Here is a 41,986-nt window from a genome sequence, read left to right on the forward strand (position 1 = left end):
GGGCTCGAGGGGCTCGAGATTTGCCAGGTGCTGCATGAGCGTTACCCGATTGAATTTTTTTCGGTACAGCTCGTGACCACGATCATCCTGTGCATGTAGATGAAAGGTGTGTTTTCCCAAGTCGATGGCGGCAATAGCTACTTTGTTCATGGCAACGATCTCCGATGAGCCCCCTGCGAAAGCTTAGTGGGCGATCACAGGGGGCAGCGGGGGTAGCCATTTCATTAGGGGATCTCCTTGGTCGCAGAGGCTGTGTCCGCTGAAGATCAATTGTGGGAGCGAGCCTGCTCGCGAAGAGGCCAGTACAGGCAAAGAAGAATGCATGAAACAAAAAAGCCCCCGGACTAGTGATTGTCCGAGGGCTTTTTGCCATGCGCGAAAGTTGATTACTTCTTCAGGCCGTAATGCTCATCGAGCATGCCCGGCGCGTTCGGGGCTTTCGGTGCGTAGTCGCGAGGCGGTTCCTGATTGCGTGGCGGCGTCAGGCGTTCCCGTGGAGCCTGTGCTGCATCGGCATGCAGGGAAGCCAGCAGGCGTTGGCGAGTCTGTTCGTCCAGGGCCAGACGATTGGCGCCCTCGGCGAGATGGTCCTGCACTTCCTGATAGCTCTGAGTCAGTTTCTTGACCAGTGTCGCGGTGCTGTTGAAGTGGGTCACCACCTCGTTCTGATAACTGTCGAAACGTTCCTGAATATCGTCCAGCTGACGCTGCGTGCGGCTGGGCGCGGCGTTCGGTGCAACGCGAGCGATCAGGAACCCAATGGCGACACCCACAACCAGGGCAAGAGTCGGTAACAACCAAACTAAGAGCGAGTGTTCCACGAGTCCTTCCTCTATAAACGGCTTTGCTTTACGTTAACGGCTCGAACCTGCGCTGTATACCGCGATTCACTCGCAATAGACAGCCACAGACAATTTGCTAGACGAGTCGACCTGATCCGAGGTCACGGAGTTCCTTCCTTGCTTATGCGTGAAACCCCTGTAGTGATTGATGGCCCGGTGGGTCAACTGGAAGCACTGTACCTGGACAACGAGCAGCCGCGTGGCCTCGCGCTCATCTGCCATCCGAACCCGGTGCAGGGCGGCACCATGCTCAACAAAGTGGTCTCGACCCTGCAGCGCACCGCGCGTGATGCCGGTTTGATCACCTTGCGCTTCAACTACCGTGGCGTCGGCGCCAGCGAAGGCTCCCACGACATGGGCACCGGTGAAGTCGATGATGCCCAGGCTGTGGCCGAATGGTTTCGCGCCAGACACCCGGAATTGCCGCTGACCCTGTTCGGTTTCTCCTTCGGTGGATTTGTTGCAGCAAGTCTCGGCGGACGTCTGGAAGCGAAGGGCGAACAGCTCAAGCACCTGTTCATGGTCGCGCCGGCGGTCATGCGCCTCGGCGATCAGGATCAGCTGCCGCAGCACGGCGAACTGACCCTGATCCAGCCGGAAACCGACGAAGTGATCGATCCACAAGTCGTTTACGAGTGGTCCGACAAGCTCGAACGTCCCCATGAGCTGCTGAAAGTGGCAGAATGCGGACACTTTTTTCATGGCAAGCTGACCGATCTCAAGGATCTGATCCTGCCGCGTCTCTCGAATTGATTGCAGTCTGACAAGCGATTACCCATGACGACTCGTACCCGTATCCTCACCGGCATCACCACCACCGGCACGCCGCACCTGGGCAACTACGCTGGCGCCATCCGCCCGGCGATCGTCGCCAGCCGTGACAGCAATGCCGATTCGTTCTACTTCCTGGCCGACTACCACGCCCTGATCAAGTGCGATGACCCGCTGCGCATCCAGCGCTCGCGTCTGGAAATCGCTGCGACCTGGCTGGCCGGTGGCCTGGATGTCGACCGCGTGACCTTCTACCGCCAGTCCGACATCCCGGAAATCCCCGAACTGACCTGGCTGCTGACCTGCGTTGCCGCCAAGGGCCTGCTCAATCGCGCCCACGCCTACAAGGCTTCGGTGGACAAGAACGTCGAGACCGGTGAAGACCCGGACGCCGGCATCACCATGGGCCTGTACAGTTACCCGGTGCTGATGGCCGCGGACATCCTGATGTTCAATGCGCACAAGGTGCCGGTCGGTCGCGACCAGATCCAGCACGTGGAAATGGCGCGGGACATCGGCCAGCGTTTCAACCACCTGTTTGGCCAGGGCAAAGAGTTCTTCACCATGCCCGAGGCGTTGATCGAAGAGAGCGTCGCCACGTTGCCGGGCCTGGATGGCCGCAAGATGTCGAAGAGCTACGACAACACCATTCCACTGTTCAGCAGCGCCAAAGAGATGAAGGACGCGATTTCGCGGATCGTCACCGACTCCCGCGCGCCGGGCGAAGCCAAAGATCCGGACAACTCGCACCTGTTCACCCTGTTCCAGGCGTTCGCCACCCCGGCGCAAGCCGACGAGTTCCGCAGCGAACTGTTGCAGGGCCTGGGTTGGGGTGAGGCGAAGAATCGTCTGTTCCAACTGCTTGACAACGAATTGGGCGAGTCCCGCGAGCGTTATAACCAGCTGATCGAGCGCCCGGCGGATCTGGAAGACATCCTGCAGCACGGCGCGAAAAAAGCCCGTTCGGTAGCGACACCCTTCCTCAACGAACTGCGTGAAGCGGTGGGCCTGCGCTCCTTCGTTGCCCAGACTCAAGTGGCGGCGACCACCAAGAAGAAAGCCGTGAAGGCTGCTCGTTTTGTCAGCTTCCGTGAAGACGACGGCAGTTTCCGCTTCCGTCTGCTGGCGGCCGATGGCGAACAACTGCTGCTGTCGCGCAACTTCGCCGACGGTAAAACCGCGGGGCAAGTGACCAAGCAACTGCAAGCGGGCCAGGATCTGGACGTGCGCAGTGAAGACCTGAGCTTCAGCGTCTGGCTGGAAGGCGAGTGCGTTGCCGACAGCCCGGCCTTCGCCGACAGCACCGCACGCGACGCGGCTATCGAAGCCTTGCGCATTGCCCTGACGCCGGTTCAGGAATAAACAACGGTTCGGCCCGACCAAGGGCCGATTGCCATTCCTCGGGGCCGTCGCTACAGTGTCGGCCCGTTTTTGTTGCCTTGCTAACGAATTATGACGCCCCTAGAACGATATCAAGCTGATCTGAAACGCCCGGAATTCTTCCATGACGCCGCACAGGAAACTGCCGTGCGTCATTTGCAGCAGCTGTACGACGACCTGGTCGCGGCCGAGCAAAACAAGCCGGGCCTGCTGGGCAAGTTGTTTGGCAAGAAGGATCAGACCCCGGTCAAGGGCCTGTATTTCTGGGGCGGCGTAGGTCGCGGCAAGACTTACCTGGTGGACACCTTCTTTGAAGCGCTGCCCTTCAAGGAAAAGACCCGTACACACTTCCACCGCTTCATGAAGCGCGTGCACGAAGAGATGAAAACCCTGGGCGGCGAGAAAAACCCGCTGACCATCATCGCCAAGCGTTTCGCCACCGAAGCCCGGGTCATCTGCTTCGATGAATTCTTCGTTTCCGACATCACCGACGCCATGATCCTTGGCACCCTGATGGAAGAACTGTTCAAGAACGGCGTGACCCTGGTCGCGACGTCGAACATCGTGCCGGACGGTCTGTACAAGGACGGCCTGCAACGCGCGCGCTTCCTGCCGGCCATTGCGCTGATCAAGCAGAATACCGAGATCGTCAACGTCGACAGCGGCGTCGACTATCGTCTGCGTCACCTCGAACAAGCCGAACTGTTCCACTATCCACTCGATGCGGCCGCCAACGAAAGCCTGCGCAAGAGCTTCCGTGCGCTGACACCGGAGTGCACGGCGGCGGTCGAAAATGACGTGCTGATGATCGAAAACCGTGAAATTCGTGCCCTGCGCACCTGCGATGACGTGGCCTGGTTCAACTTCCGTGAACTGTGCGACGGCCCGCGCAGCCAGAACGACTACATCGAACTGGGCAAGATCTTCCACGCCGTGCTGCTCAGCGATGTCGAGCAGATGAGCGTCACCACCGACGACATCGCCCGACGCTTCATCAACATGGTCGACGAGTTCTACGATCGTAACGTGAAACTGATCATTTCTGCCGAAGTCGAGCTTAAAGACCTGTACACAGGTGGTCGCCTGAACTTCGAGTTCCAGCGAACCCTCAGCCGTCTGCTGGAAATGCAATCCCACGAATTCCTGGCCCGGGCGCACAAGCCGTAGGACGATTCGGAAAGTAAAAAAAGGCCTGCGTTTGCAGGCCTTTTTTGTCAGCGCAAATCCTCCGCCCACAGGTTTGTACATTGTTTTGAAGTCAAATGTCTTCGTTGAGATACTGCGCAAGCTCGTGCTGCCGTTGGCAACCAAGCAGCAGCCAAAGCAGAATTCTGGCTTTTCGCGGACATAGAAAACCCGCCATCGATGCCCCCTTGCGGATCAAGTCCATTTCACCACCGCTAAAACCGTAAGAGGATCGTGCGGTGGAGCCGGAGCCGGTTCGGGTCGCAATGATCACGGGGATTCGTTTGGCAATATGCTCAATCATTGTCGCCCAGCGCTGCGAGATGTGGCCGGCGCCGAAACCGCCGATCACCAGCCCGTCGTAATCGAGTACGAGAATATTTTCCAGTAGCAGGGTGTCGGCCGAAAGTGAGGCCTCAAGCAGCGCAACCTTCTGTGTGGTCTGTTGTGGCAACGGTAATACCGTGCGCGGCCCCGGCGGGCGCAGGTAGCGAACACGGTCTTCCAACAGTAGGCCCGCGGGCCCCACGACCGGAGAGGAAAACGCCTGCAATGCCAGCGAATCGGTTTTGCGTACGCTGCACGCTTGATGAATCTGTCCGTTCATCACGACCTGGACACCGCGCTGCCGGCTGTTCTGCGCCAAGGCAACGCGACATGCATCCAGCAGATTGGCCGGTCCATCGGCACCTGGCTGCGCTGCGGAACGCATGGCACCGGTCAGTACCAAGGGGGTGTCGTAGGGCCACAGGTAATCCAAAAACACCGCGGCTTCCTCGAGGGTGTCGGTGCCCTGGGTTATCACGACCCCAACGGCGCCCTGTTTGACCTGAAACTCAGCCCAGGACAATACGTTCAGCAAAAACTCGAAATCCAGGGACGCACTGGGCAGCAGGCCGAGGGTCTCGACGGTCACTCCGGCCAGTGTCGTCAGTTCCGGTATGGAAGTCAGAAGGGCTTCGCCGCTGACGGTCGGGATGACGCCTTCACCGGCATTGCTCGCTTGCATGCTTACCGTGCCGCCAAGTGCCGCGATGGACAGTTTGGGCAGGTCCATGGGATACCTCGCTTGTTTGTAATGAAAAGTGGCTGTATCCGCTTTTGAGGCCGCGATACAGCCGAATGGCTGGGGCATTAATCAGCGATCAAAAAACCGATCAGCGGCACGATCAGCAGTGTGCTGATGGCCATCGACAGTACATTAGCGATGTAGGCGTGCATGTCGGCCGGTAATTTCCTGGCAATCACACAGGCCAGCGGTGGTGCGAGTAATGCCCCCAGCAGTGCACTTGAGACGATAATCTGCCAGCTGCCGCCATAGGCCAGGATCGCCGCGGGCACCACTGAAACCAGCGGGATGTAAGTGGGATACCAGCCGCGCAACATCCATTGTTGACGCCAGATCAGCACGCCGATTGCCGAGGCCAATGCCTGCGCGCCGATGATGTGCAGCAACAGGCCCGATCCGTACGCGGGGCTTGAAGGGTTCAAGCTGTATGCCAGCACTGCACCCAGTATCAGGCCAAGGCTGGCCAGCTCATTGCCGAAGAACGGTGCTTCGGAAAAGTCCGCCAGAATCCGGCGCAGGCTCCAGGTGACGCCATAGTCGGGCGCCTTGGCGGGGGCGATCGAGGCGGGTGGCGTTTCCGACGACCTGGATTTCACCAGGTTCGGCCAATAGCGGCAGAACAGAAACGCCAGGATGCTGGCAACCGCCATGCCCAGCACATTGCCAATCACTGCAGGCAAGGCCAGCGGTTGGCACACGTAGTTGACGATCAACAGGCACATCGGTGTGACGAGTACGGCGCCCATGAGTGCGCCGTTGATCGTGACCCTCCAGCCTCCGCCAAACATGAGCACCATCGCCGCTGGCAGCGAGACGAATGCTACGAATGTGGGTTGCCAGGTTGTGGCTGTCACCGTCCAGCCCCACAGCAGATTGCTCAGCAGCAGCCCGAGCAACGAACTGGTGACCAGCCAGGGCCAAAGTCCCGTTCCATAGGAGATGGCAAACCCTTGCCAGGATTTCCCCGTTCGATTCGCCCAGTAAGCCAGATAAGCGCCCGCCAGCAGGCCGATCGAGGCGAACTCGTGCTTGTAGAAAGCCACCTCGCTGATGTCGCCTAACACCCAACGCAACCAGGCACTCGGTTCGGGTAGCAGCGATACCATGTCGCCGTACCCGGGCCAATGTGCTCCCCAGAAAGTCCGGTTGCTGAAAGAAAGCCAGACGATCAGCAGTGTCGCGCCGATCATTATCAGGACGACGGCTGTATCAATCGGTGATTTACGCGATGGTTGGTTTTTGTCGGTTGTAACTTCCATGCGATAGCCCTCCTGATCAACGTGGGAGGCAAGGGTGTTGGGTGTAGCCGAGCATCTGATCGTAAAGATCGGCTCGGCGATCGCGATGCAGATCGTTCAGGTTGTTCCAGATGGGCGCACTGCGGGAGCTGGTCAGGTCAACATCGGCAAACAGGATTTCCTGCCTGTCTGCCGAAGCCACGGCGCCAATCGGCCAGCCGTTGGTTCCGGCAATCAACGAGCAACCCAGGTAGCGCGCGCCGCGCTCCTCGCCGATCCGGCTGGCGGCAGCGATAAACACGTTGTTGACGTGAGCGGCGGTCATCGTCAGATACGACGCCATGCACTTACCGGCATCGTCGAACAGCGGCGGCGGTGTCCAGACCCAGTTGTTCAGGCTGCAAATGATGTCTGCGCCTTGCTGGGCGAGGATCCGTGGCACTTCCGGGAACCAGATGTCCCAGCAGATCAACAGCCCGATGCGGCCGATCGGTGTGTCGAAAACCGGGAAACCCAGGTCGCCGGGGGTGAACCAGAGCTTCTCCAGATTCCACAAATGGGCTTTGCGGTACTTGCCGATAAAACCGTCTGGTCCCACCAGAACGCCGGTGTTGAAGAGTCGCATGCCGTCGCGTTCGGCCAGACCGGCCACGAGGTAAACGTTGTGTTCGCGGGCGAAGTCGATCCAGCACTGCACGCTTGGCCCGTCGGGAACCGCTTCTGCGTGGGCAAAGGCATCCTGTCGATTACTGAAGAAATAGCCAGTATTGGAAAGCTCGGGCAGAACGATGAGATTCGCACCGCCGTTTACCGCTTCAAGTGCCAATTCCAGGCTGCGACGCAGATTACCTACACATTTCTCGATGCCGACTTGTGGATCGAATTGCACGACTGCTACACGAACAGGGCTTGTTGGCTCAGTCATTCCGTCGTTCCTCTTTTTATTGTTCTTCAAGCTGTTAAATGGCGTGTGTATAAGAGGGGTATCAGGAATGGGGTGTAAGTCAGCTACTTCCGTTTAGGTCGTAGTCCTTGTCCTAAAATGGATCAGTGTGATGTTTGATGGCAGTGGGTAGCCGGCGCGAGAGGTAGAGCCATGTATTGCGTGCATGGCTCTGGAACGGGGATGTGATCAGATTTTGAGTTGGTAGTGCGGGTAGTCGCTCAAGGAAAATCCGCCATTGAAGGTCGCGGCGGTTTTGTTGCAGATATGAATCACTGCATCGACAGCACCGCGAAAACATGGCTCCGTCCAACCGGCATCGACGGAAAATGACTCGCCGGACAAATACAAGCCTGATACATGAGCAAAGTCCCGGTTGTACTTCATCAGGCCGACGGCATCGTAGTAGGTGCCCGGTCGGTAAAGCTTGGCACAGCCCAGGGCATTTTTATCAGTGATCCAACGCTGAACCACTGCTTGATCAATGCCGATGTAGGGAGAGATTTTTTCCTGGATGTTGGCAGAGTTCATGAGTATGCGATCCAGCTCTTCGGCGCATTTTGATACCAGCTCCTTATCGCTGAATGAGGCGAGCTTGGTTGCGTCATCTTCCCAGGTATAACTCAGCAGGATGCAGTCATAGCTGTAATTGTCGTTGTAGCGGTAGGTATAGACATCGTGGATAAAACTGTCGGTTACGATGGCTTGTGGGATGTTTTTGTTTTTCGAGAGAAATGATTTTTTCAGCGGTGCAAACACTTTGCAGCTAGTTTCCCAGTGTGCGGTTTTGTAGGCGTTAATCGTCTCGAAAGGCAGCATCTCCCGGGTGAAATTTTCGAGCTTGATTCGAGTTTCAATCAGCCAGGAGGGTAGTGTCATGATGACCGAGTCAAAGTCATCAAATTGCTCCTGGATTTGCTCGGGTTGACTGTGTTTCCAGTTGTAATAGACGCGTATTTTTTGATTGGTCAGCTTTTCCAGTTTTGTGACGGATGAGTCGGTGAGAAGCCCATTGCTTCTTTCTAGGCAATGTTCGTAGATGGACTTTCCGGTTTCTTCGGTTTTCACAAACAGCAGGCATTCGTCCAAAGCGGCGAGGCCGATGTAGCGGGGCCTGTCGAAGCTCTGCCCCATTGAGTCAAAAACGGTTTCGCTATTCAGGTAGGGCGAATCCAGTGGATCGCCGTTTGAGTCCACTCGACCATGGATCAGTTGCAATTGGCTGCTGAAACCGAAAATCGCGGTACGCAGAGGGTAGAGGCAGCAGACGTCGTAAAAAGCTCCCCAGCTACCATCACCTATACCTATCGCGTAAAAAATTGCGGACTCTTGCGCAGACATTCCCATTCCGCCGAAATCTCCGGGTGAGCGGCCATCCCAAGCTTCCAGTGCTGGCATGCTGACCAGGTCGCGGAACGAGACACTCTCGTATTTTTCAACGATAGAAGCCCATATGGCTTCCCATTCCTGGCTCGCATAGAGCTCAGCAACGTGGCGGGTCATGCGATCGGCAAAGGCTTTCCACTTGGAATAAACCTTTTGCAATTCATCGCCGGGAGGCGGTGTGACGCCGTCTTCGTTTTTCCATATCAACATTTGCGACGCCGATCCGCCGCCCATGCTGCCCTCCCGGAGATAGATGCCTGTCGAGTTAACCCATTGGCTACCGGGGTTGGCGAAGTCTGAAAACGCCAATTCAAATTGATTGGCGTAGTAAGCCATCAGCGACCGACCTTCTGTCGGTGGCTCATCCGCCCGGTTGAAGAAGGGCATGCGCATGGCGCCCATTTCAAACGGTGTATGGCTTTCTGCCGAGTTCGGCTACCGGGAACGGTCAGATGCCTGCCACCGATGCGTCTGGATTGTTCGATGAGAGTGATATGGGTAAAGCCGCAGCGATAGAGTTCTCTGGCGGCGGTCAAGCCTGTGACGCCGGCGCCGATGATGCAGATTTTATGTTGCGGGTCAGTTGCCCTGGCGATGCCGTTTTCCTGTTCTACCAGTGCACGATAGTCAAAGCACAAATCCGGAGGATTGGGAAAGCGAGCCGCCCATTTGTTTTTAGCCGAGCGCTTTGTTCGGGCGGCCTCCTTGGCGATGTATGAAGGGTAGTTGTAGCTTTATCCGATAGTCATGGTTGATCTTCCCTGATGGTGTTTGCAGGGAAGATGTTGAAGTTTTTAAGGGGCTGCGTCTGTGGGCCGGGTTGGGTTCTCCGGCGCTCTGTATTCCGCTTTTTGCGTAGGAAAATGCACAGCGAAAAGAACTGCGTGGCCGGCGCAAGGTTCTATGTGGGAGCGAGCAGGCTCGCTCCCACATTCGGTTGGTGTTTGGCTATGCAGCCTGCTGAAACTGCTGCCGATACTGGTTCGGCGACAACTCCGTATGCTGGCGGAACAGTCGTGCGAAGAAACTCGCATCGTCATAACCAACTTCATAGCTGATGGTCTTGATGCTCTTGCGGCTGCCGGACAGCAAGCCCTTGGCGGTTTCGATGCGCAGGCGTTGCAGGTAATGCAATGGCTTGTCGCCGGTGGCGGTCTGGAAGCGGCGCATGAAGTTGCGGATGCTCATGCCGTGTTCGCGGGCGACGTCTTCGAAACGGAACTTGTCGGCGAAGTGTTCTTCGAGCCAGTGCTGGATCTGCAGGATGATCACGTCCTGGTGCAGCTTCTGCCCGCCGAATCCAATCCGTCCCGGTGAATAGCTGCGCTGCACTTCATACAGAATGTCCCGCGCCACGGCCTGGGACACATTGGCGCCGCAGAAGCGCTCGATCAGGTAAATGTACAAATCGCACGCCGAGGTGGTGCCGCCGGCGCAGTACAGGTTATCGGCGTCGGTCAGGTGCTTGTCCTGATTGAGCTGGACCTGGGGGAAGCGTTCGGCGAAGGCATTGAAGAAGCGCCAGTAGGTGGTCGCTTCTTTGCCATTGAGCAGCCCGGCTTCGGCCAGCCAGAAAACACCGGTGGCCTCGCCGCACAGTACGGCGCCGCGCGCATGTTGCTGGCGCAACCAGGGCAGGACTTGCGGGTAACGCTTGCAGAGGCTGTCGAAATCGTCCCAGAACGCGGGAAGAACGATGATGTCGGCGTTTTCCAGCCCGCCATCCACCGGAATCATCACATCGCTGAAGGTGTTGACCGGTTTGCCATCGGGGCTGACCAGGCGGGTTTCGAACGCAGGTGTCAGGCCCTGGCCCAGCTGTTTGCCGTAGCGCAGGCTGGCGAGGTGGAAGAAATCCTTGGCTTGCATGAGGGTGGAAGCGAAAACCCGGTCGATGGCCAGGATGCTGACGCGCCGCAGGGGCGTGGAGGCTTGGTTAGACATAATTCAACTTTATTTTTATAGGGGGAAGTGGTCACCAGACGGCTGGATCGTCTTATTTTTTGTCGGATGTGTCCAGTGTCCTGTATCGGAAGCGAGGCATAGTCTCTTTAGGTCAACTCCTTCTAAAAACAAAGAAAAGGTGCCGCATGATCCCCAGAACCCTGTTCAGTTCCGAGCACGAGCTTTTCCGCGACAGCGTGCGGACGTTCCTCGAAAAAGAGGCGGTGCCGTTCCATGGGCAATGGGAAAAACAGGGCTATATCGACCGCAAGCTGTGGAACAAGGCAGGGGAGGCGGGGATGCTTTGCTCGCACTTGCCGGAGGAGTACGGCGGCCTGGGGGCGGACTTTCTCTACAGCGCGGTGGTGATCGAAGAAGTGGGGCGACTGGGCCTGACCGGTATCGGTTTTTCCCTGCATTCGGATATTGTGGCGCCGTACATCCTGCATTACGGCAGTGAAGCGCTGAAGCATAAATACCTGCCGAAACTGGTGTCCGGCGAGATGGTCACCGCGATCGCCATGACCGAACCGGGCGCCGGTTCCGATCTGCAAGGGGTGAAAACCACAGCCGTGCTCGATGGCGATGAGTACGTGATCAACGGCTCGAAAACCTTTATCACCAACGGCTACCTGGCCGATCTGGTGATCGTCGTCGCCAAGACCGATCCGAAGGCCGGCGCGAAGGGCACCAGTCTGTTTCTGGTGGAAGCCGATACTCCGGGCTTCGACAAGGGCAAGCGACTCGAGAAGGTCGGGATGAAGGCTCAGGACACCTCGGAGCTGTTCTTCCAGGACGTGCGTGTGCCCAAGGAAAACCTGCTGGGTCAGGCAGGGATGGGTTTTGCCTACCTGATGCAGGAATTACCCCAGGAGCGCCTTACAGTGGCCATTGGCGGGCTGGCTTCGGCGGAAGCGGCACTGCAATGGACGCTGGACTACACCCGCGAGCGCAAAGCGTTCGGCAAGTCGATCGCGGATTTCCAGAACACCCGGTTCAAACTGGCGGAGATGGCCACGGAAATCCAGATCGGCCGGGTCTTCGTCGACCGTTGCCTGGAACTGCACCTGCAAGGCAAGCTCGACGTGCCGACGGCGGCGATGGCCAAGTACTGGGGCACCGACCTGCAATGCAAGGTGCTCGACGAGTGTGTGCAGTTGCACGGTGGTTACGGGTTCATGTGGGAGTACCCGATCGCGCGGGCATGGGCGGATGCGCGGGTGCAGCGGATCTATGCCGGGACGAACGAGATCATGAAGGAGATCATCGCCAGGTCATTGTAGGAGCGAGCTTGCTCGCGATGGTCGTCAACGATAACGTTGAAAGCCTGACACCCAACGGTGTGCTCAGGTTTTTCGCGAGCAAGCTCGCTCCTACAAATGGGGGTTATGGCGCCGGATTCGGGTGATCCTTGTGAATCGCCTCGATCCCTTCCAGTACCTCCTCCGACAATTTCAGATCAAAACTGGCGATGTTGCTCTCCAGTTGCCCCATCGTCGTCGCGCCAATGATGTTGCTGGTCACGAATGGCTGCTGCGTCACGAACGCCAGGGCCATTTGTGCCGGGTCCAGGCCGTGCTCGCGAGCCAGGGCCACATAACGGCTGCAGGCTGCTTCCGACTGCGGGTTGAAATAGCGGCTGAAGCGGCTGTAGAGGCTCAGGCGACCTTTTGGCGGGCGGGCGCCACCTTCGTATTTACCTGACAGGAAACCGAACGCCAGCGGCGAATAGGCGAGCAGGCCGCACTGTTCGCGGATGGCGATTTCCGCCAGGCCGACTTCGAAGCTGCGATTGAGCAGGTTGTACGGATTCTGGATCGACACCGCGCGTGGCCAGCCACGGGCTTCGGCCAGGGCCAGGAAGCGCATGGTGCCCCATGGCGTCTCGTTGGACAGGCCGATGTGGCGGATCTTGCCGGCGCGGACCTGCTCGTCCAGTGCTTCGAGGGTGTCTTCCAGTGGGGTCAGGTTGGCTTCGATCTTGTGCTTGTAGCCCAGTTGCCCGAAGAAGTTGGTGCTGCGCTCCGGCCAGTGCAATTGATACAGGTCGATGTAATCGGTCTGCAGGCGCTGGAGGCTGGCGTCCACCGCTTCGCTGATGTGCTGGCGGTTGTGGCGCAGGTTTTTATCGCGGATGTAATCGATGGTGTTGCCGGGGCCGGCGATCTTGCTGGCGAGGATCCAGTCGGCGCGGTCGCCGCGGCTTTTGAAGTAATTGCCGATGTAGCGTTCGGTGGTGGCGTAGGTTTCGGCCTTGGGCGGCACCGGGTACATCTCGGCGGTGTCGATGAAGTTGATCCCGGCACTCTTGGCCCGTTCAATCTGGGCGAAGGCGTCTGCCTCGCTGTTTTGTTCGCCCCAGGTCATGGTTCCGAGGCAGAGGGCACTCACGTTCAGATTGGTTCGGCCTAGCTGGCGATAGTCCATCGGGTGCTCCTTGGGCAAAACAATCATAAAAGCAGGTTGAATTATTTTTCGCAATCTGCATAATTGCGCACCTCTTTCTGCAGTGGAAGTGATGCGCCGCCGCCGAAGAATCTTGCCGTTGAACGGACGCGCCGACCCGAGCCCCCGAAAGCGTCTGTATCCGGCTGCCTTTGACTTGTCAAAGTACGCACTATTCAGTAAGATCCGCCGTCTAATTTACAGGGCGGCCCCTGAGGCTATAAAGAATGAAAACTTTTACTGCTAAACCAGAAACAGTAAAGCGCGACTGGTTTGTCGTCGACGCTGCTGGTCAGACCCTGGGTCGTCTGGCCACCGAAATCGCGAGCCGTCTGCGTGGCAAGCACAAGCCTGAGTACACTCCTCACGTTGACACCGGCGACTACATCGTCGTAATCAACGCTGAGCAGATCCGTGTTACCGGTGCTAAAACCACTGACAAAATGTACTACTCCCACTCCGGTTTCCCGGGCGGCATCAAGTCGATCAACTTTGAAAAGCTGATCGCCAAGGCCCCTGAGCGCGTGATCGAGACCGCGGTTAAAGGCATGCTGCCTAAAAACCCACTGGGTCGCGACATGTACCGTAAGCTGAAAGTCTATGCGGGCGCTGCACACCCACATACTGCTCAGCAGCCCCAAGAACTGAAGTTTTAACGGAATAGTACATTATGTCGGCGACTCAAAATTACGGCACTGGCCGTCGCAAGACCGCAACCGCACGCGTTTTCCTGCGTCCGGGTACTGGTAACATCTCCATCAACAACCGTTCGCTGGATAACTTCTTCGGCCGCGAAACTGCCCGCATGGTAGTTCGTCAGCCGCTGGAGCTGACTGAGACTGTCGAGAAATTCGACATCTACGTCACCGTGATCGGCGGTGGTGTGAGTGGTCAGGCTGGCGCAATCCGCCACGGCATCACTCGCGCTCTGATGGATTACGACGAGACTCTGCGCAGCGCCCTGCGTAAAGCCGGCTTCGTAACCCGCGATGCTCGTGAAGTTGAACGTAAGAAAGTCGGTCTGCGTAAAGCGCGTAAGCGTCCGCAGTACTCGAAGCGTTAATTCGCTTTCACGTTCAAAAAAAGAACGCCCAGTTTCCTCACGGAGCTGGGCGTTTTTTTATGTCTGCGATTTATCAAAGAATTGCGCTGTGACAACTTGCCACATCCGCAGACGCCCTATACTACAAGGCTTGGGGGTGATGGGCTCCGGTAATTACCTTGTCAGAATTGGGGCTTTTCATTACCATTCGGCAAAATTTTTATAAGTACATAGTTTTACTTAGTAGATGCCTGATTTAACAGGCCACAAAGCTGATGGGAGAGGACTGAATGAGCAATGACGGCGTGAATGCAGGCCGGCGTCGCTTCTTGGTAGCAGCCACATCCGTGGTGGGTGCTGCAGGAGCGGTGGGGGCTGCGGTCCCGTTCGTGGGGTCATGGTTTCCCAGTGCCAAGGCGAAAGCCGCAGGTGCACCGGTGAAAGTGAATGTCAGCAAAATCGAGCCAGGCCAGCAGATGATTGCTGAGTGGCGCGGCCAGCCGGTGTTCATCGTCCGCCGTACACCGGAAATCCTGGGGAATCTGAAGAAGATCGAGGGCCAGCTCGCTGACCCGACCTCCAAGAACTCGACACAACCGACTTACGTTGATCCGGAAACCCGTTCGATCAAGCCTGAGGTCCTGCTGCTGATCGGTATCTGCACGCACCTGGGTTGCTCGCCGACCTTCCGTCCCGAAGTGGCACCTGCGGATCTGGGTAAAGACTGGGTAGGCGGCTATTTCTGCCCTTGCCACGGTTCCCACTACGATCTGGCCGGTCGCGTCTACAAGTCGCAACCTGCGCCTTTGAACCTGCCAGTTCCCCCGCATTCCTATGAGACCGATGAAATTATTATCATTGGCGTCGATACGGAGAAAGCGTGATGAGCAAGTTCATGGATTGGGTTGATGCGCGCTTTCCCGCCACCAAGATGTGGGAAGACCATCTCAGCAAGTATTACGCTCCGAAGAACTTCAACTTCTTCTATTTCTTTGGCTCCCTGGCGCTGCTCGTTCTGGTCAACCAGATCGTCACCGGTGTCTGGCTGACCATGAGCTACAACCCGTCGGCGGAAGAGGCGTTCGCTTCCGTCGAATACATCATGCGTGACGTCGAGTACGGCTCGATCCTGCGTCTGCTGCACTCCACCGGCGCTTCGGCGTTCTTCATCGTGGTCTATCTGCACATGTTCCGTGGCCTGCTCTACGGTTCGTACCAGAAGCCGCGTGAGCTGGTGTGGGTCTTCGGCATGCTGATCTACCTGGCGCTGATGGCTGAAGCCTTCATGGGTTACCTGCTGCCTTGGGGCCAGATGTCCTACTGGGGTGCCCAGGTGATCATCTCGCTGTTCGGTGCGATCCCGGTCATCGGCAACGACCTGACCCAGTGGATTCGTGGTGACTACCTGATTTCCGGTATTACCCTGAACCGCTTCTTCGCCCTGCACGTGGTTGCCCTGCCGATCGTTATCCTGGGTCTGGTGGTGTTGCACATCCTGGCATTGCACGAAGTCGGTTCGAACAACCCGGACGGCGTGGACATCAAGAAACACAAGGACGAAAACGGCATACCGCTGGACGGCATTGCCTTCCACCCGTACTACACCGTGAAAGATATCGTCGGCGTGGTGGTGTTCCTGTTCATCTTCTGCTCGATCGTGTTCTTCTTCCCGGAAATGGGCGGCTACTTCCTTGAAAAGCCGAACTTTGAAGTGGCGAACGCCTTCAAGACCCCAGAGCACATCGCTCCGGTCTGGTACTTCACCCCTTTCTACGCCATCTTGCGTGCGATTCCGGACAAGCTCCTGGGTGTTATCGCCATGGGCGCGGCCATTGCTGTGCTGTTCGTCCTGCCATGGCTGGACCGTAGCCCGGTCAAGTCGATGCGCTACAAGGGCTGGCTGAGCAAGATCTGGCTCTGGGTGTTCTGCATCGCATTCGTGATCCTGGGTGTGCTGGGCGTATTGGCCCCAACCCCTGAGCGTACGTTGCTGTCGCAGGTATGTACCTTCCTGTACTTCGCCTACTTCATTCTGATGCCGTTCTACACCAGGCTCGAGAAGACCAAACCGGTTCCGGAAAGGGTGACTGGCTGATGAAAAAACTATTTGCTGTATTGATGCTTGCTGCGTTGCCAGTGTTCGCTTTCGCAGCTGAGCACGGTGGCCCCGAGCTGGAAAAAGTCGACATCGACGTTTCGGATAAAGCAGCCATGCAGGACGGCGCACGTACGTTCGCCAACTACTGCATGGGTTGCCACAGTGCCAAGTTCCAACGCTATGAGCGTGTTGCCGACGACCTGGGCATTCCCCATGAGTTGATGCTGGAGAAGCTGATGTTCACGGGTGCCAAGATCGGCGACCACATGAGCATCGGCATGCAGCCAGCGGACGCCAAGGCCTGGTTTGGCGCAGCGCCGCCGGACCTGACCCTGGTTGCCCGTGTACGCGGCACCGACTGGCTCTACGGTTACCTGAAGTCGTTCTACGAAGATCCTGCGCGCCCATGGGGTGTGAACAACAAGGTTTTCCCGAACGTGGGTATGCCTAACGTCCTGGCCGGCCTGCAAGGTCGCCAGGTGGTTGGTTGCAAACAGGTTCAGATCGTCGAAGACGGCAAGAAGCAATTTGATCCGTTGACCGGCACGCCATTGACTCATGAAGCGTGCGATCAACTGACCATCGTGCCGAAAAGCGGTGCTCTGACTGAAGAGCAGTTCGATGAGAAGGTCAAGAATCTGGTAACCTTCCTGGCTTACTCGGCTAACCCGGTTAAGCTGCAACATCAGCGCATAGGTACGTACGTATTGTTGTACCTGGCGTTCTTCTTCGTCTTCGCTTACCTGCTCAAGCGCGAATACTGGAAAGACGTGCACTGATAAAGCTTCAAGCTATTGCTGTTAATCGCGCGCGCCCAAGGGCTCCTCTGAAGATGTAGCGAAACTGGTAATCCAGTCGTTACGGGAGGCGCCCTCTGGGCGCGCTCGTTTTTGAGCTTTCGATAATTTCTACAAGCGAGGAGGATCGCCATGGGCGTGACCAATCGGTTGGCCTGTTACTCCGACCCCGCCGACCACTATTCCCACCGAGTGCGCATCGTACTGGCAGAGAAGGGTGTCAGCGCCGAGATCATTTACGTGGAGGCTGGTCGCCAGCCACCTAAACTGATTGAAGTGAACCCTTACGGCAGCTTGCCCACCCTGGTCGATCGCGACCTGGCGTTGTGGGAGTCGACTGTGGTGATGGAATATCTGGATGAGCGTTACCCGCACCCGCCACTACTGCCGGTTTATCCCGTGGCGCGTGCCAACAGTCGTCTGCTGATTCATCGTATTCAGCGTGACTGGTGTGGCCTGGTGGATCTGATCCTGGATTCACGGACCAAGGAAGCAGCCCGCGTTGTCGCTCGTAAAGAGCTGCGCGAAAGCCTGACGGGTGTGTCGCCGTTGTTCGCCGACAAGCCATTTTTCCTCAGCGAGGAACAAAGTCTGGTGGATTGCTGCCTATTGCCAATACTCTGGCGATTGCCGATTTTGGGTATAGAACTGCCGCGGCCTGCCAAGCCGCTGCTTGATTACATGGAGCGCTCGTTTGCGCGTGAGGCTTTCCAGGCAAGTCTGTCTGGTGTCGAACGCGATATGCGCTAAGGCTTAAGGAGCCGCTATGAACTCCAGTCGACCTTATCTGGTCCGCGCGCTCTATGAGTGGATTGTGGACAACGATTGCACCCCGCACATGCTGGTCAATTCCGAGTACCCGTCGGTGCAGGTGCCTCAGGGGTTTGCCAGTGACGGACAGATCGTCCTGAATGTATCGCCACAAGCCGTGCGTCACTTGCACATGGATAACGAGGCGGTCAGTTTCGAGGGGCGCTTTGGTGGCGTGCCGCACACCTTGTACGTGCCAATTGCTTCGATCCTGGGTATCTACGCCCGGGAGAATGGCCAGGGCATGGTGTTCGATCTGGAATCGCCGATGGGCGAGGACGACGAGATCGAACCGGATGACGATCTTCCGCCGCCCGACAGTGAGCCGCCGCGTCCAAGCGGTCGCCCCAGTCTGAAAGTGGTGAAGTAATAAAAAAGGCGATCCAGATGGATCGCCTTTTTTATTGCGCGTGATTGCAGGTCAGTCGATGTACTCGAACAACTTCACAATCTTCTGTACGCCGGAAACGCCTTGTACCAGGTTGGTCGCCTGTGCCGCTTCCTGTTTGGTCAGCAGGCCCAGCATGTAGACAATGCCGTTTTCAGTGACAACCTTGATGCGCGAACCAGGGATGTTTGCATCGGTGAGCATCTGGGCCTTGATCTTGGTGGTCAGCCAGGTGTCATTCTGGCGGGCCAGCAACGAGGAGGGCGGCAGGACTTGCAGTTCGTTGTGCACCTGTTTCACGCGCTGGACAGCGGCGGCGGCCTGTTCGGCCTTGGCCTTGAGGTCTGCGCGTGGCGTTTGCCCGGCGAGCAGCACGACACCGTTGAAGCTGGTGACGACGATATGCGAATCCTTATCCAGGGCCGGGTCGGCCTTGGCGACGTTCACGCCAACCTTGGTGTCGATCAGGGAATCGTCGATCTTGCTGCCCAGTGTGCGAGTACCGCGGTCATCTTCAATCGGTGCTTCACGGCTGGCGGTCACCACCGAGGTGCAGCCGCTGATGCCGAGGCACAGTGTCAAGGCCAGTAGGCCAAGGCGATTAGGGGTCATTCTTCACTCCCGAACAATTGGCTGTCGATCAAGTCGCAAAGGCAATGGATCGCCAGCAGGTGGACTTCTTGAATACGAGCGGTGACGTTGGCCGGTACGCGAATCTCGACGTCCTCGGGCAACAGTAGCGACGCCATGCCGCCGCCATCACGTCCCGTCAATGCTACGACAATCATTTCGCGATCATGTGCGGCCTGGATCGCTTGAATTATGTTGGCCGAGTTGCCGCTGGTGGAGATGGCCAGCAACACATCGCCCGGTTGGCCGAGCGCACGGATCTGCTTGGAGAAGATTTCGTTGTAGCTGTAGTCGTTGGCGATCGAGGTGATCGTCGAGCTGTCGGTCGTCAGGGCGATGGCCGGCAGGCTCGGGCGCTCGCGCTCAAAGCGATTGAGCAGCTCGGACGAGAAGTGCTGGGCGTCACCGGCAGAGCCGCCGTTGCCACAGGAAAGCATTTTGCCTTCGTTGAGCAGGGCGTTGACCATGACCTGGCTGGCTTGCTCGATGTGCGGTGCAAGTACTTCCATCGCCTGTCGCTTGGTGTCGATACTGGCCTGAAAAAGCTGGCGAATTCGGGATTGCATGTCCATCTGTGTGACCTTAAGTAGCGCGGCTGTTCGGCACGTGAACGTGCAGCCCGCAAAGCAAAGAGCAAAAGTGTTGGGTGATAGTGTCCGGTTCGCAATGCCGGCGATCAGCCGTCGAAGGCATTCTGTAGCCAGTTCAACTGATCGAGGTTGCTGTCGATGGCAATCACGTCGAAGCGGCAAGGGGAATTGGCCCAGCGCGGCTCGCGCTGAAGAAAATATTGCGCGGCGAAAATCAGTTTTTGCCGTTTGCGCTCATCGATGCTATCGAGCGCGCCACCCCATTGAGTGTTTTTTCTGTAGCGGACCTCAACGAATACTACTGTATCGCCATCTAGCATGACCAGATCAAGCTCGCCGCGTTTACACAACCAGTTCTGCGCCAGCAGGCGCAGACCCTGTTGCTGAAGATGCTCGAGCGCATGGCGCTCGGCATCCTTGCCGCTTTGCTGGCGTGACCTGTCGGGCATCAGCGAGCGGTGTCCGGCAGGCGCTGAACCTGGCCATTGGCGAACTCGGCCCATGGCAACTGGCGCACGACCCGCTGGCTCTGAGATATGCCAAGGCTGCCCGACTCGCCGTCGATGCGGCTGTCTGGCAGTGACTTGAGCTGGCCCAGGCGTGGCGCCAGACGATAGGCGTCCACACCCATGGCATACAGGCGCCCCAGGCTGCCGGCGGCTTGTGGCCACTGGGCGGTGACCTGGCGGCGCAGTGGATCATTGGCGTCCAGCAACCATGGCGTCTCGCAGAAGCGAATGCCATTCATGTCGTTGTACTGGTTGACGTCACCGCTGGCGCTGAACACGTGGGAGGTGGCGTAGACCGGAACATCGCCTGCGTACTGGAAGTTCAGGGTCGGTTTGATCTGCTGGGCCTGTTGCGGTGTTGCGGCGAGGAAAATGAACTCGATGTCCTGGCGGCGCGATGGTTGGGCAGCGACTTGCGAGCCAACCGTGCTTTGCAGGCTCTTGGCGCGACCTTCGCTCTGACGCAGCTGGAACATGTCGGCAATCTGCTGGGCCAACTGGACCGGCTGATCGACGCGTTCGGTGGCGACGATGGTGCCGCCATTGGCTTGCCAATCCTGGCTGAATGCCTTGAGCACGCGGTCGCCCCATTCACCTTTCGGCACCATGATGGCTGCGCGATGCAGGCCGTCGGCGCGAGCGCGGCGCGACACTTCGCGGGCTTCGTCTTCAGCGGCAAGACCGAACTGGAACAGCTGCGCCGGGCCTTGATCGCCCTCGCTGTAATTCAGTGCCAGGGTGGTGATCGGCAATTGCGGGCGAGAGCTCAGCTGTTTGACCAGCGGCTTCTCCAGCGGGCCGACGACCAGTTGCACGCCATCGGCCTGGGCCTTGCGGTAGAACTCGTCCATGGAAGTCAGGCGCGAGCTGTCATAGAACTCGATGGCGGGTGGTTTCTGCCCGGCCTGTTGGGCCTGGTAGTGAGCGGCCATAAAGCCGTCGCGCAGTGCTTTGCCGACCGAGGCCAGCGGGCCGTCCTGAGGCAGAAGCAGGGCGATCTTGTTCAGGGGCTGGCTGGCCAGTTCCTTGAGTTGGGTCAGAGGCTGCGGCAATTGGATGGCTGCCGGGTGTTTTGGATTCCGCGCGCGCCAGTTTTCAATGGCAGCTTGTTGCTGCTCCAGGGTGCCGGCGGATTTCACGGCCAGCGCCAGGGCCATCCAGCCGCCGAGATCGTCGTTGGTGTTTGGCTGCAATTGATCGGTTGGCAGCGAAGCGATCAGGACCCAGATGGCTTCGTGGTTTTTGCTCGCGGCCTCACCTTTTAGCATCGGGGCGATGAAAATGCGCTCGCGAGCGGCGGCGAGGGTCTGGCCATCGGCTTCAAGTGCGCGGGCGTGAACGGTGCCGGTGCGGACCTGTTGTTCGACGGGCAGTTCGCTCAAGCGTTGCAGGCTCGGATGGCTCAAGGCAGCCAGCGCGGCCTTGGGCTGATTGCGGGTCATGGCCAGCTCCGCCGCCAGAGTACTGGCGAAAACTTGTGGGCCCGGCTTGAGCTGTTCGATCGGAACCTGTTGCAGGATTTGCGCGGACTGGCCGGCATTGCCCTGGCGATAGGCCAGGTCGGCAGCGCTCAGGCGCAGCAGGGCGGCATCTTCCGGTGATTTGCTTTGGGAGGCCTTCTCAAGCAGTTGCTCGATACTGGCGTCCGGTGTCCGTGGAAGTTCGCCAAGGCTGGAGGAGGGCGAGCTGGCGCAAGCCGCCAGCAAGGCAGCGAGGCAGAGGGCAGATAACAGCCGCAGGCAAGCGATCATGTAAGCGTTCCTGATACTCGATCAAATTAGCGTGGAATTGTACCCAAGCACTGGCCGGGGCGCGATGTTACTGGCGTGAATCGATCAATTTAGCTGGTGTAAATGTTGCGCCAGTGCACAAACGGTCACCGATACCTCGTTTGCTTGCGGGTATCGTGAGCTTCGCTACGCGCTACAATGGCGACTTTTACCGATCATGAGGTGTGCGCTTTGACTGCTCCAGGTGCTTTGAATTCCGCTGCTGGCTCGCTTTATGTGGTGGCGACGCCCATCGGCAACCTGGATGACATCAGTGCGCGGGCGCTGAAGATTCTGCGTGAAGTGGCCTTGATTGCCGCGGAAGACACCCGCCATTCCCAGCGCTTGATGCAACACTTCGGCATTTCAACGCCATTGGCGGCCTGCCATGAGCACAACGAGCGGGATGAAGGTAGTCGCTTTATCACTCGTCTGCTTGCCGGTGACAACGTGGCGTTGATCTCCGACGCCGGGACGCCGCTGATTTCCGATCCGGGTTATCACCTGGTGCGGCAAGCCCGGGCGGCGGGCATCAATGTAGTGCCGGTTCCGGGCGCCTGCGCGTTGATTGCAGCGTTGTCGGCGGCAGGGCTGCCTTCCGACCGTTTCATTTTCGAAGGTTTTCTGCCGGCCAAGGCGGTGGGGCGGCGTGCGCGTCTCGAGCAGGTAAAGGAAGAACCTCGCACATTGATCTTCTATGAGGCCCCGCATCGGATCCTTGAATGCCTGCAGGACATGGAGCTGGTGTTCGGTCCCGAGCGCCCGGCGCTGCTTGCCCGTGAGCTGACCAAGACGTTTGAAACGCTCAAGGGGCTGCCGCTGTCTGAGCTGCGCGAGTTTGTCGAGTCGGACAGCAATCAGCAGCGCGGCGAGTGCGTGGTGCTGGTGGCGGGCTGGTCCGCGCCCGAAGAGGAAGGTGCCGTCAGCAGCGAGGCGATGCGCATCCTCAACCTGTTGCTCGAAGAAATGCCGCTCAAGCGTGCGGCGGCTTTGGCGGCGCAAATCACCGGCGAGCGAAAGAATGTGCTGTACCAGATCGCGCTGGATCAGCAGAAGGGCGAGTAAAACCCGATGCGCAGGCATGCTCAATGGCGCTTGGTGCTTGTTCTTCGGGCGCTGTGCCGGTAACCTTCGCGGCGGAGAGTCGATCGGACAGTCGCTGCCCTCTATGAAAATTAGGGGGGGGAGGAAAGTCCGGGCTCCATAGGGCGAAGTGCCAGGTAATGCCTGGGAGGCGTGAGCCTACGGAAAGTGCCACAGAAAATAACCGCCTAAGCGCTTCGGCGCCGGTAAGGGTGAAAAGGTGCGGTAAGAGCGCACCGCACGTCTGGCAACAGTTCGTGGCTAGGTAAACCCCACTTGGAGCAAGACCAAATAGGGTCCCAAGGCGTGGCCCGCGCTGGGACCGGGTAGGTTGCTAAAGATGTCCAGTGATGGCCATCGTAGACGAATGACTGTTCAAGACAGAACCCGGCTTACAGATCGACTCTCCACCTTTTTCTCCTCTCTGCTTAATTTATTGGGCAGAGTGTGTCGGTGGTAGCAATTTCCCTCCTTGCACAATCGTCAGAAGGAGCAGTTTTGTGATATCGATTAGCCCGCGCTTGTAGTGATCGCATAAACTCCACGCAGCACCGGTTTTCTTCGTTACACGGTCGTCAGCAGAAGCAGTTTTGTGATATCGATTAGCCCGCGCTTGTAGTGATCGCATAAACTCCACGCAGCACCGGTTTCCCTCCTTACACAATCGTCCGCAGAACCACTTTTGTAATACCAAAAAAATCTTACTCTTAATAAATTACTTTAACTTCCGAACGCAGCCTCCTGTGCTGATTCAAGTTATTGGTCAGTTTCATCTGCCGGATCCTCATTGCTCCTCCTTTAATGCTCCTAAATCTCAGTTCTGTAAGGGTTTTCCTTTAATCCGCGCCTTGACGGTGTGGTGGGCGCATTCCTATAGTGTGCGTAAGTGGCGGAAAGTGGCATGAAGTGGGTTTTTTGAACTCAAAACGCTAGAATTTGGAGAAGCGCTGACGTGTTTCGCGGAGCCAACGCTATCAGTCTCGATGCAAAGGGCCGTCTCGCAATGCCGAGCCGGTACCGTGACGAGCTCGATTCGCGCAGCTCCGGTCAATTGATCGTGACAATTGATGCCGTTGATCCTTGTTTGTGTGTTTACCCCCTCGATGAGTGGGAAATTATTGAAACCAAACTGCGCGCACTGCCTTCGCTTCGCGAAGAGAACCGCCGCTTGCAACGTTTACTGATTGGTAATGCCGTCGACCTCGAGCTCGATGGCAGTGGTCGTTTTCTGGTTCCGCCGCGTCTTCGTGAATATGCCAAGTTGGATAAGCGCGCGATGTTGGTAGGCCAACTGAACAAGTTCCAATTGTGGGACGAGGATGCCTGGAACGCGGTTTCTGCCGCTGACCTGGCTGCCATTCAACAACCGGGCGCGATGCCTGATGAACTGCGTGATTTGATCCTGTGACTATTGATAGCGGCTTTAACCACATCACCGTACTGCTTGACGAAGCCGTCGAGGCTCTCGCCGTACGTCCTGATGGCTGCTATCTGGACGGCACGTTCGGGCGCGGCGGACACAGCCGGTTGATCCTCAGCCAGCTCGGTCCCGATGGTCGGTTGCTCGGATTCGATAAAGATCCACAAGCGATTGCCACCGGGCAAACGCTAGCGGCCGAAGACGGCCGCTTTGTCGTTGTGCAGCGCAGCTTTGCCGAGCTCGGTTCGGAAGTCGCCGAACGCGGGATGAACGGCAAGGTCAGCGGCGTTCTGCTGGATCTGGGCGTATCTTCGCCGCAGCTCGACGATCCTGAGCGCGGCTTCAGCTTCCTCAACGACGGTCCGCTGGACATGCGCATGGATCCGTCCCGTGGCATCAGCGCCGCCGAATTCGTCAACACCGCGCCTGTGGAAGAAATCGCCCGGGTGTTCAAGGAATACGGCGAAGAGCGTTTCTCCGGCCGCATGGCCCGTGCCGTGGCCGAGCGCCGCGACATCAAGCCATTCGAGCGCACCGGTGACCTGGCAGAAGTCCTGAAGGTCGCCAACCCGGCGTGGGAAAAGGGCAAAAACCCTGCAACCCGCGCCTTCCAGGGGTTGCGTATTCACGTCAACAACGAACTGGGTGATCTGGAAACCGGCCTTGAAGCCGCGCTGGAATGCCTGGAAGTGGGCGGTCGCCTGGTGGTGATCAGCTTCCATTCGCTGGAAGACCGTATCGTCAAGCTGTTCATGCGCAAGCTGGTGAAAGGCGAAGCCGACAACCTGCCGCGCAACCTGCCGGTTCGGCATGTCGCCTTCGAACCGAAAATCAAAGTCCATGGCAAAGCGCAGACGGCCTCCGACGCCGAACTCAAAGCCAACCCACGTTCCCGTAGTGCTGTCATGCGTGTGGCGGAGAAGCTGCGGTGAGCAAGCTTTTCGCCAAGCCTTTGCCCGGCGGAAGCTTCTTCATGCTGCTGCTGTTTGTCGGCGTGCTGGTGTCGGCCATCGGCGTGTCTTACAGCGCCCACTGGAATCGCCAGTTGCTGAACACGCTGTACAACGAATTGAGCGTGCGCGACAAGGCGCAAGCCGAGTGGGGCCGGTTGATTCTGGAGCAGAGCACCTGGACCGCCCACAGCCGTATCGAAGTGCTGGCCACCGAACAATTGAAAATGCACATCCCCGGTGCCGCTGACGTGAAGATGGTGGCGCCATGATGAAACTCGAAGGTGCACTCTTTCCTTGGCGGTTCCGCGTGGTGCTGGGTTTGCTTGGCGTCATGGTGGCCGCGATTGCCTGGCGCATTATTGACCTGCAAGTGGTCGATCGTGCCTTCCTTAAAGGTCAGGGCGATGCGCGCAGCGTTCGTCATATTCCGATTCCGGCTCACCGTGGTCTGATCACCGACCGTAACGGCGAGCCTTTGGCCGTCAGTACCCCGGTGACCACTCTGTGGGCCAACGCCAAGGAAATGCAGCTGGAAAAAGACAAGTGGCCAGCACTGGCCGCAGCGCTGGGACAGGATCCCAAAGCCCTGACCGAGCGTCTTGAAGCCCAGGCCAACAAAGAATTCATTTACCTGGTGCGCGGGCTGACGCCTGAGCAGGGTCAGGCCGTGCTCGACCTGAAGGTGCCGGGTGTCTATGGCATCGAAGAGTTTCGGCGGTTTTATCCTGCCGGCGAAGTCACTGCTCATATGGTTGGGTTTACCGACATCGACGATCACGGTCGTGAAGGCGTCGAACTGGCCTACGACGAATGGCTGGCCGGGGTCCCTGGCAAGCGTCAGGTGATCAAGGACCGGCGCGGCCGGCTGATCAAGGATGTCCAGGTCACCAAAAACGCCAAGGCCGGTAAGCCCTTGGCGTTGTCCATTGACCTGCGCCTGCAATACCTGGCCAACCGCGAATTGCGCAACGCGATCATCGAGAACGGCGCCAAGGCCGGCAGCCTGGTGATCATGGACGTGAAGACCGGCGAGATTCTCGCAATGGTCAACCAGCCGACCTACAACCCGAACAACCGTCGCAACCTGCAGCCGGCGATGATGCGTAACCGCGCGATGATCGACGTGTTCGAGCCAGGCTCGACCATGAAAGCGATCTCGATGAGCGCCGCGATCGAAACCGGCCGCTGGAAACCGAGCGACACCGTCGAGGTGTATCCGGGCTCCTTGCAGATTGGTAAGTACACCATCAAGGACGTATCGAAGACCGAAGGTCCGGTACTCGACCTGACCGGGATCCTGATCAACTCCAGTAACGTCGGCATGAGCAAGGTCGCATTCGATATCGGCGGCGAAACCATTTTCCGTCTGGCGCAGAAAGTCGGCCTCGGCCAGGACACCGGCCTGGGCTTCCCGGGCGAGCGCGTCGGCAACCTGCCGAACTACCGTGAATGGCGCAAGGCAGAAACCGCCACACTGTCCTACGGCTACGGTATCTCCGTGACCGCGATCCAGTTGGTCCACGCCTTCTCGGCCCTGGCCAACAACGGTCGCCTCGCACCGCTGACCCTGATCAAGACAGACAAGGCACCGCAAACCACCCAGGTGCTGCCGGAGGCGGTCGCGAAAACCATGCAAGGCATGCTGCAACAAGTGATCGAAGCCCCGCGCGGTGTATTCCGTGCGCAGGTGCCGGCGTATCACGTGGGCGGCAAGTCGGGTACTGCGCGTAAAACCTCGGTTGGCACCAAGGGTTACGCCGAGAACTCCTACCGTTCGTTGTTCGCCGGTTTCGGCCCGATGAGCGATCCGCGTTACGCCATCGTGGTGGTAATCGACGAGCCGACCAAGGCCGGTTACTTCGGTGGCCTGGTTTCCGCGCCGGTGTTCAGCCGAGTGATGTCGGGCACCCTGCGCCTGATGAACATTACGCCGGACAACCTGCCACCTACTCAACAAGCGAACGCAACACCGGTCGTTCCGCTGAAAGCCAATGGAGGGCGCGGCTGATGTCTCTGAGCCTGAACAAGATTTTCCCTCACGCCGGCCACGATCTGCTGATTCGCGAACTCGCCCTGGACAGCCGCAATGTGCGCGCGGGTGATCTGTTCCTCGCCGTGCCGGGCGGGAAATTCGATGGGCGCGCGCATATTGCCGACGCCTTGCAGCGCGGTGCTGCTGCGGTGGCCTATGAAGTAGAAGGCGCCACGATCCTGCCGATCACTGAAGTGCCGCTGATTCCGGTCAAAGGCCTGGCGGCTCAACTGTCGGACATCGCCGGGCGTTTTTATGGCGAACCTAGCCATCACCTGAACTTGGTGGGCGTAACCGGCACCAACGGCAAGACCAGCGTGACGCAATTGGTCGCCCAGGCACTGGACCTGCTCGGCCAGCACTGCGGCCTGGTCGGCACGCTCGGTTCCGGTTTCTACGGTGCGCTGGAAAGCGGCCTGCACACCACGCCGAATCCGATTGCCGTGCAAGCGACCCTGGCGGACCTGAAGAAGGCCGGGGCCAAAGCCGTCGCCATGGAAGTTTCTTCCCATGGCCTGGACCAGGGTCGCGTGACCGCATTGGCCTTCGATGTGGCAGTGATGACCAACCTGTCCCGCGATCACCTGGATTACCACGGCACCATGCAGGCTTACGGCGAAGCCAAGTCCAGGCTGTTTGCCTGGAATGATTTGAAATGCCGCGTGGTCAACCTCGACGACAAGTTTGGTCGGCAACTGGCCGCCGACAAGTGCGAATCGCGGCTGATCACCTATAGCCTGGAAGATTCCAGCGCTTACCTGTATTGCCGCCAGGCGCAATTCGACGACGAAGGCGTGCGCGCCACGCTGGTCACGCCACAAGGCGAGCACCACTTGCGCAGCACCTTGCTCGGTCGCTTCAACCTGAGCAATGTCCTGGCGGCGGTCGGCGCGTTGCTCGGTCTGGATTACGCCCTGGACGAAATCCTCAAGGTGCTGCCGCAGCTTGAAGGCCCTGCCGGTCGCATGCAGCGTCTGGGCGGTGGTTCGCAGCCGCTGGTGGTGGTCGATTACGCCCACACCCCGGATGCCCTGGAAAAAGTATTGCTGGCCCTGCGTCCACACGCCAAGGGGCGGTTGCTGTGCCTGTTCGGCTGTGGCGGTGACCGTGATCGCGGCAAGCGCCCGTTGATGGCTGAAGTGGTCGAGCGCTTGGCCGATGGCGTACTGGTGACCGATGACAATCCGCGCACTGAAGACCCATCGGTGATTTTCGATGACATCCGCGCCGGTTTCACGGCTGTGGATAAAGTGGAGTTCGTTGCCGGTCGTGGCCAGGCGATTGCCCAACTGATCGCCAGCGCTTCGGTGGACGACGTGATTGTCCTGGCCGGTAAAGGTCACGAGGACTATCAGGAAATCAACGGCGAGCGTCATGCCTTTTCCGATCTGGTCGAGGCCGATCATGCCTTGACCGCGTGGGAGGTGGCCCATGCTTAAGGCCTTGAAACTGAGTGAACTGACCGCTGCACTGAATGCTCGCCTGGTGTCCGCCGATGCCAGTTTCGACGGTGTCAGCATCGACAGCCGCGCAATCAAGCCCGGTCAACTGTTTATCGCGTTGGCCGGTCCGCGCTTCGATGGTCATGATTATCTCAATGAAGTCGCCGCCAAGGGCGCCGTGGCTGCGCTGGTCGAGCGTGAAGTCGCCGACAGCACGCTGCCGCAGTTACTAGTCAGCGACACTCGGCAGGCCTTGGGCCAGTTGGGTGCGCTGAATCGCGCCGCCTACACTAATCCGGTCGCAGCCGTCACCGGTTCCAGCGGCAAGACCACGGTCAAGGAGATGCTTGCGAGCATCCTGCGTACGCGCGGTGCAGTGCTGGCGACCCGTGGCAACCTGAACAACGACCTCGGCGTGCCGCTGACCTTGCTTGAACTGGCACCGGAACACACCGCTGCCGTGATCGAACTGGGCGCGTCGCGCCTGGGTGAAATTGCCTACACCGTCGACCTGACCAAGCCGCACGTGGCCATTCTCAATAACGCCGGGACCGCCCACGTCGGCGAGTTCGGCGGTCCGGAAAAAATCGTCGAAGCCAAGGGCGAGATCATTGAAGGGCTGGATGCCGATGGCGTCGCCGTTCTCAATCTCGACGACAAGGCATTCGGTATCTGGAAGGCGCGCGCCGGTGACCGCAAAGTGCTGACGTTTGCGTTGAGCAACTCCAGCGCCGATTTCTACGCCAGTGACCTGGCCACCGATGCGCGCGGCTGCCCGGCGTTCAACCTGCACAGCCCTGAAGGCTCGGAGCGCGTTCAACTGAACCTGCTCGGCACCCATAACGTCGCCAATGCCATGGCAGCCGCCGCTGCCGCCCATGCCCTGGGTGTGTCGCTGTTCGGTATCGCCGCTGGCCTTGGCGCGGTGCAACCGGTCAAGGGTCGCACCGTTGCGCAATTGGCCAGCAATGGCATGCGCGTGATCGATGACACTTACAACGCCAATCCCACCTCAATGTGCGCTGCCGTTGATATACTGGCCGGCTTTTCCGGTCGCACCGTCCTGGTGCTCGGGGATATCGGCGAGTTGGGCGAATGGGCGGAGCAGGGGCACCGCGACGTGGGCGAGTACGCCCGTGGCAAGGTTTCTGCGCTGTACGCCGTCGGGCCAATGATGGCTCACGCCGTGAACGCATTCGGTCCACAGGCTTTTCACTTCAGCACGCAGGCTGAGCTGATCAAGGCCCTGGGCGCCGAGCAAGACACAAACACCACCATTTTGATCAAGGGGTCGCGCAGCGCTGCGATGGAAAACGTCGTCGCCGCCTTGTGCGGGTCCAGTCTGGAGAAACATTAATGCTGCTGCTGCTAGCGGAGTATCTGCAACAGTTCTACAAAGGCTTCGCGGTCTTCCAGTACCTGACCCTGCGCGGGATTCTCGGTGTACTGACCGCGCTGGTCCTGTCGCTGTGCTATGGCCCATGGATGATCCGCACGTTGCAGAACCGTCAGATCGGTCAATCCGTTCGCAACGACGGCCCGCAGTCGCACCTGTCCAAGTCGGGTACACCGACCATGGGTGGCGCGCTGATTCTGTCATCCATCGGCGTCAGTACCCTGCTTTGGGCTGACCTGACCAACCGTTACGTCTGGGTCGTACTGTTGGTGACCCTGCTGTTCGGCGCCATCGGCTGGGTCGACGACTACCGCAAGGTCATCGAGAAGAACTCCCGGGGGCTGCCAAGTCGCTGGAAGTATTTCTGGCAGTCGGTATTCGGTCTGGGCGCGGCGATCTTTCTGTATGTGACCGCCGCCACTCCGGTGGAAACCACGCTGATCCTGCCGATGCTCAAGGACTACAGCATTCCTCTGGGCGCCGGTTTCATCGTCCTGACCTACTTTGTGATCGTCGGTTCGAGCAACGCGGTCAACCTGACCGACGGCCTCGACGGCCTGGCGATCATGCCGACCGTGATGGTCGGCGGTGGCCTGGGCATTTTCTGCTACCTGTCGGGTAACGTGAAGTTCGCCGAATACCTGCTGATTCCTTACGTACCGGGCGCAGGCGAGTTGATCGTGTTCTGTGGCGCGTTGATCGGAGCTGGCCTGGGCTTTCTCTGGTTCAACACCTATCCGGCACAAGTCTTCATGGGTGACGTCGGCGCACTGGCGCTGGGCGCGGCCCTGGGCACCATCGCGGTGATCGTCCGTCAGGAAATCGTCCTGTTCATCATGGGCGGCGTGTTCGTGATGGAAACCCTGTCCGTCGTCATTCAGGTCGCCTCTTTTAAACTGACCGGTCGCCGCGTATTCCGCATGGCACCGATTCATCACCACTTTGAACTCAAGGGCTGGCCCGAGCCGCGCGTGATCGTCCGTTTCTGGATCATCACCGTGATTCTTGTGCTGGTCGGCCTTGCCACCCTGAAGCTGAGGTAGAAACTCGTGTCTCTGATCGCTTCTGACCACTTCCGCATCGTTGTCGGCCTCGGCAAGAGCGGCATGTCCCTGATTCGCTTCCTGGCGAACCGGAGCGTGGCGTTTGCCGTGGCCGATACGCGGGAAAATCCACCGGAACTGGCCACGCTCAAGCGTGACTATCCGCACGTGGAAGTGCGTTGTGGCGAGCTGGACGTCGAGTTCCTGTGCCGTGCCGACGAGCTCTACGTGAGCCCCGGCCTGGCGCTGGCGACCCCGGCCCTGCAGGCCGCCGCCGCCCGTGGCGTGAAATTGTCCGGTGACATCGAGCTGTTCGCGCGTAACGCGAAGGCGCCGATCGTGGCCATCAGCGGCTCCAACGCGAAAAGTACCGTGACCACTCTGGTCGGCGAGATGGCGGCTGCGGCCGGCAAACGTGTTGCCGTCGGTGGCAATCTCGGTACCCCGGCGTTGGACTTGCTCAGCGACGACGTCGAGTTGTACGTGATGGAATTGTCGAGTTTCCAGCTGGAAACCACCGACCAACTCAACGCCGAAGTGGCGACCGTGCTCAACGTCAGCGAAGACCACATGGACCGTTACAGCGGTCTGCCGGCCTACCACCTGGCCAAGCACCGGATCTTCCGCGGTGCCAGACAGTTCGTGGTCAATCGTCAGGATGCCCTGAGTCGTCCGTTGATGGGCGAAGGGCAGCCATGCTGGACCTTCGGCCTGAGCAAACCCGATTTCAAGGCGTTTGGTATCCGTGAAGAAGACGGCGAGAAATACCTGGCCTTCGAATTCCAGAATCTGATGCCAGTGCGCGAATTGAAGATTCGTGGCGCCCACAACCAGTCCAACGCCCTGGCAGCACTGGCCCTAGGGCATGCGGTCGGCCTGCCGTTCGATGCCATGCTGTCGAGCCTGCGCACCTTCGCCGGTCTCGAGCATCGTTGCCAATGGGTCCGCGACCTCGACGGCGTGGGCTACTACAACGATTCCAAGGCCACCAACGTCGGTGCTGCACTGGCGGCCATCGAAGGCCTGGGCGCAGACATCGACGGCAAAGTCGTGCTGATCGCCGGTGGCGACGGCAAGGGGGCCGAGTTCAAGGACCTACGCGATCCGGTGGCGGCCAACTGCCGCGCCGTGGTCCTGATGGGCCGCGACTCCGACAAGATCGGCGAGGCCATCGGCGATGCCGTACCGCTGATCCGCGCCGGTTCCCTGGTCGAGGCTGTCGAGCAATGCCGCGCCGCAGCCCAGCCGGGCGACGTGGTGCTGCTGTCGCCAGCCTGCGCCAGTTTCGACATGTTCAAGAACTACGAAGACCGTGGTCACCAGTTCGTCCAAGCCGTGGAGGATCTGGCATGAGCCTGAAAGGCATCATCAAGCCGTATCCATCGCCGCTTATCACCGGGCGCGGTATCGACCTCGACTTCCCGATGCTCGCCGGTTGCCTGACGCTGCTCGGCCTGGGGCTGATCATGATTGCCTCGGCATCGACCGAAGTGGCGGCCGTGCAGTCGGGCAGCGCCCTGTATTACATGATTCGCCACCTCATTTACGTGGTGCTGGGCCTGGGTGCCTGCATCGTCACCATGATGATCCCGATCGCTACCTGGCAACGCTTGGGCTGGCTGATGCTGCTGGGGGCGTTCGGCTTGCTGGTGATGGTGATCATTCCGGGGATCGGCCGTGAGGTTAACGGCTCGATGCGCTGGATCGGCTTCAGTTTCTTCAACGTCCAGCCTTCCGAGATCGCCAAGGTGTTCGTGGTGATCTACCTCGCCGGTTATCTGGTGCGTCGCCAGAAAGAAGTGCGTGAAAGCTGGATGGGCTTCTTCAAGCCGTTCATCGTGCTGCTGCCGATGGCGGGCCTGCTGCTGATGGAGCCGGACTTCGGTGCCACCGTCGTGATGATGGGCGCTGCGGCGGCGATGCTGTTCCTGGGCGGCGTTGGGCTGTTCCGTTTTTCCCTGATGGTGGTCCTGGCCGTCGGCGCGGTGGTGTTGTTGATTCAAATGCAGCCGTATCGAATGGCGCGTCTGACCAACTTTGCCGACCCATGGGCCGACCAGTTCGGTGCTGGCTATCAGCTGTCCCAGGCGTTGATCGCCTTCGGTCGCGGCGAATGGCTGGGCGTCGGCCTGGGCAACAGCGTGCAGAAACAGTTCTACCTTCCGGAAGCCCACACTGACTTCGTGTTTTCGGTCCTCGCCGAGGAGCTGGGTGCGGTGGGTTCGTTGTGCACCGTGGCACTGTTCGTCTTCGTGTGTATTCGCGGCATGTACATCGGTTTGTGGGCCGAGAAGGCCAAGCAGTTTTTCGCGGCTTACGTGGCATACGGTCTGTCGTTCCTGTGGATCGGTCAATTCCTGATCAACATCGGCGTAAACGTCGGTCTGCTGCCGACCAAGGGTCTGACCCTGCCGTTCCTCAGTTATGGCGGTAGTTCGTTGGTCATTTGCTGTGCCTGTCTCGGCTTGTTGCTGCGCATTGAGTGGGAAAGTCGAACCCACCTGGGCAGTGAAGAGATGGAGTTCCATGAGAGCGACTTCGCCGAGGAGCCGAACCATGGGCGCTAACGTCATGATCATGGCTGGCGGCACCGGTGGCCACGTGTTCCCTGCGCTGGCCTGTGCCCGAGAATTCCAGGCGCGCGGCTATACCGTGCACTGGCTCGGCACTCCGCGTGGGATCGAGAACGATCTGGTGCCGGCGGCCGGTATCGAGCTGCATCGGATCAACGCCAGCGGTCTGCGCGGCAAGGGCAAATTGTCCCTGCTCAAGGCACCGTTCATGTTGTTCAAGTCGGTCTGGCAGGCGCGGGCGATCATTCGCCGTCTGCAACCGGTCTGTGTCGTGGGTTTTGGTGGTTTTGTGACCGGCCCTGGCGGTGTCGCGGCCAAACTGGCCGGCGTGCCGGTGATCGTTCACGAACAGAACGCCGTGGCCGGTACCGCCAATCGGTTGCTGGTGCCGTTGGCCGCCCGAGTCTGTGAAGCGTTCCCCGACACCTTTACCCTGTCGGACAGCCGCCGGACCACCGGTAATCCGGTGCGCACCGAGCTGTTCCTCGAGACATCGCGACCTGCCCTGGCCGGTCGCAAGGCGCGTTTGCTGATCCTGGGCGGAAGCCTGGGCGCAGAACCGTTGAACAAGTTGCTGCCTGAAGCCCTGTCGCAAGTCGCTGCCGATTTGCGTCCGGAAGTGTTCCATCAGGCCGGCAAAAACCACGATGAAGTGACTGCAGAGCGCTATCGCGCGGCTGGCGTCGAGGCGCAGGTGCAGCCCTTCATCAAAGACATGGCCCAAGCTTACAGCTGGGCCGACCTGGTGGTATGTCGCGCAGGCGCGCTGACCATCAGTGAACTGGCCGCTGCCGGTCTGCCATCGATGCTGGTGCCCTTGCCTCACGCCATCGACGATCACCAGACCCGCAACGCCGAATATTTGGCCCGAGAAGGCGCAGCCTTCCTGATGCCACAAAGAACGACTGGCGCAGCGGATCTTGCCGCTCGCCTGACAGAGGTCCTGATGCAACCACAACGACTCAACGAAATGGCTACCGCGGCACGCCGCCTGGCCAAACCCGATGCCACCCGTAACGTGGTCGATAGCTGCCTGGAGGTGGCCCATGGTTGAGAGTCAGAAAGCCATGCCACAACCGGAAATGCGCCGTATCCGTCGCATCCACTTCGTCGGTATCGGCGGTGTGGGCATGTGCGGGATTGCTGAAGTGTTGTTGAACCTGGGCTATGAAGTGTCCGGTTCCGACCTGAAGGCTTCGCCGGTGACCGAGCGTCTGGAGTCCTTCGGGGCGCAGATCTTCATCGGCCACCGCGCCGAGAACGCCGCCGCTGCCGATGTGCTGGTGGTGTCGAGCGCCGTGAACCCGTCCAACCCGGAAGTTGCAACCGCACTGGAACGCCGTATTCCGGTGGTGCCGCGTGCAGAGATGCTGGCTGAGCTGATGCGTTATCGCCACGGTATCGCCGTTGCCGGTACCCACGGCAAAACCACCACCACCAGCCTGATCGCTTCGGTGTTCGCCGCCGGTGGCCTGGACCCGACATTCGTCATTGGTGGACGCCTGAATGCCGCGGGCACCAATGCCCAGCTTGGCACCAGCCGCTACCTGATCGCCGAGGCCGACGAGAGCGACGCCAGCTTCCTGCACTTGCAGCCGCTGGTGGCCGTGGTCACCAACATCGATGCCGATCACATGGCGACCTACGACGGTGACTTCAACAAACTGAAGAAAACCTTCGTCGAATTCCTCCACAACCTGCCGTTCTATGGTCTGGCGGTGGTGTGCCTGGACGATCCGGTGGTGCGTGAAATCCTCCCGCAGGTCAAACGCCCGACGGTCACCTATGGCTTCGGCGAAGACTGCGACGTGCGCGCCATCAACGTGCGCCAGCAAGGCATGCAGACCTTCTTCACCGTGCTGCGCCCTGACCGTGAGCCGCTGGATGTTTCGGTGAACATGCCGGGCAACCACAACGTATTGAACGCACTGGCGACCATCTGCATCGCTACCGACGAAGGCGTCAGCGATGAAGCCATCGTCCAGGGCCTGTCCGGGTTCCAGGGTGTCGGCCGACGCTTCCAGGTCTACGGCGAACTGCCGGTGGACGGCGGCAATGTGATGCTGGTCGATGACTACGGTCACCACCCGACGGAAGTCGCGGCCGTGATCAAGGCCGTACGCGGTGGCTGGCCGGAGCGCCGCCTGGTGATGGTCTACCAGCCGCACCGTTACAGCCGCACCCGTGACCTGTACGACGATTTCGTCAATGTGCTGGCCGACGCCAACGTACTGCTGCTGATGGAAGTCTATCCGGCCGGCGAAGAGCCGATTCCGGGTGCCGACAGCCGCAAGTTGTGCAACAGCATCCGTCAGCGTGGCCAGCTTGACCCGATCTACATCGAGCGTGGTGTCGACCTCGCGCCAGTGGTCAAGCCGCTGCTGCGCGCCGGCGACATCCTGCTGTGCCAGGGCGCCGGCGATATCGGCGGTCTCGCACCAAAACTGTTGAAAAGCGAGTTGTTCGCCGGTGCCGTTGCCGCGCCGGAGAAGGGGAAGTTGAAATGACTGCTGCCTACGCCAACCTGGTCTCCACGATCGCGCCGAAAGACTTCGGCCGCGTCGCCGTGCTGTTCGGCGGCAAGAGTGCCGAGCGTGAAGTGTCCCTGAAGTCGGGTAACGCCGTTCTCGACGCACTGCAAAGCGCCGGTGTGGACGCGTTCGGCCTCGACGTGGGCGATGACCTGCTGCAGCGACTGCTCAACGAAAAGATCGACCGCGCTTTCATCATCCTCCACGGTCGTGGCGGTGAAGACGGCAGCATGCAGGGTCTGCTCGAATGCCTGGGCATTCCGTACACCGGCAGCGGCATCCTGGCTTCGGCCCTGGCCATGGACAAACTGCGCACCAAGCAGGTCTGGCACAGCCTGGGCATTCCGACGCCACGTCACGCGGTACTCGGCAGCGAAGCCGATTGTATTTCGGCAGCGACGGAACTGGGCTTCCCTTTGATCGTCAAACCGGCCCATGAAGGTTCAAGTATCGGTATGGCCAAAGTGAGTTCCGCGTCCGAATTGATCGACGCATGGAAAGCGGCCAGTACCTACGATTCGCAAGTGCTGGTCGAGCAATGGATTCACGGTCCGGAGTTCACCATCGCCACCCTGCGTGACCAGGTGTTGCCACCGATTGCCCTGGGCACGACGCACAGCTTCTACGACTACGACGCCAAGTACATCGCCAACGATACCCAGTACCGCATTCCGTGCGGGCTGGATAGCGCAAAGGAACAGGAACTCATGGACCTCACGGCTAAGGCCTGTGAAGCGCTGGGTATCGCCGGTTGGGGCAGGGCAGACGTGATGCAGGACGCCGAAGGGCAGTTCTGGTTCCTGGAAGTCAACACCGCACCGGGCATGACCGATCACAGCCTGGTGCCGATGGCGGCCCGTGCTGCCGGTCTGAATTTCCAGCAACTGGTTCTGGCCATTCTGGCCCAGAGCGTTGCCGGCAATGCTGCCGGTAACCAAGAGTCGACGAGAGGTTAAGGCCATGCAAGGCGCTCAGCTCAGACATCAGCCTCCCGCACCCGGCCGCAAGCCGGTGCCACGGGGTGCCAGCCGAATGGTGGCCAAAGAGCCGATGTCCGCGCGCCTGCCGAAAGCCAATTTCGGCTTTCTGAAAAGCCTGTTCTGGCCGGTAGTGCTGGTGGCTTTGGGGTTCGGTACTTACGAAGGCGCGACACGGCTGTTGCCGTATGCCGACCGGCCGATCACCAAGATCAACGTGCAGGGCGACTTGAGTTACATCAGCCAGCAAGCGGTGCAGCAGCGGATCGCCCCGTACGTGGCGTCGAGCTTCTTCACCATCGACCTGGCGAGCATGCGCACCGAGCTGGAAACGATGCCATGGATTGCCCACGCCGAAGTGCGCCGGGTGTGGCCGGATCAAGTGGTGATCCGCCTGGAAGAACAACTGCCGGTGGCCCGTTGGGGCGACGAGTCGCTGTTGAACAACCAGGGTCAGGCCTTCACCCCGCGCGAGCTGGCGAACTACGAACACTTGCCTCAGCTGTTCGGCCCGCAGCGGGCTCAACAGCAAGTGATGCAGCAATACCAGGTGCTGAGCCAGATGCTCAGGCCGCTGGGCTTCTCGATAGCACGTCTGGAACTGCGTGATCGCGGCAGCTGGTTCCTGACCACCGGCCCCGGCAGCGCGGGTCCCGGGATCGAACTGCTGCTGGGACGCGGCAACCAGGTGGAAAAGATGCGCCGTTTCATCGCCATCTATGACAAGACGCTCAAAGAACAGATTACGAACATTGCGCGCATCGATCTGCGCTACGCCAACGGCCTCGCTGTTGGCTGGCGGGAACCTGTAGCGCCCACGGCAGCCCAACCCGCTGTCGCGAAGAATTAAGAAGAGGCAGGACCCATGGCAAACGTGCAAAGCGGCAAAATGATCGTCGGTCTCGATATCGGCACCTCCAAGGTGGTGGCGCTGGTGGGCGAGGTCGCGGACGACGGCACGCTGGAAATCGTCGGGATCGGTACCCATCCGTCCCGTGGCCTGAAAAAAGGCGTGGTGGTGAACATTGAATCCACCGTGCAATCGATCCAGCGCGCCATCGAAGAAGCGCAGCTGATGGCTGGTTGCCGCATTCACTCGGCGTTCGTCGGCGTGGCCGGCAATCACATCCGCAGCCTGAATTCCCACGGCATTGTGGCGATTCGTGATCGCGAAGTCAGCTCGGCGGACCTTGAGCGTGTGCTCGACGCTGCCCAGGCCGTGGCGATCCCGGCTGACCAGCGCGTGCTGCACACCCTGCCGCAGGATTACGTGATCGATAACCAGGAAGGCGTCCGCGAGCCGCTGGGCATGTCCGGCGTGCGTCTGGAAGCCAAGGTCCACGTGGTCACCTGCGCCGTCAACGCCGCACAGAACATTGAAAAATGCGTGCGCCGCTGCGGTCTGGAAATCGACGACATCATTCTCGAGCAACTGGCTTCCGCGTACTCGGTACTGACCGATGACGAGAAAGAGCTGGGCGTGTGCCTGGTGGACATCGGTGGCGGTACTACCGATATCGCGATCTTCACCGAAGGCGCGATCCGTCACACCGCGGTGATCCCGATTGCCGGTGACCAGGTGACCAACGACATCGCCATGGCGTTGCGCACTCCGACCCAGTACGCCGAAGAAATCAAGATTCGCTACGCCTGCGCCCTGGCCAAACTGGCCGGTGCCGGCGAAACCATCAAGGTACCAAGCGTCGGCGACCGTCCGCCGCGCGAACTGTCCCGCCAGGCCCTGGCCGAAGTGGTCGAGCCGCGCTACGACGAACTGTTCACGCTGATCCAGGCCGAACTGCGCCGCAGCGGCTACGAAGACCTGATCCCGGCCGGTATCGTGCTGACCGGCGGTACCGCGAAGATGGAAGGCGCCACTGAACTGGCCGAGGAAATCTTCCACATGCCGGTCCGCCTGGGCGTGCCTCACGGCGTCAAAGGTCTGGATGACGTGGTGCGCAACCCGATCTATTCCACTGGCGTTGGCCTGTTGATGTACGGCCTGCAGAAGCAGTCCGACGGCATCTCGTTCTCGGGCATCGGCAGCCGCGACAGCTACAGCAACGAAGAGCCACAGGCTCCGTTGCTGGACCGACTGAAGAAGTGGGTCCAGGGCAATTTCTAAAGCTTTACCGTAATACCGTTTCACCGAAGCACGCAGTAGGCGAAAAAACTAGAGAATGTAAGGAGAGGGAAAATGTTCGAACTCGTAGACAACATCCCCGCAAGCCCGGTAATCAAAGTTATCGGTGTCGGCGGTGGCGGCGGCAACGCTGTCAACCACATGGTCAAGAGCAACATCGAAGGCGTTGAGTTCATCTGCGCCAACACTGATGCCCAGGCGCTGAAATCCATCGGCGCGCGGACCATCCTGCAACTGGGTACCGGTGTGACCAAGGGCCTGGGCGCTGGCGCCAACCCTGAAGTAGGTCGTCAGGCTGCTCTGGAAGACCGTGAGCGCATTGCCGAAGTCCTGCAGGGCACCAACATGGTGTTCATCACCACTGGCATGGGCGGCGGTACCGGTACCGGTGCTGCGCCGATCATCGCCGAAGTGGCCAAGGAAATGGGCATCCTGACCGTTGCGGTCGTGACTCGTCCGTTCCCGTTCGAAGGCCGCAAGCGTATGCAGATCGCCGACGAAGGCATCCGTCTGCTGTCTGAAAGCGTCGACTCGTTGATCACCATTCCCAACGAGAAGCTGCTGACCATCCTCGGTAAAGACGCAAGCCTGCTGTCGGCTTTCGCCAAGGCCGACGATGTACTGGCCGGTGCCGTTCGCGGTATCTCCGACATCATCAAACGTCCGGGCATGATCAACGTCGACTTCGCCGACGTGCGTACCGTGATGAGCGAAATGGGCATGGCGATGATGGGCACTGGCTGCGCCAGCGGTCCGAACCGTGCACGTGAAGCGACCGAAGCGGCCATCCGCAACCCGCTGCTCGAAGACGTGAACCTGCAAGGCGCACGTGGCATCCTGGTGAACATCACTGCCGGTCCTGACCTGTCCCTGGGTGAGTACTCCGACGTGGGTAGCATCATCGAAGCCTTCGCTTCCGAGCACGCGATGGTCAAGGTCGGTACCGTTATCGATCCGGACATGCGCGACGAGCTGCACGTGACTGTCGTTGCCACAGGTCTGGGCGCTAAAATCGAGAAGCCTGTGAAGATCATCGACAACACTGTTCACACTTCGATGTCTGCACAGCCACAACAACAGGCCCCTGTTCGTCAGGAAGCTCCAGCGGTGAACTACCGTGATCTGGACCGTCCGACCGTCATGCGCAACCAGGCTCAGGCCGGTGCTGCGACTGCCGCGAAGATGAATCCGCAAGATGACCTGGACTACCTGGACATCCCGGCTTTCCTGCGTCGTCAGGCCGATTGATGGAATGTATCAGGGCTATGAAGGTGATTGGTGTTCAGCAAAGGCTCGGTCTGCTATCATCGCCAGCCTTTGTTGATACCAGTTCGCAATTTGCGCTGAAGCGGCCCAAGCCATGATTAAACAACGCACACTGAAAAATATTATCCGTGCCACAGGTGTAGGCCTGCACTCCGGGGAGAAGGTCTACCTGACCCTCAAGCCTGCGCCTGTCGACACTGGCATTGTGTTTTGTCGCGCTGACCTCGACCCTGTGGTGCAGATTCCTGCCCGCGCGGAAAACGTCGGTGAAACCACTATGTCGACCACGCTGATCAATGGCGACGTCAAAGTGGACACGGTAGAGCACTTGCTCTCGGCCATGGCTGGCCTGGGCATCGATAACGCCTACGTCGAGCTCTCCGCGTCCGAAGTCCCGATCATGGATGGCAGCGCTGGACCCTTCGTATTCCTGATTCAATCGGCTGGCCTGGAAGAACAGGACGCCGCCAAGAAATTCATCCGTATCCTGCGTGAAGTGACAGTGGAAGACGGCGACAAGCGCGCCACTTTCGTCCCTTTCGAAGGGTTCAAGGTGAGCTTCGAGATCGATTTCGATCACCCGGTTTTCCGGGACCGCACCCAAAGTGCAAGCGTGGATTTTTCCAGCACTTCGTTCGTAAAAGAAGTCAGCCGCGCCCGTACTTTCGGTTTCATGAGTGACATCGAGTACCTGCGCAAGCACAACCTCGCACTCGGCGGCAGCGTTGAAAACGCTATTGTGGTCGACGCCGATGGCGTACTGAACGAAGACGGCCTTCGTTATGAAGACGAATTCGTGAAGCACAAGATTCTCGATGCAATTGGTGACCTCTACCTGCTGGGCAATAGCCTGATTGGTGAGTTCAAGGGCTTCAAGTCCGGCCACGCACTGAACAACCAGCTGCTGCGCAAGTTGATTGAGCAGACAGATGCCTGGGAAGTCGTGACGTTCGAAGACGCCAGCACTGCACCGATCTCTTACATGCGTCCGGTTGCGGCCGTGTGAGCAAAAAATCTCTCTAGTTTTTTAAAGGCTACCTTCGGGTGGCCTTTTTTTATGGTGCGCCCAGCATGGGCGCAATCTTGTGGGTGAAAGTCCCGCCGTAAGCTGACCACAGCGAACGAAGCGAAGCGCAACTGCATGAGGGCGACCGAGTGTGGGGAGGAAGCGTGGAGCGAAACCGCGAGCCGATGAACAAGAACCGGATACAAGGCGAAGCCGATCAGGGCGAGCGAGCCATAAATCGCGAAGCTCTTGTGGTCAAAGATCAGGCTGCGTAAATCCGGCGGT

General features: G+C 59.3%; 40 protein-coding genes, 1 other RNA gene and 2 pseudogenes. 30 read left to right on the forward strand and 13 right to left on the reverse strand.

Annotated elements, in window-relative coordinates; all coding sequences use genetic code 11:
* Together AC1DVE_RS27505 and AC1DVE_RS27510 are read right to left on the reverse strand one after the other, a co-directional pair.
* A pseudogene (locus AC1DVE_RS27505) lies at positions 1-150 on the reverse strand (IS110 family transposase); the annotation flags it as partial.
* A 236-nt stretch (positions 151-386) separates the two neighbouring features.
* Complete coding sequence (locus tag AC1DVE_RS27510; protein WP_007989833.1) at positions 387-821, reverse strand: Z-ring associated ZapG family protein; 435 nt, start codon at positions 819-821, stop codon at positions 387-389.
* 144 nt (positions 822-965) lie between these two features.
* On the opposite strand from AC1DVE_RS27510, the gene AC1DVE_RS27515 reads away from it, so the two are divergent.
* The 3 genes from AC1DVE_RS27515 (at position 966) to zapE (ending at position 4,160) form a co-directional block, all read left to right on the forward strand.
* Positions 966-1,595, forward strand: coding sequence for an alpha/beta hydrolase (locus AC1DVE_RS27515; protein WP_223459006.1), 630 nt, complete (start codon positions 966-968; stop codon positions 1,593-1,595).
* 24 nt (positions 1,596-1,619) lie between these two features.
* Positions 1,620-2,975, forward strand: coding sequence for a tryptophan--tRNA ligase (locus AC1DVE_RS27520; protein WP_223458973.1), 1,356 nt, complete (start codon positions 1,620-1,622; stop codon positions 2,973-2,975).
* A gap of 90 nt (positions 2,976-3,065) precedes the next feature.
* Positions 3,066-4,160 carry a cell division protein ZapE gene (gene zapE, locus AC1DVE_RS27525; protein ID WP_223537308.1) on the forward strand — a complete coding sequence of 365 codons (1,095 nt, stop codon included), beginning with the start codon at positions 3,066-3,068 and terminating at the stop codon, positions 4,158-4,160.
* Positions 4,161-4,251: 91 nt separating this feature from the next.
* Here zapE and AC1DVE_RS27530 read toward each other — a convergent pair whose 3' ends face one another.
* From AC1DVE_RS27530 to AC1DVE_RS27545, 4 genes and pseudogenes are all read right to left on the reverse strand, one after another.
* The gene (locus AC1DVE_RS27530; protein WP_223458977.1) at positions 4,252-5,235 is read right to left on the reverse strand and encodes an asparaginase; all 984 of its coding nucleotides are present in this window, start codon (positions 5,233-5,235) and stop codon (positions 4,252-4,254) included.
* A gap of 77 nt (positions 5,236-5,312) precedes the next feature.
* A complete protein-coding gene (locus tag AC1DVE_RS27535; protein ID WP_223458979.1) occupies positions 5,313-6,506 on the reverse strand; it encodes a threonine/serine exporter family protein in 1,194 nt (397 codons plus the stop codon).
* 16 nt (positions 6,507-6,522) lie between these two features.
* Entirely contained in the window at positions 6,523-7,410 is an 888-nt protein-coding gene (locus tag AC1DVE_RS27540; RefSeq protein ID WP_218426738.1) for a nitrilase family protein, read from the reverse strand.
* Between the two features lie 207 nt (positions 7,411-7,617).
* Positions 7,618-9,380 (reverse strand): annotated as a pseudogene (locus AC1DVE_RS27545) (flavin monoamine oxidase family protein).
* Between AC1DVE_RS27545 and AC1DVE_RS27550 the strand changes: the two are divergent.
* Positions 9,267-9,533 (forward strand): hypothetical protein, encoded by a 267-nt coding sequence (locus AC1DVE_RS27550; RefSeq protein ID WP_477784347.1) that lies wholly within the window; start codon positions 9,267-9,269, stop codon positions 9,531-9,533. The pseudogene AC1DVE_RS27545 and the gene AC1DVE_RS27550 overlap by 114 nt on opposite strands.
* A 229-nt stretch (positions 9,534-9,762) precedes the next feature.
* Here AC1DVE_RS27550 and AC1DVE_RS27555 read toward each other — a convergent pair whose 3' ends face one another.
* A complete protein-coding gene (locus AC1DVE_RS27555; protein ID WP_178120848.1) occupies positions 9,763-10,683 on the reverse strand; it encodes a GlxA family transcriptional regulator in 921 nt (306 codons plus the stop codon).
* 221 nt (positions 10,684-10,904) lie between these two features.
* Here AC1DVE_RS27555 and AC1DVE_RS27560 point away from each other — a divergent pair, with 221 nt between their 5' ends.
* Positions 10,905-12,041: an acyl-CoA dehydrogenase family protein gene (locus tag AC1DVE_RS27560; RefSeq protein ID WP_160390377.1), complete on the forward strand. Its 1,137-nt coding sequence runs from the start codon at positions 10,905-10,907 to the stop codon at positions 12,039-12,041.
* Between the two features lie 103 nt (positions 12,042-12,144).
* Here the strand turns inward: AC1DVE_RS27560 and AC1DVE_RS27565 are convergent, their stop codons facing one another.
* Positions 12,145-13,185: an NADP(H)-dependent aldo-keto reductase gene (locus AC1DVE_RS27565; protein ID WP_223458983.1), complete on the reverse strand. Its 1,041-nt coding sequence runs from the start codon at positions 13,183-13,185 to the stop codon at positions 12,145-12,147.
* Positions 13,186-13,430: 245 nt separating this feature from the next.
* Between AC1DVE_RS27565 and rplM the strand changes: the two genes are divergently transcribed.
* From rplM to AC1DVE_RS27600, 7 genes are all read left to right on the forward strand, one after another.
* Positions 13,431-13,859, forward strand: coding sequence for a 50S ribosomal protein L13 (gene rplM, locus AC1DVE_RS27570; RefSeq protein ID WP_007917032.1), 429 nt, complete (start codon positions 13,431-13,433; stop codon positions 13,857-13,859).
* A gap of 14 nt (positions 13,860-13,873) precedes the next feature.
* The gene (rpsI, locus tag AC1DVE_RS27575) at positions 13,874-14,266 is read left to right on the forward strand and encodes a 30S ribosomal protein S9 (RefSeq protein ID WP_003228056.1); all 393 of its coding nucleotides are present in this window, start codon (positions 13,874-13,876) and stop codon (positions 14,264-14,266) included.
* Between the two features lie 269 nt (positions 14,267-14,535).
* Positions 14,536-15,129, forward strand: coding sequence for a ubiquinol-cytochrome c reductase iron-sulfur subunit (gene petA, locus AC1DVE_RS27580; RefSeq protein WP_095943480.1), 594 nt, complete (start codon positions 14,536-14,538; stop codon positions 15,127-15,129).
* Positions 15,129-16,340, forward strand: a complete 1,212-nt coding sequence (locus AC1DVE_RS27585) for a cytochrome b (RefSeq protein WP_008016686.1) — start codon at positions 15,129-15,131, stop codon at positions 16,338-16,340. The genes petA and AC1DVE_RS27585 overlap by 1 nt, the downstream gene beginning before the upstream one ends.
* Positions 16,340-17,122, forward strand: a complete 783-nt coding sequence (locus AC1DVE_RS27590; protein ID WP_223458985.1) for a cytochrome c1 — start codon at positions 16,340-16,342, stop codon at positions 17,120-17,122. Before AC1DVE_RS27585 ends, AC1DVE_RS27590 begins: the two co-directional genes overlap by 1 nt.
* 150 nt (positions 17,123-17,272) lie before the next feature.
* Positions 17,273-17,890, forward strand: a complete 618-nt coding sequence (locus AC1DVE_RS27595; RefSeq protein WP_007905304.1) for a glutathione S-transferase N-terminal domain-containing protein — start codon at positions 17,273-17,275, stop codon at positions 17,888-17,890.
* A 16-nt stretch (positions 17,891-17,906) separates the two neighbouring features.
* Positions 17,907-18,320 (forward strand): ClpXP protease specificity-enhancing factor, encoded by a 414-nt coding sequence (locus AC1DVE_RS27600; RefSeq protein ID WP_007998247.1) that lies wholly within the window; start codon positions 17,907-17,909, stop codon positions 18,318-18,320.
* A 51-nt stretch (positions 18,321-18,371) separates the two neighbouring features.
* Here the strand turns inward: AC1DVE_RS27600 and AC1DVE_RS27605 are convergent, their stop codons facing one another.
* The 4 genes from AC1DVE_RS27605 to AC1DVE_RS27620 all read right to left on the reverse strand — a co-directional run bounded on the left by AC1DVE_RS27605 (position 18,372) and on the right by AC1DVE_RS27620 (position 21,818).
* A complete protein-coding gene (locus tag AC1DVE_RS27605) occupies positions 18,372-18,950 on the reverse strand; it encodes a BON domain-containing protein (protein ID WP_046041915.1) in 579 nt (192 codons plus the stop codon).
* Positions 18,947-19,540, reverse strand: coding sequence for a phosphoheptose isomerase (locus AC1DVE_RS27610; protein ID WP_223458987.1), 594 nt, complete (start codon positions 19,538-19,540; stop codon positions 18,947-18,949). Before AC1DVE_RS27610 ends, AC1DVE_RS27605 begins: the two co-directional genes overlap by 4 nt.
* Before the next feature lie 104 nt (positions 19,541-19,644).
* Positions 19,645-20,007, reverse strand: coding sequence for a YraN family protein (locus tag AC1DVE_RS27615; RefSeq protein ID WP_008045939.1), 363 nt, complete (start codon positions 20,005-20,007; stop codon positions 19,645-19,647).
* Entirely contained in the window at positions 20,007-21,818 is a 1,812-nt protein-coding gene (locus AC1DVE_RS27620; RefSeq protein ID WP_223458989.1) for a penicillin-binding protein activator, read from the reverse strand. The genes AC1DVE_RS27615 and AC1DVE_RS27620 overlap by 1 nt, the downstream gene beginning before the upstream one ends.
* A gap of 177 nt (positions 21,819-21,995) precedes the next feature.
* Between AC1DVE_RS27620 and rsmI the strand changes: the two genes are divergently transcribed.
* From rsmI to lpxC, 18 genes are all read left to right on the forward strand, one after another.
* On the forward strand, positions 21,996-22,901 hold the full coding sequence (rsmI, locus tag AC1DVE_RS27625) for a 16S rRNA (cytidine(1402)-2'-O)-methyltransferase (protein ID WP_223458991.1): 906 nt from the start codon (positions 21,996-21,998) through the stop codon (positions 22,899-22,901).
* 75 nt (positions 22,902-22,976) lie between these two features.
* An RNA gene (gene rnpB / locus AC1DVE_RS27630) (RNase P RNA component class A) lies at positions 22,977-23,330 on the forward strand.
* A gap of 541 nt (positions 23,331-23,871) precedes the next feature.
* Entirely contained in the window at positions 23,872-24,327 is a 456-nt protein-coding gene (mraZ, locus tag AC1DVE_RS27635) for a division/cell wall cluster transcriptional repressor MraZ (protein WP_007917012.1), read from the forward strand.
* Positions 24,324-25,271, forward strand: coding sequence for a 16S rRNA (cytosine(1402)-N(4))-methyltransferase RsmH (gene rsmH, locus AC1DVE_RS27640; RefSeq protein WP_411741650.1), 948 nt, complete (start codon positions 24,324-24,326; stop codon positions 25,269-25,271). The genes mraZ and rsmH overlap by 4 nt, the downstream gene beginning before the upstream one ends.
* Entirely contained in the window at positions 25,268-25,561 is a 294-nt protein-coding gene (ftsL, locus tag AC1DVE_RS27645) for a cell division protein FtsL (protein WP_223458993.1), read from the forward strand. The genes rsmH and ftsL overlap by 4 nt, the downstream gene beginning before the upstream one ends.
* Positions 25,561-27,300 carry a peptidoglycan D,D-transpeptidase FtsI family protein gene (locus AC1DVE_RS27650; RefSeq protein ID WP_223459011.1) on the forward strand — a complete coding sequence of 580 codons (1,740 nt, stop codon included), beginning with the start codon at positions 25,561-25,563 and terminating at the stop codon, positions 27,298-27,300. The genes ftsL and AC1DVE_RS27650 overlap by 1 nt, the downstream gene beginning before the upstream one ends.
* Complete coding sequence (locus AC1DVE_RS27655; protein WP_223458995.1) at positions 27,300-28,763, forward strand: UDP-N-acetylmuramoyl-L-alanyl-D-glutamate--2,6-diaminopimelate ligase; 1,464 nt, start codon at positions 27,300-27,302, stop codon at positions 28,761-28,763. Before AC1DVE_RS27650 ends, AC1DVE_RS27655 begins: the two co-directional genes overlap by 1 nt.
* The gene (locus AC1DVE_RS27660; protein WP_223458997.1) at positions 28,756-30,123 is read left to right on the forward strand and encodes a UDP-N-acetylmuramoyl-tripeptide--D-alanyl-D-alanine ligase; all 1,368 of its coding nucleotides are present in this window, start codon (positions 28,756-28,758) and stop codon (positions 30,121-30,123) included. The genes AC1DVE_RS27655 and AC1DVE_RS27660 overlap by 8 nt, the downstream gene beginning before the upstream one ends.
* Entirely contained in the window at positions 30,123-31,205 is a 1,083-nt protein-coding gene (mraY, locus tag AC1DVE_RS27665) for a phospho-N-acetylmuramoyl-pentapeptide-transferase (protein ID WP_223458998.1), read from the forward strand. Before AC1DVE_RS27660 ends, mraY begins: the two co-directional genes overlap by 1 nt.
* A 6-nt stretch (positions 31,206-31,211) precedes the next feature.
* The gene (gene murD / locus AC1DVE_RS27670) at positions 31,212-32,558 is read left to right on the forward strand and encodes a UDP-N-acetylmuramoyl-L-alanine--D-glutamate ligase (RefSeq protein WP_477784345.1); all 1,347 of its coding nucleotides are present in this window, start codon (positions 31,212-31,214) and stop codon (positions 32,556-32,558) included.
* Complete coding sequence (gene ftsW / locus AC1DVE_RS27675) at positions 32,555-33,772, forward strand: putative lipid II flippase FtsW (protein ID WP_056726220.1); 1,218 nt, start codon at positions 32,555-32,557, stop codon at positions 33,770-33,772. The genes murD and ftsW overlap by 4 nt, the downstream gene beginning before the upstream one ends.
* Positions 33,762-34,832, forward strand: a complete 1,071-nt coding sequence (gene murG / locus AC1DVE_RS27680) for an undecaprenyldiphospho-muramoylpentapeptide beta-N-acetylglucosaminyltransferase (RefSeq protein WP_046041926.1) — start codon at positions 33,762-33,764, stop codon at positions 34,830-34,832. Before ftsW ends, murG begins: the two co-directional genes overlap by 11 nt.
* Positions 34,825-36,285 carry a UDP-N-acetylmuramate--L-alanine ligase gene (gene murC / locus AC1DVE_RS27685; RefSeq protein WP_223459003.1) on the forward strand — a complete coding sequence of 487 codons (1,461 nt, stop codon included), beginning with the start codon at positions 34,825-34,827 and terminating at the stop codon, positions 36,283-36,285. Before murG ends, murC begins: the two co-directional genes overlap by 8 nt.
* Positions 36,282-37,265 carry a D-alanine--D-alanine ligase gene (locus AC1DVE_RS27690; protein WP_223459005.1) on the forward strand — a complete coding sequence of 328 codons (984 nt, stop codon included), beginning with the start codon at positions 36,282-36,284 and terminating at the stop codon, positions 37,263-37,265. The genes murC and AC1DVE_RS27690 overlap by 4 nt, the downstream gene beginning before the upstream one ends.
* A 4-nt stretch (positions 37,266-37,269) precedes the next feature.
* On the forward strand, positions 37,270-38,136 hold the full coding sequence (locus tag AC1DVE_RS27695; protein ID WP_111279722.1) for a cell division protein FtsQ/DivIB: 867 nt from the start codon (positions 37,270-37,272) through the stop codon (positions 38,134-38,136).
* Positions 38,137-38,151: 15 nt separating this feature from the next.
* On the forward strand, positions 38,152-39,411 hold the full coding sequence (ftsA, locus tag AC1DVE_RS27700) for a cell division protein FtsA (protein ID WP_007972611.1): 1,260 nt from the start codon (positions 38,152-38,154) through the stop codon (positions 39,409-39,411).
* Positions 39,412-39,483: 72 nt separating this feature from the next.
* Positions 39,484-40,677: a cell division protein FtsZ gene (gene ftsZ, locus AC1DVE_RS27705; RefSeq protein WP_150727950.1), complete on the forward strand. Its 1,194-nt coding sequence runs from the start codon at positions 39,484-39,486 to the stop codon at positions 40,675-40,677.
* Positions 40,678-40,789: 112 nt separating this feature from the next.
* Complete coding sequence (lpxC, locus tag AC1DVE_RS27710; RefSeq protein ID WP_007916984.1) at positions 40,790-41,701, forward strand: UDP-3-O-acyl-N-acetylglucosamine deacetylase; 912 nt, start codon at positions 40,790-40,792, stop codon at positions 41,699-41,701.
* Here lpxC and AC1DVE_RS27715 read toward each other — a convergent pair.
* A partial coding sequence (locus AC1DVE_RS27715; RefSeq protein ID WP_477784346.1) for a hypothetical protein occupies positions 41,674-41,986 on the reverse strand: 313 nt, incomplete at its 5' end. The genes lpxC and AC1DVE_RS27715 overlap by 28 nt on opposite strands.

The sequence above is a fragment of the Pseudomonas sp. P4_B4 genome (assembly GCF_056402255.1).

Coding starts and splice junctions, on each gene's coding strand:
- AC1DVE_RS27515 (WP_223459006.1), top strand. CDS start 966: ATGCGTGAAACCCCTGTAGTGATTGATGGCCCGGTGGGTCAACTGGAA.
- AC1DVE_RS27520 (WP_223458973.1), top strand. CDS start 1,620: ATGACGACTCGTACCCGTATCCTCACCGGCATCACCACCACCGGCACG.
- zapE (WP_223537308.1), top strand. CDS start 3,066: ATGACGCCCCTAGAACGATATCAAGCTGATCTGAAACGCCCGGAATTC.
- AC1DVE_RS27530 (WP_223458977.1), bottom strand. CDS start 5,235: ATGGACCTGCCCAAACTGTCCATCGCGGCACTTGGCGGCACGGTAAGC.
- AC1DVE_RS27535 (WP_223458979.1), bottom strand. CDS start 6,506: ATGGAAGTTACAACCGACAAAAACCAACCATCGCGTAAATCACCGATT.
- AC1DVE_RS27540 (WP_218426738.1), bottom strand. CDS start 7,410: ATGACTGAGCCAACAAGCCCTGTTCGTGTAGCAGTCGTGCAATTCGAT.
- AC1DVE_RS27550 (WP_477784347.1), top strand. CDS start 9,267: ATGCCTGCCACCGATGCGTCTGGATTGTTCGATGAGAGTGATATGGGT.
- AC1DVE_RS27555 (WP_178120848.1), bottom strand. CDS start 10,683: ATGCAAGCCAAGGATTTCTTCCACCTCGCCAGCCTGCGCTACGGCAAA.
- AC1DVE_RS27560 (WP_160390377.1), top strand. CDS start 10,905: ATGATCCCCAGAACCCTGTTCAGTTCCGAGCACGAGCTTTTCCGCGAC.
- AC1DVE_RS27565 (WP_223458983.1), bottom strand. CDS start 13,185: ATGGACTATCGCCAGCTAGGCCGAACCAATCTGAACGTGAGTGCCCTC.
- rplM (WP_007917032.1), top strand. CDS start 13,431: ATGAAAACTTTTACTGCTAAACCAGAAACAGTAAAGCGCGACTGGTTT.
- rpsI (WP_003228056.1), top strand. CDS start 13,874: ATGTCGGCGACTCAAAATTACGGCACTGGCCGTCGCAAGACCGCAACC.
- petA (WP_095943480.1), top strand. CDS start 14,536: ATGAGCAATGACGGCGTGAATGCAGGCCGGCGTCGCTTCTTGGTAGCA.
- AC1DVE_RS27585 (WP_008016686.1), top strand. CDS start 15,129: ATGAGCAAGTTCATGGATTGGGTTGATGCGCGCTTTCCCGCCACCAAG.
- AC1DVE_RS27590 (WP_223458985.1), top strand. CDS start 16,340: ATGAAAAAACTATTTGCTGTATTGATGCTTGCTGCGTTGCCAGTGTTC.
- AC1DVE_RS27595 (WP_007905304.1), top strand. CDS start 17,273: ATGGGCGTGACCAATCGGTTGGCCTGTTACTCCGACCCCGCCGACCAC.
- AC1DVE_RS27600 (WP_007998247.1), top strand. CDS start 17,907: ATGAACTCCAGTCGACCTTATCTGGTCCGCGCGCTCTATGAGTGGATT.
- AC1DVE_RS27605 (WP_046041915.1), bottom strand. CDS start 18,950: ATGACCCCTAATCGCCTTGGCCTACTGGCCTTGACACTGTGCCTCGGC.
- AC1DVE_RS27610 (WP_223458987.1), bottom strand. CDS start 19,540: ATGGACATGCAATCCCGAATTCGCCAGCTTTTTCAGGCCAGTATCGAC.
- AC1DVE_RS27615 (WP_008045939.1), bottom strand. CDS start 20,007: ATGCCCGACAGGTCACGCCAGCAAAGCGGCAAGGATGCCGAGCGCCAT.
- AC1DVE_RS27620 (WP_223458989.1), bottom strand. CDS start 21,818: ATGATCGCTTGCCTGCGGCTGTTATCTGCCCTCTGCCTCGCTGCCTTG.
- rsmI (WP_223458991.1), top strand. CDS start 21,996: ATGGCGACTTTTACCGATCATGAGGTGTGCGCTTTGACTGCTCCAGGT.
- AC1DVE_RS27650 (WP_223459011.1), top strand. CDS start 25,561: ATGAAACTCGAAGGTGCACTCTTTCCTTGGCGGTTCCGCGTGGTGCTG.
- AC1DVE_RS27655 (WP_223458995.1), top strand. CDS start 27,300: ATGTCTCTGAGCCTGAACAAGATTTTCCCTCACGCCGGCCACGATCTG.
- AC1DVE_RS27660 (WP_223458997.1), top strand. CDS start 28,756: ATGCTTAAGGCCTTGAAACTGAGTGAACTGACCGCTGCACTGAATGCT.
- mraY (WP_223458998.1), top strand. CDS start 30,123: ATGCTGCTGCTGCTAGCGGAGTATCTGCAACAGTTCTACAAAGGCTTC.
- ftsW (WP_056726220.1), top strand. CDS start 32,555: ATGAGCCTGAAAGGCATCATCAAGCCGTATCCATCGCCGCTTATCACC.
- murG (WP_046041926.1), top strand. CDS start 33,762: ATGGGCGCTAACGTCATGATCATGGCTGGCGGCACCGGTGGCCACGTG.
- murC (WP_223459003.1), top strand. CDS start 34,825: ATGGTTGAGAGTCAGAAAGCCATGCCACAACCGGAAATGCGCCGTATC.
- AC1DVE_RS27690 (WP_223459005.1), top strand. CDS start 36,282: ATGACTGCTGCCTACGCCAACCTGGTCTCCACGATCGCGCCGAAAGAC.
- AC1DVE_RS27695 (WP_111279722.1), top strand. CDS start 37,270: ATGCAAGGCGCTCAGCTCAGACATCAGCCTCCCGCACCCGGCCGCAAG.
- ftsA (WP_007972611.1), top strand. CDS start 38,152: ATGGCAAACGTGCAAAGCGGCAAAATGATCGTCGGTCTCGATATCGGC.
- ftsZ (WP_150727950.1), top strand. CDS start 39,484: ATGTTCGAACTCGTAGACAACATCCCCGCAAGCCCGGTAATCAAAGTT.
- lpxC (WP_007916984.1), top strand. CDS start 40,790: ATGATTAAACAACGCACACTGAAAAATATTATCCGTGCCACAGGTGTA.